This is a genomic window from Brachybacterium sp. ACRRE, assembly GCF_022346485.1.
GTDB classification, from domain to species: domain Bacteria; phylum Actinomycetota; class Actinomycetes; order Actinomycetales; family Dermabacteraceae; genus Brachybacterium; species Brachybacterium halotolerans.
In genome coordinates, this window is sequence record NZ_JAKRMO010000001.1 from 56,170 (window position 1) to 113,342 (window position 57,173).

50 protein-coding genes and 1 tRNA gene (2 of these 51 only partly in view) are annotated in these 57,173 nt (G+C 71.8%); 20 read left to right on the forward strand and 31 right to left on the reverse strand.

What is annotated here, in order from left to right:
- On the forward strand, window positions 1-623 hold the 3' portion of the coding sequence (gene nucS / locus MHY49_RS00255; protein ID WP_239201519.1) for an endonuclease NucS. Its footprint begins 112 nt before the window's first position; the window shows 623 of its 735 coding nt (coding positions 113-735); the start codon falls outside the window, past its left edge; its stop codon occupies window positions 621-623.
- Window positions 624-669: 46 nt separating this feature from the next.
- Complete coding sequence (locus tag MHY49_RS00260) at window positions 670-1,923, forward strand: N-acetylglucosamine-6-phosphate deacetylase (RefSeq protein ID WP_239201521.1); 1,254 nt, start codon at window positions 670-672, stop codon at window positions 1,921-1,923.
- A gap of 34 nt (window positions 1,924-1,957) precedes the next feature.
- Here MHY49_RS00260 and MHY49_RS00265 read toward each other — a convergent pair whose 3' ends face one another.
- The 17 genes from MHY49_RS00265 to MHY49_RS00345 all read right to left on the reverse strand — a co-directional run bounded on the left by MHY49_RS00265 (window position 1,958) and on the right by MHY49_RS00345 (window position 18,226).
- The gene (locus MHY49_RS00265; protein ID WP_239201526.1) at window positions 1,958-2,488 is read right to left on the reverse strand and encodes a DUF2550 family protein; all 531 of its coding nucleotides are present in this window, start codon (window positions 2,486-2,488) and stop codon (window positions 1,958-1,960) included.
- 15 nt (window positions 2,489-2,503) lie between these two features.
- Window positions 2,504-2,776, reverse strand: coding sequence for a F0F1 ATP synthase subunit epsilon (locus MHY49_RS00270; protein ID WP_200500979.1), 273 nt, complete (start codon window positions 2,774-2,776; stop codon window positions 2,504-2,506).
- Entirely contained in the window at window positions 2,773-4,248 is a 1,476-nt protein-coding gene (atpD, locus tag MHY49_RS00275) for a F0F1 ATP synthase subunit beta (protein WP_239201529.1), read from the reverse strand. The genes MHY49_RS00270 and atpD overlap by 4 nt, the downstream gene beginning before the upstream one ends.
- A gap of 49 nt (window positions 4,249-4,297) precedes the next feature.
- Entirely contained in the window at window positions 4,298-5,212 is a 915-nt protein-coding gene (locus MHY49_RS00280) for a F0F1 ATP synthase subunit gamma (protein WP_228358188.1), read from the reverse strand.
- Between the two features lie 86 nt (window positions 5,213-5,298).
- Window positions 5,299-6,924 (reverse strand): F0F1 ATP synthase subunit alpha, encoded by a 1,626-nt coding sequence (gene atpA, locus MHY49_RS00285; protein WP_239201532.1) that lies wholly within the window; start codon window positions 6,922-6,924, stop codon window positions 5,299-5,301.
- 111 nt (window positions 6,925-7,035) lie between these two features.
- Window positions 7,036-7,851: a F0F1 ATP synthase subunit delta gene (locus MHY49_RS00290; protein ID WP_239201533.1), complete on the reverse strand. Its 816-nt coding sequence runs from the start codon at window positions 7,849-7,851 to the stop codon at window positions 7,036-7,038.
- A 9-nt stretch (window positions 7,852-7,860) separates the two neighbouring features.
- On the reverse strand, window positions 7,861-8,409 hold the full coding sequence (locus MHY49_RS00295) for a F0F1 ATP synthase subunit B (protein ID WP_200500984.1): 549 nt from the start codon (window positions 8,407-8,409) through the stop codon (window positions 7,861-7,863).
- An 11-nt stretch (window positions 8,410-8,420) separates the two neighbouring features.
- Complete coding sequence (atpE, locus tag MHY49_RS00300) at window positions 8,421-8,654, reverse strand: ATP synthase F0 subunit C (protein WP_200500985.1); 234 nt, start codon at window positions 8,652-8,654, stop codon at window positions 8,421-8,423.
- Window positions 8,655-8,719: 65 nt separating this feature from the next.
- Window positions 8,720-9,556: a F0F1 ATP synthase subunit A gene (gene atpB / locus MHY49_RS00305; protein WP_152352682.1), complete on the reverse strand. Its 837-nt coding sequence runs from the start codon at window positions 9,554-9,556 to the stop codon at window positions 8,720-8,722.
- Between the two features lie 280 nt (window positions 9,557-9,836).
- On the reverse strand, window positions 9,837-10,316 hold the full coding sequence (locus tag MHY49_RS00310; protein WP_239201536.1) for a hypothetical protein: 480 nt from the start codon (window positions 10,314-10,316) through the stop codon (window positions 9,837-9,839).
- A gap of 82 nt (window positions 10,317-10,398) precedes the next feature.
- On the reverse strand, window positions 10,399-11,532 hold the full coding sequence (locus tag MHY49_RS00315) for an MraY family glycosyltransferase (RefSeq protein ID WP_239201540.1): 1,134 nt from the start codon (window positions 11,530-11,532) through the stop codon (window positions 10,399-10,401).
- Window positions 11,529-12,554, reverse strand: a complete 1,026-nt coding sequence (locus MHY49_RS00320; protein WP_239201543.1) for an L-threonylcarbamoyladenylate synthase — start codon at window positions 12,552-12,554, stop codon at window positions 11,529-11,531. Before MHY49_RS00320 ends, MHY49_RS00315 begins: the two co-directional genes overlap by 4 nt.
- A 13-nt stretch (window positions 12,555-12,567) precedes the next feature.
- A complete protein-coding gene (prmC, locus tag MHY49_RS00325; protein WP_239201546.1) occupies window positions 12,568-13,479 on the reverse strand; it encodes a peptide chain release factor N(5)-glutamine methyltransferase in 912 nt (303 codons plus the stop codon).
- Entirely contained in the window at window positions 13,476-14,570 is a 1,095-nt protein-coding gene (prfA, locus tag MHY49_RS00330) for a peptide chain release factor 1 (RefSeq protein ID WP_239201770.1), read from the reverse strand. Before prfA ends, prmC begins: the two co-directional genes overlap by 4 nt.
- 199 nt (window positions 14,571-14,769) lie before the next feature.
- Window positions 14,770-14,982, reverse strand: coding sequence for a 50S ribosomal protein L31 (rpmE, locus tag MHY49_RS00335; RefSeq protein WP_200500990.1), 213 nt, complete (start codon window positions 14,980-14,982; stop codon window positions 14,770-14,772).
- A gap of 155 nt (window positions 14,983-15,137) precedes the next feature.
- Entirely contained in the window at window positions 15,138-16,145 is a 1,008-nt protein-coding gene (locus MHY49_RS00340) for a LacI family DNA-binding transcriptional regulator (protein ID WP_239201549.1), read from the reverse strand.
- Entirely contained in the window at window positions 16,142-18,226 is a 2,085-nt protein-coding gene (locus tag MHY49_RS00345; protein WP_239201564.1) for an aldo/keto reductase, read from the reverse strand. Before MHY49_RS00345 ends, MHY49_RS00340 begins: the two co-directional genes overlap by 4 nt.
- 369 nt (window positions 18,227-18,595) lie before the next feature.
- Between MHY49_RS00345 and MHY49_RS00350 the strand changes: the two genes are divergently transcribed.
- From MHY49_RS00350 to MHY49_RS00360, 3 genes are read left to right on the forward strand one after another with little or no spacing between them, the layout of a single operon-like run.
- Window positions 18,596-19,888, forward strand: a complete 1,293-nt coding sequence (locus MHY49_RS00350; protein WP_239201567.1) for an ABC transporter substrate-binding protein — start codon at window positions 18,596-18,598, stop codon at window positions 19,886-19,888.
- Window positions 19,885-20,871 carry a carbohydrate ABC transporter permease gene (locus tag MHY49_RS00355; protein WP_239201570.1) on the forward strand — a complete coding sequence of 329 codons (987 nt, stop codon included), beginning with the start codon at window positions 19,885-19,887 and terminating at the stop codon, window positions 20,869-20,871. The genes MHY49_RS00350 and MHY49_RS00355 overlap by 4 nt, the downstream gene beginning before the upstream one ends.
- On the forward strand, window positions 20,868-21,806 hold the full coding sequence (locus MHY49_RS00360) for a carbohydrate ABC transporter permease (protein ID WP_228358177.1): 939 nt from the start codon (window positions 20,868-20,870) through the stop codon (window positions 21,804-21,806). Before MHY49_RS00355 ends, MHY49_RS00360 begins: the two co-directional genes overlap by 4 nt.
- A 98-nt stretch (window positions 21,807-21,904) precedes the next feature.
- Here the strand turns inward: MHY49_RS00360 and rho are convergent, their stop codons facing one another.
- The 5 genes from rho to lysA all read right to left on the reverse strand — a co-directional run bounded on the left by rho (window position 21,905) and on the right by lysA (window position 29,219).
- The gene (rho, locus tag MHY49_RS00365) at window positions 21,905-23,995 is read right to left on the reverse strand and encodes a transcription termination factor Rho (protein WP_239201573.1); all 2,091 of its coding nucleotides are present in this window, start codon (window positions 23,993-23,995) and stop codon (window positions 21,905-21,907) included.
- Window positions 23,996-24,264: 269 nt separating this feature from the next.
- Complete coding sequence (gene thrB, locus MHY49_RS00370; RefSeq protein ID WP_239201576.1) at window positions 24,265-25,242, reverse strand: homoserine kinase; 978 nt, start codon at window positions 25,240-25,242, stop codon at window positions 24,265-24,267.
- A gap of 10 nt (window positions 25,243-25,252) precedes the next feature.
- Entirely contained in the window at window positions 25,253-26,311 is a 1,059-nt protein-coding gene (thrC, locus tag MHY49_RS00375; RefSeq protein WP_239201579.1) for a threonine synthase, read from the reverse strand.
- Window positions 26,312-26,315: 4 nt separating this feature from the next.
- A complete protein-coding gene (locus MHY49_RS00380) occupies window positions 26,316-27,641 on the reverse strand; it encodes a homoserine dehydrogenase (protein WP_239201582.1) in 1,326 nt (441 codons plus the stop codon).
- Between the two features lie 165 nt (window positions 27,642-27,806).
- Window positions 27,807-29,219, reverse strand: coding sequence for a diaminopimelate decarboxylase (lysA, locus tag MHY49_RS00385; RefSeq protein ID WP_239201585.1), 1,413 nt, complete (start codon window positions 29,217-29,219; stop codon window positions 27,807-27,809).
- Window positions 29,220-29,625: 406 nt separating this feature from the next.
- Between lysA and MHY49_RS00390 the strand changes: the two genes are divergently transcribed.
- Window positions 29,626-31,887 carry a bifunctional alpha,alpha-trehalose-phosphate synthase (UDP-forming)/trehalose-phosphatase gene (locus MHY49_RS00390; protein ID WP_228358171.1) on the forward strand — a complete coding sequence of 754 codons (2,262 nt, stop codon included), beginning with the start codon at window positions 29,626-29,628 and terminating at the stop codon, window positions 31,885-31,887.
- A 78-nt stretch (window positions 31,888-31,965) separates the two neighbouring features.
- On the opposite strand, the gene MHY49_RS00395 is transcribed toward MHY49_RS00390, so the two are convergent.
- The 5 genes from MHY49_RS00395 to MHY49_RS00415 all read right to left on the reverse strand — a co-directional run bounded on the left by MHY49_RS00395 (window position 31,966) and on the right by MHY49_RS00415 (window position 36,742).
- Window positions 31,966-32,038 (reverse strand) — tRNA-Arg (locus tag MHY49_RS00395).
- Between the two features lie 105 nt (window positions 32,039-32,143).
- Window positions 32,144-33,208 carry a tRNA (adenosine(37)-N6)-threonylcarbamoyltransferase complex transferase subunit TsaD gene (gene tsaD, locus MHY49_RS00400; RefSeq protein WP_239201588.1) on the reverse strand — a complete coding sequence of 355 codons (1,065 nt, stop codon included), beginning with the start codon at window positions 33,206-33,208 and terminating at the stop codon, window positions 32,144-32,146.
- A 46-nt stretch (window positions 33,209-33,254) separates the two neighbouring features.
- Window positions 33,255-34,037 carry a M23 family metallopeptidase gene (locus MHY49_RS00405; RefSeq protein ID WP_239201591.1) on the reverse strand — a complete coding sequence of 261 codons (783 nt, stop codon included), beginning with the start codon at window positions 34,035-34,037 and terminating at the stop codon, window positions 33,255-33,257.
- Window positions 34,038-34,325: 288 nt separating this feature from the next.
- Window positions 34,326-35,378 (reverse strand): hemolysin family protein, encoded by a 1,053-nt coding sequence (locus MHY49_RS00410; RefSeq protein ID WP_228358168.1) that lies wholly within the window; start codon window positions 35,376-35,378, stop codon window positions 34,326-34,328.
- Window positions 35,375-36,742 carry a hemolysin family protein gene (locus tag MHY49_RS00415; RefSeq protein ID WP_239201594.1) on the reverse strand — a complete coding sequence of 456 codons (1,368 nt, stop codon included), beginning with the start codon at window positions 36,740-36,742 and terminating at the stop codon, window positions 35,375-35,377. Before MHY49_RS00415 ends, MHY49_RS00410 begins: the two co-directional genes overlap by 4 nt.
- A 192-nt stretch (window positions 36,743-36,934) precedes the next feature.
- Between MHY49_RS00415 and MHY49_RS00420 the strand changes: the two genes are divergently transcribed.
- From MHY49_RS00420 to MHY49_RS19225, 5 genes are all read left to right on the forward strand, one after another.
- Window positions 36,935-37,759 (forward strand): response regulator transcription factor, encoded by an 825-nt coding sequence (locus tag MHY49_RS00420; protein WP_239201606.1) that lies wholly within the window; start codon window positions 36,935-36,937, stop codon window positions 37,757-37,759.
- 47 nt (window positions 37,760-37,806) lie between these two features.
- Entirely contained in the window at window positions 37,807-38,835 is a 1,029-nt protein-coding gene (locus MHY49_RS00425) for an ATP-binding protein (protein WP_239201611.1), read from the forward strand.
- A gap of 189 nt (window positions 38,836-39,024) precedes the next feature.
- Entirely contained in the window at window positions 39,025-42,972 is a 3,948-nt protein-coding gene (locus tag MHY49_RS00430) for a multifunctional oxoglutarate decarboxylase/oxoglutarate dehydrogenase thiamine pyrophosphate-binding subunit/dihydrolipoyllysine-residue succinyltransferase subunit (protein WP_370645922.1), read from the forward strand.
- Window positions 42,973-42,984: 12 nt separating this feature from the next.
- On the forward strand, window positions 42,985-43,662 hold the full coding sequence (locus MHY49_RS00435; RefSeq protein ID WP_239201617.1) for a GDSL-type esterase/lipase family protein: 678 nt from the start codon (window positions 42,985-42,987) through the stop codon (window positions 43,660-43,662).
- Between the two features lie 63 nt (window positions 43,663-43,725).
- A complete protein-coding gene (locus tag MHY49_RS19225; protein WP_370645926.1) occupies window positions 43,726-43,800 on the forward strand; it encodes a 50S ribosomal protein bL37 in 75 nt (24 codons plus the stop codon).
- Window positions 43,801-43,970: 170 nt separating this feature from the next.
- Here the strand turns inward: MHY49_RS19225 and rsrA are convergent, their stop codons facing one another.
- Window positions 43,971-44,294 (reverse strand): mycothiol system anti-sigma-R factor, encoded by a 324-nt coding sequence (gene rsrA / locus MHY49_RS00440; RefSeq protein WP_200501008.1) that lies wholly within the window; start codon window positions 44,292-44,294, stop codon window positions 43,971-43,973.
- Window positions 44,291-44,932: a sigma-70 family RNA polymerase sigma factor gene (locus MHY49_RS00445; RefSeq protein WP_228358163.1), complete on the reverse strand. Its 642-nt coding sequence runs from the start codon at window positions 44,930-44,932 to the stop codon at window positions 44,291-44,293. Before MHY49_RS00445 ends, rsrA begins: the two co-directional genes overlap by 4 nt.
- 383 nt (window positions 44,933-45,315) lie before the next feature.
- Here MHY49_RS00445 and MHY49_RS00450 point away from each other — a divergent pair, with 383 nt between their 5' ends.
- The 4 genes from MHY49_RS00450 to MHY49_RS00465 all read left to right on the forward strand — a co-directional run bounded on the left by MHY49_RS00450 (window position 45,316) and on the right by MHY49_RS00465 (window position 49,256).
- Window positions 45,316-45,969 carry a hypothetical protein gene (locus MHY49_RS00450; RefSeq protein WP_239201626.1) on the forward strand — a complete coding sequence of 218 codons (654 nt, stop codon included), beginning with the start codon at window positions 45,316-45,318 and terminating at the stop codon, window positions 45,967-45,969.
- 3 nt (window positions 45,970-45,972) lie between these two features.
- Window positions 45,973-47,295 (forward strand): 3-phosphoshikimate 1-carboxyvinyltransferase, encoded by a 1,323-nt coding sequence (aroA, locus tag MHY49_RS00455; protein ID WP_228358161.1) that lies wholly within the window; start codon window positions 45,973-45,975, stop codon window positions 47,293-47,295.
- Entirely contained in the window at window positions 47,292-48,335 is a 1,044-nt protein-coding gene (rsgA, locus tag MHY49_RS00460) for a ribosome small subunit-dependent GTPase A (RefSeq protein WP_239201633.1), read from the forward strand. Before aroA ends, rsgA begins: the two co-directional genes overlap by 4 nt.
- A 129-nt stretch (window positions 48,336-48,464) precedes the next feature.
- A complete protein-coding gene (locus MHY49_RS00465; protein ID WP_239201634.1) occupies window positions 48,465-49,256 on the forward strand; it encodes an inositol monophosphatase family protein in 792 nt (263 codons plus the stop codon).
- Between the two features lie 35 nt (window positions 49,257-49,291).
- On the opposite strand, the gene MHY49_RS00470 is transcribed toward MHY49_RS00465, so the two are convergent.
- Entirely contained in the window at window positions 49,292-51,826 is a 2,535-nt protein-coding gene (locus MHY49_RS00470) for an esterase-like activity of phytase family protein (RefSeq protein WP_239201637.1), read from the reverse strand.
- Between the two features lie 220 nt (window positions 51,827-52,046).
- On the opposite strand from MHY49_RS00470, the gene MHY49_RS00475 reads away from it, so the two are divergent.
- Together MHY49_RS00475 and MHY49_RS00480 are read left to right on the forward strand one after the other, a co-directional pair.
- Window positions 52,047-53,267 (forward strand): pyrophosphate--fructose-6-phosphate 1-phosphotransferase, encoded by a 1,221-nt coding sequence (locus MHY49_RS00475; protein WP_239201639.1) that lies wholly within the window; start codon window positions 52,047-52,049, stop codon window positions 53,265-53,267.
- A gap of 16 nt (window positions 53,268-53,283) precedes the next feature.
- Window positions 53,284-54,084: a crotonobetainyl-CoA--carnitine CoA-transferase gene (locus MHY49_RS00480; protein ID WP_239201641.1), complete on the forward strand. Its 801-nt coding sequence runs from the start codon at window positions 53,284-53,286 to the stop codon at window positions 54,082-54,084.
- Window positions 54,085-54,099: 15 nt separating this feature from the next.
- Here the strand turns inward: MHY49_RS00480 and MHY49_RS00485 are convergent, their stop codons facing one another.
- Window positions 54,100-54,741: an SGNH/GDSL hydrolase family protein gene (locus MHY49_RS00485; protein ID WP_239201643.1), complete on the reverse strand. Its 642-nt coding sequence runs from the start codon at window positions 54,739-54,741 to the stop codon at window positions 54,100-54,102.
- Between the two features lie 324 nt (window positions 54,742-55,065).
- Here MHY49_RS00485 and MHY49_RS00490 point away from each other — a divergent pair, with 324 nt between their 5' ends.
- From MHY49_RS00490 to MHY49_RS00500, 3 genes are all read left to right on the forward strand, one after another.
- On the forward strand, window positions 55,066-55,701 hold the full coding sequence (locus MHY49_RS00490) for a peroxidase-related enzyme (protein WP_239201645.1): 636 nt from the start codon (window positions 55,066-55,068) through the stop codon (window positions 55,699-55,701).
- A gap of 160 nt (window positions 55,702-55,861) precedes the next feature.
- Window positions 55,862-56,869 (forward strand): PLP-dependent cysteine synthase family protein, encoded by a 1,008-nt coding sequence (locus MHY49_RS00495; RefSeq protein WP_239201646.1) that lies wholly within the window; start codon window positions 55,862-55,864, stop codon window positions 56,867-56,869.
- A protein-coding gene (locus MHY49_RS00500) for an SDR family oxidoreductase (protein WP_239201648.1) crosses the window boundary here: on the forward strand, window positions 56,866-57,173 show its 5' portion. It continues 553 nt past the right edge of the window; the window shows 308 of its 861 coding nt (coding positions 1-308); the start codon lies at window positions 56,866-56,868; its stop codon lies off the right edge, out of view. Before MHY49_RS00495 ends, MHY49_RS00500 begins: the two co-directional genes overlap by 4 nt.

The following is a 57,173-nucleotide window of genomic DNA, read 5'->3' on the forward strand; positions in this document are numbered from 1 at the left end:
ATTCCGACGGCGGCAGCTACAAGCCGCTGAACTGGATGAGCCCACCCTGCCAGCTGAAGGTCGTGGACCGGGCCGACGTCGAGGGCACGGCCGACGACCCGACCGACGACCCCGCTCCCCTCCCCGAGGAGGACTGGGTGCAGCAGTGGGACGTCGTCCATGCGAAGACCGGTGACCGCCTGCGCGTGCGCCTGCACGAGATCCTCGAGGACACGAGCGTCGAGCTCGGCATCGACCCGGGCCTGCAGAAGGACGGCGTCGAGGCGCATCTGCAGGCGCTGCTCGCCCAGAACATCGAGACCCTCGGGACGGACTGGTCGCTCGTGCGCCGCGAGTACCCGACGGCCATCGGACCGGTCGACATCCTGGCCCGCGACGCCGACGGCGCCACCGTCGCCATCGAGATCAAGCGGCGCGGCGAGATCGACGGCGTCGAGCAGCTCACCCGCTATCTCGACCTGCTCAACCGCGACCCGCTGCTCGCGCCGGTGCGCGGCATGTTCGCCGCCCAGGCCATCAAGCCCCAGGCCAAGGTGCTCGCCCACGACCGCGGCATCGACTGCGTGACGCTGGACTACGACGCCCTGCGCGGCATCGACGACGCCGAGAGCCGCCTCTTCTGACTCCGTTCCCGCACGCATCCCGTCACCGCACGCACCAGGAGCATCGATGCCCTCCACCGACGTCCCCGTCGATCCGCAGCACGCAGAGACCCTGCATGCCGATCTCGCCGTCCGCGGCACGGCCGTGCTCGCTCGGGGCGTGCTCCCGGGTGCGCTGCTGCTCCTCGGGGGCGACCGCATCCTGTGGGCGGGGCCCGAGGAGCAGGCGCCGGCGCACCGGGCCGAGCGGACTCTCGAGCATCCGGGGCTGATCCTCCCCGGTCTCGTGGACCTGCACTGCCACGGCGGCGGCGGCGCCTCCTTCCCCGACTGCGCCGACGCCCAGGAGGCGATGGTCGCCGTGCGCGAGCACCGTCGCCACGGCACCACGTCCCTCGTCGCCTCGCTCGTGACCGCCTCGGCCGAGGAGCTCGGCCGGCGCGTGGGCATGCTCGCCGGGCTCGTCGAGGACGGCGAGGTCGAGGCGATCCATCTCGAGGGTCCCTTCATCTCCGAGGCGCGCAAGGGCGCCCAGAACCCCGCCCACATCACCGGCGGCGACGCCGCTCTCGTCGGCGAGCTGTGCGCGGCGGGCCGCGGCGCGGTCGCGACGATGACCATGGCCCCGGAGACGGCGTCGGCCACCGCGGTCATCGACGCCCTCGCCGCCGGCGGCGCCGTCCCCTCGCTCGGCCACACCGACTGCGACAGCGCCCAGATGGACGCGGCGATCATCGGCTCCCGCGATGCCCTGCGCCGTCATCACGGCCGCTCCGCGCTGCCCACCGCGACGCACCTGTTCAACGGCATGCGGCCCATCCACCACCGCGATCCGGGCCCGGCTCTCGCCGCGCTCGACGCGGCCGGCCGCGGGGACATCGTCGTCGAGGTCATCGCGGACGGGGTCCACCTCGCCGCGGAGACCGTCGCCCACGTCTTCTCCCTCGCGGCCGACGGCTGCGTCGTGCTCATCACCGATGCCATGGCCGCCGCGGGCATGGCGGACGGCAGCTACCGCCTCGGCGCGCTGGACGTGGACGTGCAGGACGGCGTCGCGACCCTCTCCGACGGCGGCTCGATCGCGGGAGGGACCGCGCATCTCATCGACGTCGTGCGCTTCGCCGTGCGCGAGGCCGGCGTGGATCTCGCCGTCGCCGTGCGCGCGGCCACCGCGGTCCCGGCGCGCGTCCTCGGACGCGAGGACGAGATCGGCGCGCTGCGCGAGGGCCTCGCGGCCGACGTGCTGCTGGTCGACTCCGAGCTGCGTCCCGTGCAGGTCATCCGTCGGGGCGAGCTCGTCGGCACCGCCCAGGCGGACTGAGCTCGCAGCACCCGGCGGGCACCTCGCGCACTGCTCAGTCGGCGTCCCCGCGCACCGCGCCCGTCGGCGCCGCCTCGTACCAGGCGATGACGGCCGAGGAGGTCGTGAAGGGCAGCATGAGCCACAGCGGCTCGCCCTCCCGGCGGACGAACTCGATCTCGGTGTCCAGGACGATGCGCGTCCCTCCGGGGCCGCTCGTCCCGCCGGCGTCAGTCACCGCGCCGGCGCCACTCGCCACGCCGGCATCACCCGCACCGTCGCCCGCTCCCCGACGACCGACGACGTTCTGCCGCTGGACGTCGAGGATCTCGCTGCGGCGCAGCAGAACTTCACCGCCCGGGAGCAGAGCATCGGTGCGGTGCCAGAGCAGACCCTGGGAGCTGAAGCGCAGGCGCCCACCGCGCCAGGCGCCGCGTCCTCCTCGGGCCCGGGGGCGCCACAGGAAGCAGTCGAGCGCGCCGCCGCGGCGCGCGATCACCACGGAGCGGACCAGCACAGCGAGCGCCAGCAGAACGACCAACGTCCCGATCACCACGAGGGTGATCGGGACGTTGACGTGCATCATCGGTGCGCGTTCGCCTCAGCGGGCGGCCGTGGCGCGATCGGCATGATCGACGGCGATCGTCACCACGTCGCGATCCATGGAGACGAAGCCCCCGTCGACCGCTCGCTCGGTGACCTCACCGTCCTCGCCGATGATCCGCACCGCGCCGCGCTCGAGGATCGCGAGCGTGGGCTGCATGCGCGGCAGGATGCCCATCGAGCCGTCGGCGGCGGGGACCACGACCTGGGCGGCGGAGCCGCTCCAGACCGTCCGGTCCGCGGAGACGAAGGTGACCTCGAGGGTGCTCACTCTCCGAGCTCCTTCTGGATCTTGTGCCAGTTCTCCATGACCATGTCGATCCCGCCGACGTTGAAGAACGCCTGCTCGGGAATGTGGTCGAACTCGCCGTCGCAGATGCCCTTGAAGGACTCGATGGTGTCCTTGAGCGGCACGTCCGAGCCGTCCACACCGGTGAACTGCTTGGCCAGGTGCGTGTTCTGCGAGAGGAACTGCTGGATGCGGCGGGCGCGGCCGACGATGACCTTGTCCTCCTCGGACAGCTCGTCGACGCCGAGCATCGCGATGATGTCCTGCAGCTCCTTGTTGCGCTGGAGGATCTGCTTCACGCGGTTGGCGACGTCGTAGTGCTCCTGGCCCACATAGCGCGGGTCGAGGATGCGCGAGGTCGAGGTCAGCGGGTCGATCGCCGGGTACAGACCGCGCGAGGCGATCTCGCGGGAGAGCTCGGTGGTCGCGTCCAGGTGGGCGAAGGTCGTCGCCGGGGCCGGGTCGGTGTAGTCATCGGCCGGGACGTAGATCGCCTGCATCGAGGTGATCGAGTGGCCGCGGGTCGAGGTGATGCGCTCCTGGAGCTGCCCCATCTCGTCGGCCAGGTTCGGCTGGTAGCCCACGGCCGAGGGCATGCGGCCCAGCAGCGTGGAGACCTCGGAGCCCGCCTGCGTGAAGCGGAAGATGTTGTCGATGAACAGCAGCACGTCCTGGCTCTGCACATCGCGGAAGTACTCCGCCATGGTCAGCGCCGAGAGGGCCACGCGCAGACGCGTGCCCGGCGGCTCGTCCATCTGTCCGAAGACCAGGGCGGTCTTCTCGATGACGCCGGACTCGGTCATCTCCTCGATGAGGTCCCAGCCCTCTCGGGTGCGCTCGCCCACGCCGGCGAACACGGAGACGCCGTCGTGGTTGTTGGCCACGCGGTAGATCATCTCCTGGATGAGGACGGTCTTGCCGACGCCCGCGCCGCCGAACAGGCCGATCTTGCCGCCCTGCACGTACGGGGTGAGGAGGTCGATCGACTTGATGCCGGTCTCGAACATCTCGGTCTTGGACTCGAGCTGGTCGAAGCTGGGGGCCGTGCGGTGGATGGGCCAGCGCTCGGAGACCTCGAAGGTCTGGCCCTCCTCGATGTTCAGCGGGTTGCCGACCACGTCGAAGACGGTGCCGAGGGTGACGTCGCCGACCGGCACGGAGATCGGGGCGCCGGTGTCGGTCACGGACTGGCCGCGCACGAGGCCGTCCGTCGGCTTGAGCGCGATCGCGCGGACCATGCCGTCGCCGAGGTGCTGGGCCGTCTCGAGCGTGAGGACGGAGGGCTCGAGGCCCGCGCCCTCGGCGCTGATCTCCGTGGTCAGAGCGTTGTAGAGATCGGGGATGTTGCCCGGGGGGAACTCGATGTCGACGACCGCGCCCGTGACACGGGCGATGCGGCCGGTGCCCTGCTGCGCGGAGGCAGCCGGGGCGTCGGTGGTGACTGGGGTGCTCATACGTTTCTCTCCAATGGGTCAGGCCGGCGCGCGGAGCGCTCGCGGCGGCTCAGCGTTCGGTGCGACCGGATCCCGAGAGCGCGTCGGCGCCGCCGACGATCTCCGAGATCTCCTGGGTGATCTCCGCCTGGCGCGCCGAGTTGGCCAGCCGGGTGAACTTGCGGATCTGCTGTTCGGCGTTGTCCGTGGCCGTCTTCATCGCGCGCTGCGTCGCCGCGTGCTCGGAGGCCATCGACTGCATGAGCAGGTTGACGATGCGCGACTCGAGGTAGCGCGGGATCAGCTCGTCCATGACCGTCTCGGCGTCGGGCGCGAACTCGTACAGCGGGTACGAGGGCGCCTCCGCGCCCGCCTCGGCGTCGACGACCTCGAGCGGGACCAGGCGGGTCGCCCGGGCCACCTGCCGGAAGCGGCTGAGGAAGCGGGTGCCCACGAGGTACGCCTCGTCGAGGTGCACCTCCGGATCCTCGCTGAGAAGGTCGCCGGTGAGCCGCTGCGCGATCTCGTGGCCGAGCGCCGGGATCTCGTTCTCCTGGAACGGGGTCCAGGCCGTGACCGGCGGCCGGTTGCGGAACGTGTAGTAGGTCTCGCCCTTGCGCCCGACGATGTACAGCACGGGCGTCTTGCCCTCGTCGATCAGGTGGTTGGCGAGCTCCTCCGCGGCGCGGATCGCGTTGTGCGAGTACGAGCCCGTCATCCCGCGGTCGGCCGTGATGAGCAGGATGCCGGCGCGGCCGGTCTCGCTGCGCTCCTGGTCGAGGAACGGATGCTCGACGTCGGTCGAATGGGTCGCGACGGCGCCGATCGCCCGAGTGATCGCCTCGGCGTACGGCGTGGTCGCGAGCACCCGGGCGTGGGCCTTGGCGATGCGCGAGGCCGCGACCATCTCCTTGGCCTTGAAGATCTTCTTCATGCCCTGAGCGGAGGTGATCCGCTTCTTGTACTCCCTCTGCTGTGCTCCCATGTCTCTCCTTCGCGGGATGCTCCGGCTGGTCCCGGCGCCGCCCTCCCTGCAGGGTCTCCCCTGCCCCGGTCGGGCGACGCACCGGATCATCCGCGGACGATGCGCTCCTGGTCGATGTCCTCGTCCTCCGCGCTCTCGTGCACGTCGGTGCGGGCCTCGCCCTGGCCCTTGCCCGCCAGGAAGTCGCGCTTGACCTGCTCGAGCAGCTCGGTGGCCTGCTGCTCGGTCTCCTCGGAGAACTTCTTCGAGGTGCGGATGTCCTCGAGCACCGTGCCGTTGTGGCGCAGGTGCTCGAGCAGCAGGGACTCGAACTCGCGGACGTCCTCGACCTCGATGTCGTCGAACTTGCCGGTGGTGCCGCCCCAGATCGAGATGACCTCCTCCTCGACCGGGTAGGGCGAGGACTGGGGCTGCTTGAGCAGCTCCATGAGGCGCGCACCGCGGTTCAGCTGCTGCTTGGAGGCCGCGTCGAGGTCCGAGGCGAACATCGCGAAGGACTCGAGGTCGCGGTACTGCGCGAGCGAGATCTTCAGCGTGCCGGAGACGCCCTTCATCGCCTTGATCTGGGCGGAGCCGCCGACGCGGGAGACCGAGATGCCGACGTCGACAGCGGGGCGCTGATCGGCGTTGAACAGGTCGGACTGCAGGAAGACCTGGCCGTCGGTGATCGAGATGACGTTGGTCGGGATGTACGCCGAGACGTCGTTGGCCTTGGTCTCGATGATCGGCAGGCCGGTCATCGAGCCGCCGCCCATCTCGTCGCTGAGCTTCGCGCAGCGCTCGAGGAGGCGGGAGTGCAGGTAGAACACGTCACCGGGGTAGGCCTCGCGGCCCGGCGGGCGGCGCAGCAGCAGCGACACGGCGCGGTAGGCCTCGGCCTGCTTGGTCAGGTCGTCGAAGACGATGAGGACGTGCTTGCCCTCGTACATCCAGTGCTGGCCGATGGCCGAGCCCGCGTAGGGAGCGATGTACTTGAAGCCCGCGGGATCCGAGGCGGGGGCCGCCACGATCGTCGTGTAGTCGAGGGCGCCGGCCTCCTCGAGGGTCGCGCGGACCGACGCGATGGTCGAGCCCTTCTGGCCCACGGCCACGTAGATGCAGCGCACCTGCTGGCTCGGGTCGCCGGACTCCCAGTTCGCCTTCTGGTTCAGGATCGTGTCCAGGGCGATGGTGGTCTTGCCGGTCTGGCGGTCGCCGATGATGAGCTGGCGCTGGCCGCGGCCGATCGGGGTCATCGAGTCGATGGCCTTGATGCCGGTCTGCATCGGCTCCTTGACGCTCTTGCGCTGCATGACCGTGGGGGCCTGCAGCTCGAGCGCGCGGCGCTCGGTGCTGGCGATCTCGCCGAGGCCGTCGATGGGGGCGCCGGTGGGGTCGACCACGCGGCCGAGGAAGTCGTCGCCGACGGGCACGGAGAGCACCTCGCCGGTGCGGCGCACCTCCTGGCCCTCCTCGATGCCGGAGAACTCGCCGAGGACGACGACGCCGACCTCGCGCAGCTCGAGGTTCTGCGCCAGACCGAGAGTGCCGTCCTCGAAGCGGACCAGCTCGTTGGCCATGACGCCGGGGAGACCCTCGACGCGGGCGATGCCGTCGGCCGACTCGGTGACGCGGCCGATCTCCTCGCGCTCGGGCGTGCCGGCCTGGTAGGTGGACACTGCGGTGTCCAGGGCGTTCCGGATGTCCTCCGGGCGGATCGTGAGCTCAGCCATCGCGGTGCTTCGCTTCCTTCTCTGCCCCGCGGGCGGGGCGGTGGTCGTACCAGCTGTGGTCGTCAGATGGGAGGTCCCGAGGGATCTCCGGTGGATCTCGCCGCGCGGCCGTCAGGCCACCAGGCGGGTGCGCGCCTGGGCCAGGCGCGCGAGGACTGTCGCGTCGTAGAGGTCGTCCCCGACCTGGACGCGCAGGCCGCCGACGACGTCCTCGTCCAGCTCGAAGTTGGTCTGGACCTCGCGGCCGTAGATCCGGGTCAGGATCGAGGACAGGCGCGACTGCTGCTCGGGGGTGAGCTGTCGCGCGCTGCGCACGATCGCCAGCAGACGGCGGCGGCGCGCCGAGGCGAACTCGGCGAAGCCCAGGAGTCGGCGAGCGGGCTTGACGTCCGTGCTCCGGCCCACCGCACGGCGGGCGAGCGCGAGGGTCAGCGGGTGCACGCGGCCCTCGAGCAGCCGCGAGACGATCCCCGCCCGCTGCTCGGGCTGCTCGCGGGCGTCGTCCAGGGCGCCCGTGAGCTCGCCGCTCTCGTCGATCACGCGGGAGATCTGGAAGAGCTCCTCCTCGACCTGCTCGAGCACGTCCTCGCGGGCCGCCTGCTCGAGGAGGGCCTCGACGCCGAGCTGCTCGAGGGCGTCCAGGACGTCCTCCTGCTCGGACCAGCGGCGGCCGACGATCTCGAGGATCACGGAGAGCGCTCCGGGGCTGACGCGCCCCTCGAAGAGCGAGCGCGCCGCGGCCTGCTTGACCTCGGCGGGTCGCCCGCCGTCGCTCAGCATCCGCACCAGCTGGTTGCTGGAGTCGATCGCGTCGGCGGCCCCGAAGAGGTCCTCGGCGACCTGCGCCAGCGACGTGTCGTCGCCGCGCAGGAGGTCCTGGGACCGCTGGGTCACCTCACGCAGGGAGGTGGAGGAGGTTCCTCGCATCTGGTGTCCTTATCGGGTCGCGGTCTGGGACGACTCGAGGTCGTCCAGGAACCGGTCGATCACGCGGCGGGAGCGCTCGTCGTCGGTGAGGGACTCCCCGACGATCTTGGAGGCGAGGTCGCTCGCGAGCGTGCCGACCTCTCCCTTGAGCTGGGCCGCGGCGGTGGTGCGCTCGGCCGAGAGCTGCTGACGGCCGGCGGTGAGGATGCGCTCGTTCTCGGCCTCGGCGCGCGCCTTGGCCTCCTCGACGATCGCAGCGCCGTCCGCACGGGCCTTCTCGCGGATGGAGGCGGCCTCCTGGCGCGCCGCCGCGAGCTCCTGCTCCTGCTCGTCCTTCAGCTGGTCCGCCTGCTGCTGGACCTCCTCGGCCTTCTTCAGACCGCCTTCGATCTTCTCGCTGCGCTCATCGAGCACGGCGTTCAGCCGCGGCAGGATGAACTTGATGAAGACGACGGCGAAGATGACCAGGAAGATCAGCGACCAGACGATCTCCTGGGGCTCGGGCACCAGGATCTTCCAGCCCTCGACCTCTTCCGAGGTGCCTTCGGCAAGAATCATGGTGGGGGTCCTCAGCTGTTGAAGAGGAAGCCGGTGACGATCGCCAGCAGCGTCAGGATCTCGGTGAAGGCGATACCGATGAACATGGTCGACTGCAGGGCGCCGCGCAGCTCGGGCTGGCGGGCGGTCGCCTCGGCGGTCTTGCCCACGATGATGCCGATGCCGATGCCGGGGCCGATCGCCGCGAGGCCGTAGCCGATCGACGCGACGTTGCCGGAGAGAGCAGCGAGGGTGGTGGCGTCCACAGGGTTTCCTTTCGTTGTGCCGACCGGGTGGACGGCGCGTTCTGGGGAGGTGACGACGGAGCGGGTCAGTGCTCGTCCGACGTCGCCATGTTGATGTACACGGCGGTCAGGATGGTGAAGATGAAGGCCTGCAGGGCGGCCACGAAGATCTCGAAGCCGTAGATGCCGATCGCGAGGGCCCCGGAGAAGGGCGCGACGGCGATGAGCGCGGAGCCCGAGAACAGCAGGCCCTGGGTCAGCCCGATGAAGACCACGAGCATGATGTGCCCGGCGACCATGTTGGCGAGCAGTCGGATCGTCAGCGAGGCCCAGCGGATCACGGCGAGCTGGAGGAACTCGATCGGGATCAGCAGGATGTAGATCGGCTTCGGCACGCCGGGGGGCATCGTCTCGTGCTTGAGGTAGCCGCCCAGGCCGTGCTTCTTGATGCCGAAGGAGATGTAGACGATGAACGTCCACAGCGCCGCGAGCAGCGGCAGGCCGATCACCGAGGTGCCGGCGAGGTTCAGCCCGGGGATCACGCCCGCGAGGTTCATCGTGAGGATGAAGAAGAACATCGTCACGAGCATGGGGGCGTACTTCTTGCCCTCGCGCATGCCCAGGGTGTTCTCGATGATCGAGTGGTCGACGAACTCGATGATCATCTCGACGATGCTCTGCGCGCGGCCGGGGACGAGCTTGGCACGGGAGGCGATGACCGCCATCACCGTGAGCACGACGACGAGGATGATGAGCCGCACGAGCTGGACGCGGTTGAACTCGAACCACGTGCCGCCGAAGAGGATGGCGTCCGGGAAGAACTCGGAGATGCTCGGCGTGTGGAACTCGAAGCCCTCGGCGAGGAGGTTCGGAGTGGCGTCGGCGGTGTTCAGCGCGATCTCCCGTGGTCGTCGTGTCGGCATCCGCCCCGCCGATTCCGGCGGACGGGTGACGAGGCCCTGGGGCCTCGGCCGTCGCTGGCGTCAGCAGTCTGGATGGTCGTGCATGTCCTCTGATCCCCCACCGGGGTCGGGGATGCCGCGAGACGGTGCCGCCGGGCCGCGGACGAGCCGAGGTCGGGGAGGCGGCGTCGGAACGATCCGGGACCCGCCGAACCCACGGCTCACCCCGGAGGGGCGGTGTGGTGGAGTGTCACGGGGGCCGTTCCAGGCCACGCGAAGACTCCCCGAGCATATCAGAGCGTCACTGCTCCCGAGGGGGTTCCGCGACCTCCAGACGTGCACGTGAGCGCACCATCCCGACCGCCTCGGTGACAGCCGCCACGACCGCCCCCGCGAGCAGGGCGACGCCGAGCCAGGGCCGCGAGACCCAGCTCGCGTCACCGAGCAGCAGGAGCGCGATGACCAGCACGAACATCTTCACGAGCCAGCTTCCCATGAGCACCATGGCGTACGAGGTGCCGGGCAGCGGACGGGCGATCCGGGCGCTCACCACTGTGGGCAGGGTCACCACGAGAGCGAGGCCACTCCCGACCAGTGCGCCGGGCAGCGCGCCCGCGCCGCCGAGCAGCGCGGCGAGGAGGATGACGACCGCGTCGACGACGATCCCCGCGAGGATCGCGAGCAGCAGAGCCCGCATCAGCAGGCGGTCGTTGTGGCGGCGGGCGCGCGCGATCCCCTCGTCGCTCGGAGCGGCGGGATCGGGTCGGTCGGCGGCGGGCATCGGCGTCTCGGATTCCTCGGGGGTCTCGGGTCGGGTCGGGTCGAGTCGGGGCTGGGCTGGTCTGGGGCCGCAGCCGACGGGGTCAGCCGGCCTCGCGCTCGTGGGCGGGGCGGCGCCGGGCGGAGCGGCGGCGCAGCCGGGCGACCGGATCGATCGTCACCACGAAGGCGACGAGGAGCCCGATCCCCCAGAAGATCACGACGGTGCGCATGTCCACGAGGGCCGGAAGCAGCATCCCCACCGAGATCACGATCGCCCACATGTACATGATCAGGACCGCGCCGAGCTGCGAGTGGCCGATCGCGAGGAGGCGATGGTGCAGGTGGAGCTTGTCGGCGTGGAAGGGCGAGTGGCCCGAGCCGATGCGGCGGACGACGGCGAGCACGAAGTCGAGGAACGGGATGAACATGACGCCGATGGGCAGCAGGATCGGCAGGAACTGACCGATCACCTTCGCGTCGGACAGCTGCGCGGTGTCGATCTGGCCGGTCACCGTGATGGTGCTCGCGGCGAGGAGCAGGCCCAGGAGCATCGAGCCCGAATCGCCCATGAAGATCCTCGCGCGCGGCAGGTTGTGCGGCAGGAACCCCAGACAGGCGCCCACCATCGCGGCCGTGATCAGGGCCGCGAGCGAGGAGTAGTCCGTGGTCGAGGCGCTGCGGGTGAGCATGTAGGCGTAGGCGAAGAACGCCGTGCCGCCGATCGCCATGACTCCTGCGGCCAGGCCGTCCAGACCGTCCACGAAGTTCACGGCGTTCATCGAGACCACCACGACGAGCACCGTGAGGATGATGGCGCTGCGCGAGGACAGCAGGGTGACGCCGCCGATGGGCAGGGACACCAGACGCACGCCCTCGGCGGCCAGCAGGACGGCGGCGAGCACCTGGCCCGCGAGCTTGGTGACCCAGTCGAGGTCCCATTTGTCGTCGGCGGCGCCCAGGAGGGCGACGATCCCGGCCGCGGCGAGGATCGCCCAGGGCTGGCTGCTCTCGTGGAACAGGCCGTGGAGGAACGGGATGCGGCTGGCGATGAGCATCGCCGCGGCGACCCCCACCAGGATCCCCAGTCCCCCGAGACGCGGGGTCACGACCGTGTGGACGTCGCGCGAGCGGACCGCCGTCATCGCCCCGATCCTGCGCGCCATGAGGCGCACCGCGGGTGTGACCAGGAAGGTCACCGCCGCCGCGAGGAGCAGGACGAACAGGTAGATCCTCACGCGGGGCGGCTCCCGCTCCCGGTCTCCCCGGGTCCGTCGGCGGAGGCATCGGGGCCTGCGGAGGAGTCGGAGTCGGCGGTGCCGGCGGAGGCGTCCACGACGTCGACGTCGGCATCGACGTCCGCTTCCGTCCCGGACTCGACGGGCGCGACCAGCGGGGTGGAGCCGGCGGCGGCGAAGGCGTCGGCGCCGATGTCCTCGACGTTCTCCTCGCCCGCCGTGGGTGCGGTTGCGTCGGCCTCGGTCGCCGCGTCCGTCGCCCCCTCCGACGCTCCCTGCGCCGTCGCCCCGTCGGCGTCGGCCGCGGTCCCGTCGGCATCGGAGTCGACCTCGCCGGCGTCGGTCCCGGCTGCGGATCCGCCCTCGGGTTCCTCGGGCTCGGGCGCGGTGAAGATGTCGCCGACGGCCTCGATGATCTGCTCGCGGGTGAGCGCGCCCTCGCGGACGATCTCGGCGGGCTCGACCGTGGTGTCGATGATCGTGGAGGCGGTGCCCAGGCGCGCGGGGCCCCCGTCGAGGTAGACGTCGACGCGGTCGCCGAGCTGGGTGGCGGCGTCCATGACGCTGAGCGCCGCGGGCTTGCCGTGGCGGTTCGCGCTCGAGACGGCGAGCGGGCCGGTGCGGCGCAGCAGCTCGAGGGTGACCTCGTCGTCGGGCATGCGCAGGGCGACGGTGCCCCGGGTCTCCCCGAGGTCCCAGTTCAGCGAGGGCTGCGCGGTGAGGATCAGGGTGAGCGCGCCGGGCCAGAAGGCCTCGGTGAGGCGCTCGGCGTACTCGGGGACGTCGACCGCGAGTCCCAGCAGCACGGCGGGGTCACCGACGAGGACCGGCGGCGGGGCGTCGCGCCCGCGGTCCTTGGCGTCCAGGAGCGCCTGCACGGCGTCCGGGGTGAAGGCGTCCGCGCCGATGCCATAGACGGTGTCGGTGGGGAGCACGATCAGACCGCCGTCGGAGAGGGCGTCCTGGGCGGCCTGGAGGCCCTCGTCGCGGGTGGCTTCGTTCGTGGTGTCGTACACGCTCACGGCGCTCAGTCTCTCATCTCGTGCTGGGGGTGGACGGGTCGGCGCGGAGGGCGACCAGGAAGCGGTCGCGGTCGGTGAGGTCGCGGACCGTGCGGATGTCGGTGAAGGAGCCCGTGCCGTGGGCGAGGGCTCGCGTCGAGGAGCCCTGCACGTCGGCGTGCTCCATCACGAGCAGACCGCCGGGGCGCAGCAGGCGCGCGGCGAGGGCGATCACGGAGCGGGGCACGTCGAGTCCGTCCGCTCCCCCGCCGAACAGGGCGCGGGCGGGATCGTGCTCGCGCACCTCCTGATCACGGGGGATCGCATCGGCGGGGATGTAGGGCGGGTTCGCGAGCACCGCGTCGACGCCGCCGGCGCGGGCGCCGAGCGCGGCCTCCGGGTCCGCGAGCAGACGCGCGTCCCCCACGTCGCCCGCGCGGACTGCTCCCCGCTCCGGGTCCACGGCCGCGAGGTTCTGCGCGGCCAGGTCCCGGGCGGCGGGGTCGATCTCGAGGGCGAGGACGCGAGCTGCGGGCATCTCGTCGAGGACGGCGGCGGCGAGGGCGCCGCTCCCGGTGCAGAGGTCCACGACCGTGCGCACGTCGTGGGACCGTGCGTGCTCGAGCAGCAGATCGATCGCGAGCTCGGTCTCCGGGCGCGGGATGAACACGCCGGGAGCGGTGGCGAGCTGGAGGCGGCGGAACGGGGCGCGGCCGAGGATCAGCTGCAGGGGCTCCCTGCGCTCGCGGCGGGCCACCAGCTCCTCGAGGCGCGCGTCGAAGTCCTCCGGGAGCGCATCGAGCATGACCAGTGGCCCGTCGGCTCGCGCAGCGGCTTCGATGAGGGTGCGGGACTCGGCGCTCGAGGACACGATGCCCGCCCCGCCCAGACGGGCGGTCGTGCGCGACAGCGCGCTGCGCAGGCGCATCCGCACGTCGTCGCTCACAGCTCCCCCTCGGCGGCGTCGCGCAGGCGCTGCTCGGCCTCGGCGCGGCGGGAGGAGTCGATGAGGGCGTCGAGGTCGCCGGCGAGGACGGCCTCGAGGTTGCCGGCCTTGAAGCCGGTGCGGTGGTCGGTCACCCGCGACTCGGGGAAGTTGTAGGTGCGGATCCGCTCGGAGCGGTCGACGGTGCGCACCTGGGAGCGGCGGCTCGCGGAGGCCTCGGCATCCTGCTCGGCGCGGCGCGCCTCGAGCAGGCGCGAGCGCAGGATCCGCATCGCCTGCTCGCGGTTCTGCAGCTGGCTCTTCTCGTTCTGGCAGGAGACGACGATGCCGGTGGGCAGGTGGGTGATGCGCACGGCGGAGTCCGTCGTGTTCACGCTCTGCCCGCCCGGCCCGGAGGAGCGGAAGACGTCGATGCGCAGGTTCGCCGGGACCATCTGCTCGGCGAGCAGCTCGGCCTCGTCGGTCTCGTCGGCCTCGGGCATCACCAGGACGCCGACGGCCGAGGTGTGGATGCGACCGGCGGACTCGGTGACCGGCACGCGCTGGACCCGGTGGACCCCGCCCTCGTGCTTGAGGTGCGCCCAGACGCCGTCGGCCGCTCCCCCGCCCGCACTGCCTGTCGCGCCACCGGTCCCGACTCCGCCGCCGACGGCGGACGAGCCCGCCCGGATCGAGAGGGTCGCGTCCTTGATGCCGCCCAGGTCGGAGTCGGTGGAGTCGATGACCTCGAGCGTCCAGCCCCGGGAGAGCGCGTACTGCCGGTACATGCGCAGCATCTCCGCAGCGAACAGGGCGGATTCCTCACCGCCGGCGCCGGCTTTGATCTCCATGAGCACGTCCCGGGAGTCGTCCTCGTCGCGCGGGGCGAGCAGCTCTCGCAGGTGCTCGCGGAGGGTCGCGACGCGCTCGGCGTCCCGCTCGGCCTCGGCCGCGAACTCGGGGTCGTCTACGGCGAGCTCGCGCGCGGCGTCGCGGTCCTCGGCCGCGCCGCGCAGCTCGCGCAGCGCGGTGACGATCTGGTCGACCTCGGCGTAGCGGCGCCCCACGCGGCGGGCGCGGGAGGCGTCGGCGTGCAGGGCGGGGTCCGCCATGCGCCGCTGCAGCTCGGCGTGCTCGGCCTCGAGGGCGCTCAGCCGCTCGAGCGGGAGGCCGTCGAGGTCATCAGCGGAATGCGCCACGGCCTCTCCTCGGATCAGAACACCGGCAGGATCTTGTCATCGCCGGGCCGGGAGGCCGGATGACACGACACCGGCGGCTCCCCAGGGGGAACCGCCGGTGTCGGAAGCGCTGTTACTTGGACTTCTTGCCGTAGCGGGCCTCGAAGCGGGCCACGCGACCGCCGGTGTCCAGGATCTTCTGCTTGCCCGTGTAGAACGGGTGGCAGGCGGAGCAGACCTCGGCGCGGATCTCGCCGTCGCCCTTGGTGCTGCGGGTGGTGAACGTGTTGCCGCAGGTGCAGGTCACCTGGGTCACGTGATAATCCGGGTGGATGTTCGCCTTCATGATCTCTCCTTCGTGAGGTCGCTGGGTCGGTGCCCGACGGGCGCCGTGAACCAGAACCGACGCCCGATTGTGCCACGTGCGCGCGAGCGGGCACACCCCACGACGCGCGGGGGTGACGAACTCCCCACGGGGAGGCGGCCCGGCCCGTCCGTCCCTCAGGCGGACTCGCGGACCACGAGCCGGTAGGGCACGGTGCGCGCGGCCCCGCCGTCTGCCGCGCTCAGCCGTCCGGTGAACAGCCCGTCCACGAGGTCGACCGCTTCGCGGGCCACGGCCTCGAGGTCGACGCCGATGGTCGTGAGCTCGGGAGAGACGAGCTCCCCCAGCGCGAGGCCGTCGACGCCCGTGACGCGCACGTCCTCGGGCACGTTCAGGCCTCGGGTGCGCAGCGCCTTGAGCACCTGCAGGGCGTGCACGTCGTTCCAGGCCATGAGGGTGTCCGCGCCGGCATCGAGGGCGGCCTCGACCTGCGCCGGGATGCCGTCGGCCGACGCCGGGACGAGGTCCACCGCATCGATCTGCCGGCCGACGGCCTCCCGCATCTGGTGCGCGCGGCGGCTCTCCCCGTCCTGGGCGCTGTCGAGCACGGCGACGCGCGCGGCGCCGGACCTCTTCAGGTGCGCGGCGAGCTCGGACATCGCGTCCTCCTCCGCGAAGCGCACGCCGGCACCGTCGGCCTCCTGGAGGTCGAGGCGCACGAGCGGCATGCGCGCGGGGACGATCTCGTCGGCGTCGGCCGGGAGGCTGTAGCCCAGAAGGGCGTCGGCCCGGCGCACGAGCTCGGTCGCGATCGCCTCGGCCTCCGCTCCGTTCTCGGTCTCGGCGACGACGACGTTCCAGCCGCGTCGCGCGCTCTCGCGGATCACGGCGGCGGCGATCTCCGGGAAGAACGTGTTGGTGAGCTCGTTGACCAGCAGGCCCAGGGTGGGCGGCCCCTGGGAGACGAGACCGCGCCCGAAGCGCGAGGGCCGGTAGTTCAGCTCCTCGGCCGCTGCGAGCACGCGCTCGCGGGTGTCGGGGCTGATGCCGGGCATGTCGTTCATGGCCCGGGTGACCGTCTGCCGCGAGACGCCGGCGCGCGTGGCGACGTCGACGATGGTGGCGCGCCGGGCGCCCGTCGTCCGGTCCGTCCGCGCACCGGCGCTCTCACGGCTTCTGCTCACGCAACGTCCTCCCGAAGATCCAGCCACGCGACCTGCTCGGGGGTCAGCTGCACCGAGAGGCCTTCCATAGAGGATCGCATCTCCGCGATGGAGCGGGGGCCGAACAGCGGGAACGTGGGGAACGGCTGGGCGAGCACGTAGGCGAGCGCGATCGCGGTGGGCGGCACGCCGAACTCGCGGGCGAGGGTGCGGGCGCGCTCGAGGCGCTCGAAGTTGCCGTCGGAGTAGTAGCAGCGCACGAGCTCGGCGTCCGAGCGGTCCTCGGGCGCGGCGCGGCCGGTGAAGAAGCCCCGCGCCTGCGAGGACCAGGGGAAGAGCGGGATCTTCCGCTCCTCGAGCCAGGCCTTCGAGTCCGGGTCGGTCGCGTGCACGCAGCCGGCCCAGGGGACGTCGAGCGCCTCGGCGAGACCGAAGTGGTTGCTCAGCAGGCTGAAGCCCTGCTTGCCGTGGGCCGCGGCGTACGCGTTCGCCTCGTCGACGCGCGCGGGCGTCCAGTTCGAGCCGCCGAACGCACGGATCCGGCCGGCCTCGAGATGCTCGTTGAGCACGTCGACGAACTCGCCGACGGGGATCTCGAGGTTGTCCCTGTGCATCATGTAGAGATCCGCGTAGTCGGTCTGCTGGCGCTCGAGCGACTCCAGCAGCTGGCGGCTCAGCGACGCGGGGTCGCAGTGCGGGGTGTGCGCGCCCTTGGTGATCACCACGACGTCCTCGCGGATGCCGCGGTTCGTGATCCACTGCCCGAGCTGGACCTCGTGGTGACCGCCGCCGTAGATGTATGCGGAGTCGAAGGTGGTGCCGCCGGCCTCGACGAAGGCGTCGAACAGGGCGGAGGCGTGGGCGAGGTTCGGCTGGTTGTCGCAGCCCATGACCAGGCGGGAGATCTTCTTGCCGACCCCCGGGATCTCGCCGTAGGGCATGGCGGGGTGCTCGCCGTCCTCCCGCACGCGCAGCGGGGCGCCGGAGACGGTGGGGATCGCGGAATCCTCGCGCTCGAACGGATAGCGCAGGCCGATCTGCTCGCGCCAGTCGTCGAGCGCGCGGGCCTGGCCGAGGCTCACCTCGAGGTCGAGCTCGGGCACCTCGGACCGTCCCGCGGAGACGGCGCGGGCGAGGGCATCCGCCTCCAGGGCGTAGGGGTGGGCGCGCTCCACGCGGATCTCGCGCGGCTCCTCCCCCGCCACGTCGAGGTGGATCACGGTGTCCTCGCCGAGCGTCCACGGATCCTCGAGACGGATCACGCCGCGGCCGCCGGTGATGGTCGCGGACTGCGGATCCGCCAGGCGCACACCGGTGCGCAGGCTCGCGGTGGCGCCGCCGGGGAAGGTGAGCTCCGCGGTCGCCCATTCGTCGACGCCCGTGGGGCCGACAGTGCCTGCGGCGGAGAGCGAGGCGGGCTCGACGACGGTGCGCCCGGCGGCGGCCCCGGCGACCAGGCGCGCGAAGGACAGCGGGTAGCAGCCGACGTCGAGGATCCCGCCGCCGGCGATCTGCGGATCGAACAGACGGCCCTCGCGCGCCCCGGTGTCGAAGGAGAACGAGGCGTCGACGTGCGCGAGCTCGCCGATCGCGCCCTCGCGCACGAGGTCGAGCACCTGGAGGGTCTGCGGATGGAAGCGGTACATGAAGGCCTCGAGCAGGACGCGCCCGGTGCGGCGGGCGACGTCCGCGACGGCCATCGCGGTGCCGTGGTTCGCCGCCAGCGGCTTCTCGCACAGCACGTGCTTGCCGGCCTCGAGGGCGGCGACGCTCAGGCGCGCGTGCTCGGTGTGCACCGTGGAGACGTACACGGCGTCGACCGCGTCGGAGGCCAGCACCTCCTCGTAGGTGCCGATCACGGCGCCCGGGTCCTCGGCGATGCCGAACTCGCGCGCGAACTCGCGGGCCCGCTCCGGATCGCGGCTGCCCGCGCCCACGAGCACGCCGAGCTCGCTGTGCGGTAGCTGGCCCGCGAAGCGACGGGCGATCGAACCGGGGCCGAGCACGGCCCAGCGCAGGCGTGCGGAACCGCCGGGCGCGGCCGAGGCCGCGCGCTCCGTGCTGCTGGCGTCGTGGGTGGGTGCGCTGCTGTCGGTGCTCATGGATGCGACCTCGCTGTCGAAGGGTGGGGAGCTGCGGAAGGCGGGTGCTGCGGGCGGGTGCCGGACGAGGGCCGCACCGGGACCGCCGCGACCCGTCGGCGGTGCGTGAACGTTCACGACAGGGATCACGCTACACGTCCGTCGAGCGCGCCGCCATACCTCGCGGATCTGCACCCGGGTGCGAAGACCCCTTGAGGGACCCCGGGCCGGCCGCACAGCGATGCACAGAAGAGCCGCCCCGTGTCCGGTCGGCGCCGCGAGGTCCACGGACGGCTGTGACCCTTGACACCCTCGGGGGCGGATGCCATAGTCCTGGCCAGCTGTGAACGTTCACGGCCCTGATCGCCTGCTCGATGACGAGGAGAGCCCATGCACCCACCCACGCGACGACATGTCCTGCGAGGCCTCGGTCTCGCAGGTCTGGCAGCGGGAGGACTGGCCGCCTGCGGCTCCTCCCCCACGATCTCCGACGACCCCGACGAGCTGGTCATGTGGTACTGGAACCGCTCGGCCAGCCCGAAGCTCCTCGAGCAGGCCGCGAAGAACGTCCCCGGCACCGACCGGCACGTGCGCGCCGACGTCATCGGCACCACCTTCGACACCAAGCTGCGCACGAGCCTCGCGGGCGGCGCCTACATCCCGGACATCACGTACATCAACTCGAACAACGCCCTCTACTTCCGCAACGAGCACCAGTTCCTGGACATGAACGACCTGGGGGCCGCCCAGCACGCGGACGACTACTACGAGTGGAAATGGAAGCTCGGGATCACGCCCGAGGAGCGCTTCTGCTTCTTCCCTCTCGACATCGGCCCCACCGGCTTCTACTACCGCCAGGACGTGTTCGAGAAGGCGGGGCTGCCGACGGAACCGGACGAGGTCTCCTCCGCGGTCTCGACGTGGAAGGACTGGATCGCACTCGGCGCCGAGCTCCGAAAGGCGACCGGCTCCGCGCTCGTCAACACCGCGCAGTCCATCTACGAGCAGTTCCTCAACGCGAGCCCCGAGCGCTACCTCGACGCCGAGGACACGCCCCTGTACACGGCCGAGGGCTCGGCGGTGCGCGAGGCCTGGGACACGGCCGTCGCCGCGATCGACGCGCACATCACCGCGGGGATCCCGGACGCCCGCGGCACGGACCAGAACGCCGCGTGGTCCAGCGGGAAGACCGCCGGCCACGTGAACGCCTCGTGGTGGTCCCAGATCATCCAGGAGTCCGCGCCCGACTCCGCGGGCCTCTGGCGCCTGGCCGACCAGCCCGTGCGCCCGGGGAACTCAGGAGGCTCCTTCGCCGCGATCCCCCACACCTGCAAGGACCCGGAGGCCGCCTTCGCCTTCATCCGCTGGATCAACACCCCGGACCACCAGGCCGAGGCCTACAACGACGTCCAGCTCTTCCCCTCAGCACCAGCCTCCTACGAGAGCGGGACCATGAAGTACGCCGGCGACTTCTTCGGGGACCAGGATCCGCTCGCCTTCTTCTCGCACGCCGCCGAGCAGGTGCCGGAATCGTTCATCAGCACGTGGGAGAGCGTCGTCTCCGGCAGCTTCACCCTCGAGATCACCAACGTCGAGACCGCCGGCAAGGACCCGGACCGCGCATGGGCCGATGCGATCGCCGCCGCCGAGAAGGCCCTGCGCAAACGAGGAGTCCAGCGATGAGCGTCATGACCACTCCCCCGCCCGTCGACGCGGCCAGGCCCTCCACCGCGGCCGTCCCGCGCACCCGGGCCCGCGGCTGGAGAGGAGTGCTCTCCCACTGGCCGCAGTACGTCGCGATCGCCCCGTTCTACGTGCTCTTCCTGGTGTTCGGGCTGTTCCCGATCGTGTTCTCGATCGTGCTCTCCTTCACCGACTGGGACGGCATGGGCGAGATCCGCTTCGCCGGGCTCTCCCAGTACATCTACCTCGTGCAGGACTCCCGCTTCTGGAACGCCGTCGGGAACACGTTCATCATCTGGTTCCTCTCCACGGTCCCGATGCTCTTCCTGGCGCTCGTCATCGCGTTCCTGCTGCACCAGAACATCCGCTTCCGCGGGTTCTACCGGGTGGCCTTCTTCCTGCCGAACGTCACCAGCATGGTCGCGATGGCGATCGTCTTCGGCTCGGTCTTCTCCGACTCCTTCGGACTCGTGAACTCGGCGCTGACCGCACTGCACCTCGACTCCGTCCCCTGGCTCTCGAGCAGCCTGGGCATCAAGGTCACCATCGCCGTGATGGTGATCTGGCGGTTCACCGGCTACAACGCGATCATCTACCTCGCCGGGCTCCAGTCGATCCCGACGGACCTGTACGACGCCGCGAAGACCGACGGCGCCTCCACCTGGCAGATCTTCACCCGCGTGACGATCCCGATGCTGCGTCCGATCATCCTGTTCACCGTCATCACCTCGACCGTCGGCGGGCTGAGCCTGTTCACCGAGCCGCAGGTGCTGCTCGGCGACGCCGGCGGCAACGGCGAGGCCGGCATGACGATCGTGCTCTACCAGTACAACCAGGCGTTCACGCAGTTCGACTTCGGGTACGGCTCGGCGATCGCCTGGGCCCTGTTCGTCTTCGCCTCCGTGTTCGCGATCATCAACTGGCGTCTGCTCAGCGAGCGCAGGGACACGCCCCGTCGGACCGGCAGGAAGGCACGCTCATGACCACCGCCGACCCCACCCGCACCTCAGGACCGCCGGCCCCCGGAGGCGGCGCAGCCCCGCGCGGGAGCACCCGGCCGGGGCTGCGCACAGCGGGCGACCGCGCCGCGATCGCGCGCGACCGCCTCGAGAAGGTGATCACGCATCTTCTGATCCTCGTCGGCGTCGTGCTGTCGGTCTTCCCGTTCTACTGGCTCGCGGTGATGTCGACGTCGACGACCGCGCAGATCTTCGGGTACCCGCCGCGTCTCACCTTCGGCACGAGCCTCGCGGAGAACCTCAGGAACCTCTTCTCGAGCGTGGACATCCTCTCCGCCCTCGTGAACACCATCATCGTGTCCGCGCTGTGCGCCGTGCTGGTGATGTTCTTCGACTCCCTCGCCGCCTTCGCCTTCGCGAAGTACGACTTCCCGGGCAAGAACGCGCTGTTCGTGCTGATGATCGCGACGTTCCTGATCCCTGGGAGCCTCTCGCTGGTGCCGAGCTTCATCCTCATGTCGAAGATCGGCTGGGTGGGGACGCTGCAGGCGCTCATCGTCCCGGGCGCTGCGAACGCCTTCGGCATCTTCCTGCTGCGGCAGATGGCGAGCTCATCGATCCCCGACGAGCTCGTGGAGTCCGCCCGGATCGACGGCGCAGGCTTCTTCACCATCTATCGCAGGATCGGCGTGCCGATGATGCGCGGCGGCCTCGCGTTCCTGGGCATCTTCACGTTCATCACCGCATGGAACGACTACGTGTGGCCGCTGATCGTGCTGGTCGACCCGAAGCGCCAGACCCTGCAGACCGCCCTGCAGAACCTGAACTCGCTCTACCTCACCGACTACGGGATGGTCATGGCGGGCGCGCTGGTCAGCGTGCTGCCGCTGATCGGCGTGTTCATCATCGGCTCGCGCCACTTCATCGCGAACATCGCGGCGGGCGCGATCAAGGGATGACGGAGCGGGGATGACGACGGCGGGGCGAGCACCGAAGTGCCCGCCCCGCCGTCGTCGGACCCGGGAGACCGGTCCCGAGAGCTCACTCCCGCGAGAGGTCAGTCGCCGGAGCGGCCGCCCACGCTGGGGGTGTTCTTGGAGACCGTCATCAGGAACTCGGTGTTCGACTGGGTCTTCTTCACGCGCTCCAGGAGCAGCTCGAGCGCCTGCTGCTGATCGAGGGCGCCGAGGACGCGGCGGAGCTTCCACATGATGGCAAGCTCCTCCTTGCCCATGAGCTCCTCCTCGCGGCGGGTGCTCGAGGCGTTGACGTCCACCGCCGGGAAGATGCGCTTGTCCGCGAGGTTCCGCGAGAGGCGCAGCTCCATGTTGCCGGTGCCCTTGAACTCCTCGAAGATGACCTCGTCCATCTTGGAACCGGTCTCCACCAGGGCCGAGGCGAGAATGGTCAGCGAGCCGCCGTTCTCGATGTTGCGTGCGGCGCCGAAGAAGCGCTTGGGCGGGTACAGCGCCGAGGCGTCGACACCGCCGGAGAGGATACGACCCGAGGCCGGGGCGGCCAGGTTGTAGGCGCGCGAGAGACGGGTGAGCGAATCCAGCAGCACCACCACGTCCTTGCCCATCTCCACGAGGCGCTTGGCGCGCTCGATCGCGAGCTCGGCCACGATCGTGTGGTCCGAGGCGGGCCGGTCGAAGGTCGAGGCGATGACCTCGCCCTTCACCGTGCGCTGCATGTCGGTGACCTCCTCGGGGCGCTCGTCGACGAGCACGACCATGAGGTGGGCCTCGGGGTTGTTCGTGGTGATCGCGTTCGCGATCTGCTGCATGATGATCGTCTTGCCGGCCTTCGGGGGCGCGACGATGAGGCCGCGCTGGCCCTTGCCGATCGGCGAGACGAGGTCGATGATGCGCGGCGCGACCGCGTTGGGGGCGGTCTCCAGGCGCAGGCGCTCGTCCGGGTAGAGCGGGGTGAGCTTGCCGAAGTCCACGCGCTGACGGGCGCGATCGGGGGTGAGCCCGTTGACGGTGTCGACCTGCAGCAGCGGGGCGTACTTGCCCTGCTGGTTGCCGCCGCGGTTGCGGCGGTTGCGCCCGCCGCCCTGCTGCGGCTGCTCCTGGCGCTGCTCCTCGCCGTCCTTGGGCGCCCGCACGAGGCCCGTGATCGCGTCGCCCTTGCGCAGCCCGCTCTTGCGGACCATGTTCATGGAGACGTAGACGTCGCTCGCGCCGGGCAGGTAGCCGGTGGTGCGCACGTAGGCGTTGTTGTCGCGCACGTCGAGGATGCCGGCGACGCTCACGAGCTCCTCGCCCTCGCGGACCTGCTGCTCGTCCTCGCTGCCGCCGCCGTCCTGCTGCGGGTTGTCGCCGCCGTTGCGGCCGCGGCGCTTGCGATCGCGCGAGCGGTTGCGGGAGCGGCGGTTGCGACCGTCCTCGGAGTCTCCGCGGCCGCCCCGGCCGCCCTGGTCGTTGCGGCTCATGTCGGAGTCCTCACCCGTGCGATCGGGCAGCTCGATGTCCTCGAGACGGGGACGCGACCCGCGTCCGCCCTGATCGCCGTGGTCGTTGCGGTCGTTGCTGTCCTTGCGGTTGTCCCGGTCCTTGCGGTTCTCGCGGCCCGCACGGTCGCCGCGGTCCTGGCGATCCTGTCGGTCGCCACGGTCCTGACGGTCGCCGCGATCCTGTCGGTCGCCGCGCTGGCGGCCCTCGCCCTGGTCGCCGCGCTCCTGGCGCTCGGAGCGATCGCTCCGCTCCGCGCGCTCAGGGCGTTCGTTGCGCTCGTTGCGCTCGTTGCGCTCCTGACGGTCCTCGCGGCCGCGGCGCTCCTGGCGCCCGCCCGTGCCGCGCTCGTCCTGCGTGGGCAGATCCAGGCCGAGGTCCAGGACGTCGGCCGACGACGCCGAGCCCTCGGAGGCTCCGCTCGTCGTCGCCGCCTTCTGCGGGGCGGTCTCGCCCGCTGCCGCGGACGTCGACGCGGTGGCCTCCGGCGCGCTTTCGGTCGGAGCGGTGCTCTTCGGGGCCGTGGTCTTCGGGGCGGAGGAGCCGCCCCCGTTGATCGCGTCGATGAGCTCGCCCTTGCGGAGGCGACGCGCCCCCTTGATGCCGAGCCCGGCAGCGATCTGCTGCAGCTCGGGAAGCTTCTTCGCCGCGAGCGACGTGCTGTCGCCCTGCGGTGCGGTGGTGTCGTTCACCCAGGTTCCTTCCTGTGGATCGCGCGGCGCGCATCCGTGATGAGTGCATGAGCTGCGCGGCGACCGGGCCGGTGGACGGCGGGGTTCGCGGCAGTCCTCTCCCCGAGGGCGGCCGTGGCGCACAGCGCACGGAAGCACGCGAACGCGGCGTCGCCGGGGATTCTCTGGGGTACGTCCTCACCCGGGACCTCTCTGCACCCACTGTGCGGAAGTCTCCGGGCCGTGGTCGCCGGCACTGGGCCGGGCCGATCACGTCGTCGGACGCGGCTTCAAGGTACCACAGGCTCCGCACCGGTCGATGAGAGTCCGACACGGGCGATGCGCCATGCGCGGGGGTCGTCGACCACGCGTCGCACGAGCGGCGCGAGCTCGGGTCCCGCGCCGTCGATGACCAGCACGGACGGGCCCGCGCCGGAGATCACGGCGGGGTATCCCTCGCTGCGCAGCACGCGCACGAGCTCGACGCTCTGCGGCATGCCCGGGGCGCGGTACTCCTGGTGCAGGCGGTCCTCGGTCGCGGGCAGCAGCAGCGAGGGGTCGCTCGTGAGCGCGTGCACCAGCAGAGCGGCCCGAGCCGCGTTGAACGCTGCGTCGGCGTGGGGCACCGTCTCGGGCAGCAGCGAGCGGGCCGCGCTCGTGGCGAGCCGGGCCGTCGGCAGCAGCACGACGGGGCGGATCGCGGGCTCCTGCGCGGGCCCGCTCCCGCTCTGCCCGGCCCCGTTCCCGCGCTGCGCCCGGTCGCCGGGCGTCGCGAGATCGAGGCGCTCCGCGCGGGCGCCGGCGCGGTCCGTCCAGGAGAGGACCACGCCGCCCAGCAGAGCCGGGGCGGCGTTGTCCGGGTGGCCCTCCATCTCGGTCGCCAGGTCCAGGAGCACCTGGTCGTCCAGGGCCTCCGGCTCGGAGACCAGGAGGCGCGCGAGCATGAGGCCGGCGACGGTCGCCGCCGCGCTCGAGCCCAGGCCGCGCCCGTGCGGGATCCGGTTGCGGCAGTGCAGCCGCACCCCGGCCTGCGGGGCGCCCGCGTGGTCGAGGCCCCGGCGCAGGGCGCGCACCACGAGGTGGTCCTCCCCCGCCGGGACGTCGCCCGCGCCCTCCCCCTCGACGGTGACCTCGACCCGGCCGGTGGTGGCCTCGAGCTCGAGGTCGTCGACGAGGTGCAGGGCGAGGCCCAGCGCGTCGAAGCCCGGCCCCAGGTTCGCGCTGGTGGCGGGCACGCGCACGCCGACGCGCTCGGTGGTGATCCTCATGCCGGGCGGCTCACAGCCCCATCGCGTCGGCCGCGGCCTCGACGTCGACCGGGATGACGGTCGGGGTCAGGTCCTGGCGGGTCAGCGCGGTGTCGATGTCCTTGAGCCCGTTGCCGGTGACGGTGATCGCGATGGTCGCACCGCGGGGCACGAGCCCCTTCTCGGCCTGCTGGAGGAGCCCGGCGACGCCCGCGGCCGAGGCGGGCTCGACGAAGATGCCGACCTCGCCCGCGAGCAGCGCCTGCGCATCGAGGATCTGGTCGTCGGAGACGGCGTCGATGAGGCCGCCCGAGTCGTCGCGCGCCGCGACGGCGAGGCTCCAGGAAGCGGGGGCGCCGATGCGGATCGCGGTGGCGACCGTCTCGGGATCGGTGATCGGGCGGCCGGCCTTGAAGGGCGCGGCGCCCTCTGCCTGGAAGCCCCACATGGCGGGGGCGGACCCGGTGATGCCCTTGTCGCGGTACTCGGTGTACCCCATCCAGTAGGCGGAGATGTTCCCCGCGTTGCCCACGGGAAGGATGTGGATGTCCGGCGCCTTGCCGAGCGCGTCGCAGACCTCGAAGGCGCCGGTCTTCTGGCCCTGGAGCCGGAAGGGGTTCACGGAGTTCACGAGCTCCACGGGGTGAGCGGCGTCGAGCTTGCGGGCGATCTCGAGGCAGGCGTCGAAGTTGCCCTCGACCTGGATGAGCTTCGCCCCGTGGACGACGGCCTGGGCGAGCTTGCCGGCGGCGATCTTGCCCTGCGGCAGCAGCACGGCGCAGGTGATCCCGGCGCGGGTCGCGTAGGCGGCGGCCGAGGCGCTGGTGTTGCCCGTCGAGGCGCAGACCACGGACTTCGCCCCGTCGGACACGGCCCGGGACATCGCGGAGACCATGCCGCGGTCCTTGAAGGAGCCCGTGGGGTTCATGCCCTCGACCTTGACGTGGACGTCGGCCCCGACCGTGCGCGAGAGGGTCGGCGAGTGGACGAGGGGCGTGCCGCCCTCGCCGAGGGTCAGCAGGGTGTCCTCGTCGGAGAACGGGAGGTGCTCGCGGTACTCGGCGAGCACGCCGCGCCACTGGTGTGCCATCGGGTCATTCTCCTTCGAGGCGGATCACGGAATCGATCGTGAGGACGGCGCCGGAGCTGTCCAGGTCGTCCAGGGCGGAGTCCATCGCGGACTCGAGCGCCCGGTAGGTGGCGATGCCGATGCGCGCGCGCTCGGGCTCGCCCTCCTCGGCCGGCTCCGTCTCCTGATGGATCGTCGAGATCGAGATGCCGTGGGAGGACAGGGTGCCGGCGACCTCGGCGAGCACGCCGGGCTTGTCCTGCACGGTGAGGGAGACGTAGAAGGCGTTGCGCAGCGCGTCGACCGGGATGATCCCGAGGTCCGCGTAGCGCGACTCGCGCGGGCCGACGCCGCCGTGCACGCGCTGGCGGGCGACGGTCACGAGGTCGCCCAGGACCGCGGACGCCGTGGGCGCGCCGCCCGCGCCCTGCCCGTAGAACATGAGGGAGCCGGCGGCCTCGGCCTCGACGAACACCGCGTTGTACGCCTCGGACACCGAGGCGAGCGGGTGGCTGTCGGGGAGCATCGCCGGGTAGACCCGCGCGGAGACGCGCTCCTCGCCCTCCTCCTCGACCCGCTCGACGATCGAGAGCAGCTTGATCGTGCGCCCCATGCGGGAGGCCGCGGCGATGTCCGCAGCGGTCACCGACGTGATGCCCTCGCAGTGCACGTCCTGCATGCCCACCCGGGTGTGGAAGGCGAGGGAGGCGAGAATCGAGGCCTTCGCGGCGGCGTCGTGGCCCTCGACGTCGGCCGTCGGGTCCGCCTCGGCATAGCCGAGCTCCTGTGCGCTGGACAGGGCGTCGTCGAAGGAGGCGCCGGTGCGGGCCATCGCGTCGAGGACGTAGTTCGTGGTGCCGTTGACGATGCCGAGCACCTTCTCGATCCGGTCGCCCGCGAGAGACTCGCGGATCGGCCGCACCAGCGGGATCGCACCGGCGACGGCCGCCTCGAAGTGCAGGTCGACGCCGTTCGCATCGGCCGCCTCGTAGAGGGCGACGCCGTCCTGCGCGAGCAGGGCCTTGTTCGCGGTCACGACGCTCGCGCCGTGCGACATGGCCTCGAGCAGCAGGGTCCGGGCGGGCTCGATGCCCCCCATCAGCTCGACGACGATGTCCGCGCCGGCGATCGCGGAGGCCGGATCATCGGTGAGCAGCGCGCGGTCCACGTGCTCCCCGCGGTCCTTGCCGAGGTCCGTCACGGCGATTCCCGTGACCTCGAGCGGGGCGCCGATGCGGTGCGCGAGCTCGTCTCCGCTGGTGCCGATGACGCGCAGCACGTCGGCTCCGACGGTGCCGGCGCCGAGCACGGCGACCCGCAGCGGGGCGTGGTCGGGCAGGGGATCAGTCATCAGTGGTCCTTCCGCAGAATCCGGGCGACGACGGGCGATTCCAGCGTGGCCAGCGGCCTTGAGGGCCCGCGGGCTCAGGAAACTGTATCCAACTCCGAGTCGCGAACGCGTCGCCATGTGTCCGTATGCGTCGAGCGCGGGGCGGCCGTGGTGGCGCCGCCTCCCTCAGCCGACGTCGAGGGCGAGCAGGTCCTCCTCGCTCTCGCGTCGCACGAGAGTGCGCCATCGGCCGTCCTTGACCGCGACCACCGGGGGCCGCGGCACGTGGTTGTAGTTCGAGGCCAGCGAGTAGCAGTAGGCGCCGGTCACGGGCACCGAGACGAGGTCCCCGCGCTGCACGTCGGCGGGCAGGTACTCGTCCTTGACCACGATGTCGCCGCTCTCGCAGTGCTTGCCGACCACGCGCACCACCTCGGGCTGGGCGTCGGAGACGCGTCCGGCGAGCAGGCACGAGTAGTCGGCGTCGTACAGGGCGGTGCGGACGTTGTCGCTCATCCCACCGTCGACCGAGACGTAGAGGCGATGGTGCGGTCCGCCCAGGCGCACGTCCTTCACGGTGCCCACCGTGTACAGGGTCTGGGTCGAGGGACCGGCGATCGCACGGCCGGGCTCAAAGGCCAGGTGGGGCACGTCGAGCTCGAGCTCGTGGCACTCCTTCTCGATGATCCCGGCGATCCCGCTCGCGAGCGCCTCGGGCGTCGAGGGCGTGTGCTGCGTGTTGTACATGACGCCGAAGCCGCCGCCGAGGTCGAGGTGCTCGATGGTGTGCCCGAGCTCCTCGCGGACCTGGGCAACGAGGTCGAGGACGCGGCGGGCGGCGACCTCGAAGCCGCCGACGTCGAAGATCTGGGAGCCGATGTGGGAGTGCAGGCCCACGAGATCCAGCTCGGGGCTCGCGAGCACCTCCCGCACGGCCGTCATGGCGTCGCCGGAGGTGATCGAGAGGCCGAACTTCTGGTCCTCGTGGGCGGTGGCGATGAACTCATGGGTGTGCGCCTCGACGCCCGTGGTCACGCGCAGCATGACGGGAGCGGTGACTCCCAGCTCGGACGCCACGTGCGCGGCCTGCCCGACCTCGGCGAGGGAGTCGATGACGATGCGGCCGACGCCCGCTTCGAGCGCCCGGGCGATCTCGCGATCGGACTTGTTGTTGCCGTGCAGCGCCATGCGCTCGGTCGGGAATCCGGCGCGCAGCGCGACGGCCAACTCCCCGCCGGTGCAGACGTCCAGTCCCAGGCCGTCCTCGTCGACCCAGCGGGCGACGGCCCCGCACAGGAACGCCTTGCCGGCGTAGTAGACGTCGGCCCCAGCGTGGGGGGCGAAGGCCGAGGTGAAGGCGTCGCGGAAGGCGCGAGACCGTGCGCGGAAGTCGTCCTCGTCCAGCACGAAGGCGGGGGTGCCCACCTCCTCGGCGAGCGTCGTGACGCTGACGCCGCCGACCTCGAGGGCTCCGTCCGCGTCGCGCCCGCAGGTGCTCGACCAGAGGCCCGGGATCAGGGTGTTGACATCGGTGGGATAGGGCAGCCAGGTGGGCGCGGCGTCGTTGCCGTGCAGGGCTCCTGCTTCATGGGCTCGCATCGCGCGTGGCCTCCTGGGTCGGGCGTCGGGGTCGGTCTTCGGAATCGGTCGTCGGGATCGGACGTACAGGGCGGCCGGATGCATGCGACGATCCGCCGCACGCGGCGATCGACCGCTCCGGCCGCGCTCCCGGGGCCGCGCGTCCGCGCGGAGGCGGACGCGGTCCCGAGGACGAACACTATGCGGCGCGGACGGGCGCTCGCTGGCCGTGTCCACGCAGTGAGGAGGCGCGCGCCCGTGCTCGCGCCGTCTCCGGCATCTCCCCTGGTGGCGAGCGAGGCGGCGACGACCCGGCGCACTCACGGCCAGGGCCCTCGGCGAGGCTTCGGACGCGAGGTCGCGCGGTCTTCGTGACCCCTCTCACTTGATAGCCTGGCGGTGTCGTCCCACACGTCAGGAGGCCCCTGTGGCATCGCAAGAACTGCACGATCTGGTGGTCGTCGCCAACCGTCTCCCGGTCGACGCGAAGACCCTTCCCGACGGCGCCACGGAGTGGGTGACGAGCCCCGGCGGTCTGGTGACCGCGATGGAGAGCGTGATGCGGAACGTCGACTCGGCCGCGTGGGTGGGCTGGGCCGGCTCCCCGGGCGAGGCGCCCGAGCCGTTCCGGGCCGACGGCATGGACCTGTACCCGGTGAGCCTGGATGCGACGGACATCGAGAAGTACTACGAGGGCTTCTCCAACGGGACGCTCTGGCCGCTCTACCACGACGTGATCGTCGACCCCGCCTACCACCGCACCTGGTGGGACACCTATGTGAGCGCGAACCGCCGCTTCGCGAAGGCCGCGGCCGCCGTCACCGCGCCCGGCGGCACGATCTGGGTGCACGACTACCAGCTCCAGCTCGTGCCCGAGATGATCCGCTCCGAGCGGCCCGACGTCCGCATCGGCTTCTTCAACCACATCCCTTTCCCGCCCGTCGAGCTCTTCAGCCAGCTGCCCAAGCGCAACCAGGTGCTGCGCGGACTGCTGGGCGCGGACCTCGTGGGCTTCCAGCGCGAGAGCGACACCCTGAACTTCCTCGCCTCAGTGCGCCACCTGCTGGGGTACCAGGTCGACCAGCGCACCGTCACCGTGCCCGGGATCGGCGCGGTCGAGCCGCGCGACGTGATCGCCGGGACCTTCCCGATCTCTCTCGACACCCAGGCCGTCACCGCGCTGACCGACGACCCCGAGATCCAGGAGCGCGCCCGCCAGCTGCGCCACGACCTCGGGGATCCCGAGAAGGTCGTGCTGGGCGTGGACCGTCTCGACTACACCAAGGGCATCCGCCACCGCCTCAAGGCCTGGGGAGAGCTGCTGAACGACGGCTCGATCGACCCGCGCGAGACCGTTCTCGTGCAGGTCGCGACGCCCTCGCGCGAGAGGGTCGACGCCTACCGTCAGCTGCGCGACGAGGTCGAGCTGACCGTCGGCCGCATCAACGGCGACCACGCCCCCATCGGCCGCCCGGCCATCTCCTACCTGCACCGCTCCTTCAACCGCCGGGACATGACGGCGCTGTACATGGCGGCCGACGTGGTGCTGGTGACCGCCCTGCGCGACGGCATGAACCTCGTGGCCAAGGAGTACGTCGCCTCGCGCCCCGACCTGCGCGGTGTGCTGGTGCTCTCCGAGTTCGCCGGCGCGGCCGACGAGCTGCGCGCCGCCCTGCTGGTGAACCCGCACGACATCGACGAGCTGAAGTCCGCGGCGCTGCGTGCGCTCAGCATGCCGGAGGAGGAGCAGGAGGAGATGATGACCTCGCTGCGCCGGCAGGTGCTCGACCACGACGTGCAGTCCTGGGCGAAGCACTTCCTCGACGAGCTCGAGGCCGTCGGCGAGCCCGCTCCCCCGTCGGCCCCGATCATCCGTCTGTCCGGGACCGAGTCCCCGGATGCCGCGCAGCTCGACGCAGCGCTGGAGGCGTTCGCCGACACCCCGCGCATCCTCGTCGCCTCGGACTTCGACGGCGTGCTCGCACCGATCGTCGCCGACCGCGACGCGGTGCAGGCGAACCCGCGCTCGATCGGCGCGCTCCGCGGGCTCACCGAGCTGTCCGGGGTGAACGTCGCGCTCGTCTCCGGGCGGGCGCTCGAGGACCTCCAGCACCACGCGGGCATGCCCAGCTCCGTCGCGCTCGTCGGCTCGCACGGCGCCGAGGTCGGGGCCCTGCCCTCGGACCTCCACGCCGACGTCATGGACGCGGGAACGATGACCATGGACGAGACCCGGCAGAACCTGCGCGACTCCATCGCGCGCCGCCTCCAGCACATCGCCGACCAGCATCCGGGGGCGGAGGTCGAGGTCAAGCCCGCCTCCGCCGTGCTGCACACGCGCAATGCGAAGGGCCGCGGTGCGGGCAACGCCACCGAGGCCGCGCTCGAGTTCGCGCGCGGCCTCCCCGACGTCACCGTCACGCCGGGCAAGGAGGTCGTCGAGTTCTCCGTGGTCGACTCCCACAAGGGCACCGCGGTGCGCGCGCTCGGCCGGGCCGCCGCGGCCGACGCGATCCTCTACCTCGGGGACGACGTGACCGACGAGAACGTCTTCGCGATCCTCGAGGATGGCGATCTGGGCGTGAAGGTGGGCGACGGCGACACGGCCGCCGCCTTCCGCATCGAAGGCACCGACGCGGTCGCCGAGCTCCTCGAGCGCCTGCTGGAGCTGCGCGCCGGCGAGGCGTGAGCCCGGGGCCGCGACGCCCCGCAAGCAGGAATCCCCGGCCGGTGACCTCGAGAGGTCTCCGACCGGGGATTCCGTCGGTGCCCGCGACAGGATTCGAACCTACGACCTTCTGCTCCGGAGGCAGACGCTCTATCCACTGAGCTACGCGGGCGGACCGTGACAGTCTAGCGCGAGGACCCCGTCGTCCGCGCCCCGAGCCGGGGCGCGCGGCGCGAGTGAGGCACAGGTCTCAGCGACGCCGGAGGGCGTCGGCCGCTCAGACGGCGAAGCCCGCGGGCAGCGGCAGCTGCGCGCCGTGGAGCACGGCCGAGGGATCGGCGGCGATCTGCAGGCCGCTGGGCGAGGCGCCGCCGCGCACCAGCAGGTCGCCGACCGCGGCGATCATCGCGCCGTTGTCGGTGCACAGTCGGATCGGCGGGATGCGCAGCTCGACGCCCGCGGCGTCGCAGCGCTCCTGGGCGACGGCGCGCAGCCGCTGGTTGGCGGCGACTCCCCCGACGATGACCAGGGTGTCGAGTCCCTTCTCCTGGACGGCGCGCAGCGCCTTCGTGACCAGGACGTCCACGACGGCCTGCTCGAAGGAGGCGGCGATGTCCGCGACGGGCACCTCCTCGCCCGCGCGCTCGAGGGACTCGACGGTGCGCGCCACAGCCGTCTTCAGCCCGGAGAAGGAGAAGACGTACGGCTGATCGCCCGGGCGCAGCATGGCGCGGGGGAAGGAGAAGGCCTCCGGGTCCCCGCCGACGGCCGCCTTCGAGATCGCGGGGCCGCCCGGGTAGCCGAGGCCGAGCAGGCGCGAGACCTTGTCGAAGGCCTCGCCGGCGGCGTCGTCGAGGGTGTCGCCGAGGTGCTCGATGGGGTCGGCGACCAGGTCCTTCACGTGGAGGATCGAAGTGTGCCCGCCGGAGACGATGAGGATGATCGACTGCGCGGGCAGCGGGCCGTGCTCGAGGGTGTCGGCCGCGGCATGTCCGGCGAGGTGGTGCACCCCGTACAGCGGGACCCCGAGGGACCAGGCGACGGACTTCGCGGCGGCCAGTCCCACGTGCACCGCGGTCGCGAGACCGGGACCGGAGGTCGCGGCGACGTGCGTGATGTCGCGCAGCTCGACGCCCGCGTCGTGCAGGGCGATGCGCAGGGTGGGGACGGCGGCCTCGAGATGGGCGCGGGCCGCGATCTCGGGGACCACTCCCCCGAACTCGGCGTGCTGGGAGGCGCTCGAGGCGAGGCCCTGGCCGAGCAGGACGCCGTCGCTGACGATCCCGAAGCCGGTCTCGTCGCACGAGGACTCGACGCCGAGGACGACGGGGACGGTGCTCACAGGACTCTCCCGTCGGAGGTCGCGGGGTCGGCCGCGCGCATCGAGGTCACTTGAACAGCGACATCGGGTTCGAGTAGGTGCCGGACTCGTCCATCTTCGCGAAGTGCAGGTGGCAGCCGGTGGAGCGGCCGGTCGAGCCGACCTCGCCGATGACGTCGCCCTGCTCGACCTTCGCGCCCACGCTCGTCTTGAACGAGGAGAGGTGGTAGTAGCCGGTGATGACGCCGTCGCCGTGGTCGATCTTCACGCGGTTGCCGGAGGCCGAGTTGTGCTCGACGGCGACCACGGTGCCGGCGGCCGCTGCGTGCACGTCGGTGCCGCAGGCCGCGCCGAAGTCGACGCCGTCGTGCATGATCCGCGTGTGCAGCACGGGGTGGACGCGCTCGCCGTACGGGGAGGTGATCCGGGCGTTGACCGGGTGGATGAAGCCCTCGTCGGACTCGCCGCCGAGCGCCTCGATGGCCTCCGCGTTGGGGGAGGTCTCCACGGAGAGGTCGCCGGTGGTCTCCTGGGAGGACGACGCGCTCGACGCGGCGTCGGCGCCCTTCGCGTCGGCGCCCGCGGTGGCCGTGGCGATGGGGACCGGGGCGAGCTGGGTGCTCGCGGCCTTCGCCTGCGCGGCGGACTGGCCGCCGTTGATGGTGGGCAGCGGAGCGGACTGGCCGCCCGCGCTCGCGGACGCGAGGGGGAAGGCGATGGTGGCGGTCGCGAGCGCGCCGAGCACGCCGACCTTCAGCACACCGGCCTGCACTGCCGAGTCACGATGGGAGGCGCTGCCTGTGCGCAGCGTCCGGACGTGTGCCCGGCCGAGGGCGCGATGATTCGCCACGATGGAGCTCCTGGAGGGGGGTCGGAGACGCAGAGTCCTGGTGAGTGCCCGGGGTGCGACGCCGGACGGGGAAGGACGCGTCGCCGAACAACGCGCTCCAAGGTACCCAGGTCAGCGAGGTCCGACGTCGCGGGAAGCGACCTCATTACCGAACCTTTGCCCCGCCCCACGGGCGGGTAAAGACCCTTGACCCGTCGCGCAGGCCGCGTGTCGTGTCGGTCACCTCGGCGCACGGGCGCCGGACCGGGCGCCAGGGCGGGCGGTCAGGCCGGACGATCAGGCCGGACGTCAGGCCCGGCTGCGCTGCATGACGTCCTTGACCTCTCCCACGAGCTCCTCCAGGACGTCCTCGAGGAACACGGCGCCCACGCTGCGCGAGGTCGGGGCGTCGACGCGTGCCAGGTGCGCGCCGTTGTACTGCATGGCGCGCAGGGCCTCCTCGATCTCGTCGTCGTCGGCCACGGAGACCACGGCGCGCACGATCCCGGGGTGGATCGGCCGGTCGTAGTCCTCCTCGGGGGCGTCCGCCGGCAGCAGCACGTCCTTGAGGTGGACGTAGCCCACCAGATCGCCCGCGTCGTTGCGCACCCCGATGCGGCTGAAGCCCGTGGTCGCGACGATCTGCTCGATCTGTCCCGGCGTGACGTCGTAGGTGACGGTGACGACGTCGGCCATGGGGACCATGACGTCCCCGGCGGTGCGGTCGGAGAACTGGATGGCGCCCTGCAGGAGTCCCTGCTCGTCCTCGAGGAGGCCCTCGCGGCGGGACTCGTCCACGATCGCGGAGATCTCCTCGGCGGTGAAGCGCGACTCGACCTCGTCCTTGGGCTGGACGCCCAGGAGGCGCAGGATCATGTTCGCGGTGTGGTTGAGCACCCAGATCACCGGCGTGAACACGCGCGCCACGAGCGCGAGCGGGGTGGCGAGCACCAGCACCGCGCCCACGGGCACGGCGATCGAGATGTTCTTGGGGACCATCTCGCCGAAGACCACGTGCAGGTACGAGGCGATCAGCAGGGCCACCACGAAGGCGATCGGGTGGGTGAGCACGGCGGGCACCGAGAGGTGCTCGAGCAGCGGCTCGAGGAAGTGCGCGATCGCGGGCTCGGCGACGGCGCCCAGGGTGACCGAGCAGACGGTCACGCCGAACTGGGCGGCGGCGAGCATCACGGAGACGTGCTCGACGGCCCAGAGCGCGGTCTTCGCGCCCGGGCGCCCTGCCTCGACGAGGGGCTCGAGCTGGCTGCGGCGCGCGCTCATCACGGCGAACTCGGCGCCCACGAAGAAGGCGTTGCCGAGCAGCATGGCCAGGCCCAGGACCAGGGCGGCGGTGTCGCTCATCGGTGGTCCGCCTTCCGCTCGTCGGCGCTCTCGTCCTCGTTCTCCTCCTCGCGGCGCACGAGCGCCGCGGGGTCGGTGGCGCGCAGCCGCACCTGGTCGACGCGCCGTCCGTCCATCTCGAGGACCTCGAGGCGCAGACCGGCGACGTCCACGACGTCACCCGCCGCGGGGACCCGGTGGAGGCTGTCCATGACGAGGCCGCCCAGGGTGTCGTAGTCGGCGGACTCGGGCACGCGCACGCCGAGCTCGCGGCGGATCTCGTCGGGCCGCATGAGGCCGCTGACGCTCCAGCCGTCCTCGCCGTCGGGCAGGAACCGCTCGGGCTCGTCGTCGTCGTGCTCGTCGCTCACCTCGCCGACGATCTCCTCGATGACGTCCTCGAGGGTGACGATGCCGGAGGTGCCTCCGTACTCGTCGACGACGACGGCCAGCTGCGCGCCGACGTCCCTCAGGTCGATCAGCAGGTCGTCCAGCGGCACCGTCTCCGGCACGCGCGGGATCTCGGCCATGAGCTCGCTCGCGGGGGTGCGCGAGCGCTCGGGGCGCGGGACCGCGACGGCCTGGCGCACCTGGACGACGCCCACGATGTCGTCCTCGCCGCCGTCGGTGACGGGGAAGCGCGAGTGGCCCGTGGTGCGGGAGAGCTCGAGCACCTCCTGGGCGCTCGTGTCCGCCGCGACGCTCACCATGGCGCCGCGGTGGGTGAGCACGTCGCCCGCCTCGCGGTCGCCGAGCTGGAGGGTGCGGGAGAGCAGCACCGCGGTGCCCTCGTCGAGGGTGCCGGCGCGCGCCGAGTGGCGCACGAGGGACTCGAGCTCCGCGGGAGAGCGGGCGGCCGAGAGCTCCTCCTGGGGCTCGATGTTCACCAGGCGCAGCACGGCGTTCGCGGTCGCGTTGAACACGGCGATCAGCGGCTTGAAGATCATCGTGAAGCCGTGCTGGATCGGGGCGACGATGCGCGCGGTGCCCATCGGTGTGGCGATCGCGAGGTTCTTGGGCACGAGCTCCCCGAAGATCATCGAGAAGGCGTAGGCGATGACCATCGCGACGACCACGGAGACGGGGACCGCGACGTCCTCGCCGAGGCCCGCGGCCCGGGCGAGCGGGGTGAGCAGCCCGGCCAGCGGGTCCTGGACGGCGAAGCCGAACAGCAGGGTGGTGATGGTGATGCCCAGCTGGGCGCCGGAGAGGTTCGTGGAGAGGTGCGTGAGGGCGTGGAGCACGCCGCCGGCGCGCTTGTCCCCGCCGTCGCGGGCCTTCTCGACCGTGTGGCGGTCGAGGGCCACGAGCGAGAACTCGGAGGCGACGAACACCGCCGTGCCCAGCGTGAGGACGATCCCTGCTGCGAGCAGGATCCAGGTCATCGGGTGATCTCCCCACGGGCGGGGAGGGCGCGCATCCGCGGCACAGAGTCCGTCCGGGTGCGCGCGCCGGTACTCGGCACGGGCGAATCGCTCATAGTGGCACCGAGTGTATAGGAGCGCGTGCGCGCGGGCGCAGGGAGCGTCCAGGGTCCGACGGGGTCGTGTGCAGGGCCGCGCGGTTACAGTGACGCCATGTCGAAGCCTGCCGAGACCGAGAGCGCGAGCCGCCCGACCCGCGTGGTCGTCGTCGAGGACGAGCCCACCATCACCCGCGCGATCGCCGACCGCCTGACCGCCGAGGGCTGGGAGGTCTCGACCGCGCTCGACGGCCCCTCGGGCGTCGCCGCCGTGCGCGAGGCCGCGCCCGACGTGGTGGTCCTGGACGTGATGCTCCCGGGCTTCGACGGCCTCGAGGTGTGCCGTCGGATCCAGGCGGAGGACCCGGTCCCGGTGCTCATGCTCACCGCGCGCGACGACGAGACCGACATGCTCGTGGGCCTCGGCGTCGGGGCCGACGACTACATGACCAAGCCGTTCTCGATGCGCGAGCTCGTGGCGCGCCTGAAGGCGCTGCTGCGACGGGTGCGCCGTGCCACGTCGGCCCCCGAGGTCGGGACCGGCGGCGTCGGGGAGGCGCCCGCCGTGCTGCAGCTGGGCGACCTGGTCATCGACCGGGCCGCGCACCGCGTCACCCGCGCCGGCGCGCCCGCCCACCTCACCCCCACGGAGTTCGATCTGCTGCTGTGCCTGGCGAACGCGCCCGGCACCGTGCTCACGCGCGAGCAGCTGCTCGCGGACGTCTGGGACTGGGTGGACGCGACGGGCACCCGCACGGTCGACTCCCATGTCAAGGCGCTGCGCCGCAAGCTCGGCGCGGACCTCGTGCGCACCGTCCACGGCGTCGGCTACGCGCTCGAGCTCCCCGATGACGAGGACGAGCCGGGGTCCGAGGGACTCGGGGCCGACGGGCTCGGGGCCGACGGGCTCGGGGCCGACGGGTCGGGGCGGTCCTCCTGAGGCGCCCGAGCCGCGCGGCGGTCCAGGAGTCACTCGAGAACCTCGAGGTGCGACCGCTGGACCAGCTGCGCTCGTTCAAGGTCAAGCTCGGCGTGCTGGTCGCCGTCAGCGTCACCGTCGCGGTGGTGCTCACCTGGCTGAGCCTCGCCGCGAACCTGCATCCCCTGCTCACCCTCCCGCTCGTGGTGCTCGCGGCGCTCGCGGTCACCCAGGTCCTCGCGCGCGGCATGACCTCCCCGCTGCGCCAGATGACCCGCGCCGCGCGCGCCATGGCCCGCGGGGACTACTCCCAGCGCATCGAGGCCTCGAGCCGCGACGAGGTGGGCCAGCTCGCCGAGGCCTTCACCCGCATGGCCACCGAGCTGCAGGTCACCGACAAAGTGCGGCGCGACCTCGTGGCGAACGTCTCGCACGAGCTGCGCACTCCCGTGGCGGGGCTGCGCGCCCAGCTCGAGAACATCGTGGACGGCGTCACCGACCCCGATCCGGCCGCGCTCGAGGTCGCGCTCGGGGAGACCGAGCACCTCTCCGACCTCGTCGACGACCTCCTGGACCTCTCGCGGATCGATGCCGGCGTGATCGACATCGACGTCGAGCAGGTCGCCCTCACCCCGTTCCTCCACGAGGCGGTCGACGCCGCGGACCTGGGCGCCCGGGCCCGCGGTCGCGAGCTGCGCTGGGTCGTGGAGGTCGACCCCGCCGACCTCACCGCCGCGGCCGACGCCGCCCGCATCCGCCAGGTCATCGCGAACCTCCTGGACAACGCCTCCCGCCATTCCCCGCCCGACGGCAGGGTGCGCGTGCGCGCCGAGCGCACCGCGGCCGACGACGGCGTGCTCATCGAGGTGCGCGACGAGGGCCCGGGCATCGCCCGCGCCGACCGCGAGCGCGTCTTCGAGCGCTTCCAGCACGGCGGGGGCACCGACGACGGATCCGGCGGCACCGGCCTGGGCCTCGCGATCGCCCGCTGGGCGGTCGAGCTGCACGGCGGGCGGATCCAGGTGATCGACGACCCGCGCCCGCACACGGACCCGGACCGCTCCTCGGCGATCCGCCTGACGCTCCCCGACCGCTGATCCCCGCCTCCGCGGACGCGGTCGCCGGGCCCTCCGGGCGCCGTCGGCTCCGGCCGCCCTCGCCGGAGGTGATCTACCCCTCCGTCATGGGTGCGCGGATGCCCACTTCATGGGCGCGGGGACCCCTCCCCTCGGTTAGGGTGGACGAGTCCGCTCCATTCGATTTTCATGAAGGTTGGCGATCGCAGAGTGTCACAGAAGACACCCCTCTCCGATTCCGTTGACGAGGAGCCCGAGTTCGGGCCCAACCAGTGGCTGGTGGACGAGCTCCACGAGCAGTGGAAGGCCGACCCCTCGAGCGTCGATCCGAGCTGGGCAGAGTTCTTCCGCTCACGCGCGCAGCAGACCCCGAGCGCCCCGGCGTCCGCGTCCGGTTCCTCGTCGTCCTCCGCCGAGGACTCACCCGCTCCCTCGGAGCAGCCTGCTCCGTCCGAGCGGCCCGCTCCCTCCGAGCAGCCCGCTCCCTCCGAACAGCCCCCCGCGGCAGCGCAGGCGACGAAGCCCGCGCCCGATCCCGCGACGGCTGCGACCGCTGCTGCTCCCGCCGAGGAGCCCGCCCCCGCGGCGCCGGCCACGAAGCCCGCGTCGACCCCGGCGCCCGAGCCGGCCCCGTCGTCCGCGTCCGCCGGCGCCGCCCGGTCCGGATCCGCCGATGCCTCCCCGTCCGCACCCTCTTCTGCGAAGGACTCCCCTGCCGTGAACGACGCTCCCGCCGCGAAGGTCTCCGACACCTCCGACCGGCCGATGCGGTCCACCACCCCGAGCTCGACCATCCCCGAGCGCGAGTTCACCGAGCCCGTCCCGACCAAGCTGCGCGGCCCCGCCGCCGCCGTGGTGCGGAACATGGACGAGTCGCTCACGGTTCCCACGGCGACGTCCGTGCGCGACGTCCCGGTCAAGCTGCTGTTCGACAACCGCATCGTGATCAACAACCACCTCAAGCGGAACCGCCGCGGCAAGGTCTCCTTCACCCACCTCATCGGCTGGGCCATGGTCGAGGCCATCACCGAGATGCCCGACATGAACAACGGCTTCGACGTCGACGAGAAGGGCAAGCCGCTCCTGCTCCAGCGCGAGGACGTGAACTTCGGCCTCGCGATCGACATGCCCCGGCCCGACGGCTCGCGCTCCCTCGTGGTCCCGTCGATCAAGGCCGCGCAGCAGCTGGACTTCTTCAGCTTCTGGGCGAGCTACGAGGAGGTCGTCAAGCGCGCCCGCGCCGGCAAGCTCACGATGGACGACTTCACCGGCACCACCGTGACCCTGACGAACCCCGGCGGCATCGGCACCGTCCACTCGATCCCGCGCCTGATGTCCGGTCAGGGCACGATCGTCGGCGTCGGCGCGATGGACTACCCCGCGCAGTTCCAGGGCGCGAGCCAGGCCACCCTCGCCGAGCTCGCGGTCTCGAAGGTCATGACGCTGACCTCGACCTACGACCACCGGATCATCCAGGGCGCCGCCTCCGGCGAGTTCCTCAAGAAGATGGCCGACAAGCTCCTGGGCAAGGACGGCTTCTACGACCGCGTCTTCGCCTCCCTGCGGATCCCCTACGAGCCCGTGCGCTGGGTCGCAGACAACCCGCTGCACGACACCGAGGCCGAGAAGCTCGCGCACGTCATGGACCTCATCCATGCCTTCCGCGTGCGCGGGCACCTGATGGCCGACACCGACCCGCTGCAGTACCGCGTGCGCACCCATCCCGACCTGGACGTGCAGACCTACGGGCTGACCCTGTGGGACCTCGATCGCACCTTCCCGACCCGCGGGCTGGGCGGCCGCAAGGAGGCCACCCTCCGCGACATCCTCGGGATCCTGCGCGACGCGTACTGCCGCACCGTGGGTGTGGAGTACATGCACATCGCCGATCCGGAGGAGCGCCTCTGGATCCAGGAGCAGTTCGAGTCGCCCAAGAAGCAGTACGACAAGGACCAGGTCACCCACATCATGGACCGCCTCAACGCCGCCGAGGCGTTCGAGACGTTCCTGCAGACCAAGTTCGTGGGCCAGAAGCGCTTCAGCCTCGAGGGCGGCGAGTCCGTGATCCCGCTGCTGGACTCGATCCTCTCCGACGCCGCCCACGGCGACATCGCCGAGGTCTGCATCGGCATGGCCCACCGCGGCCGCCTCAACGTGCTCTCGAACCTCGCCGGCAAGAGCTTCGGCCAGATCTTCCAGGAGTTCGACGGCTCCTCGGGCGGCCTGGGCTCGGGCGACGTCAAGTACCACCTGGGCACCGAGGGCACCTTCACCGCCGAGGACGGCACCACCACCAAGGTGTACCTCGCGGCGAACCCCTCTCACCTCGAGGCCGCGAACCCCGTGCTCGAGGGCATCGTGCGCGCCAAGCAGGACCAGCTCGAGCGGGTCACCGACTTCCCCGTGCTGCCGATCCTCATCCACGGCGACGCGGCCTTCGCCGGCCAGGGCGTGGTCACCGAGACCCTGAACCTCTCGGAGCTGCGCGGCTACCGCACCGGCGGCACCGTCCACGTGATCATCAACAACCAGATCGGCTTCACCACGCTGCCGGACTCCTCGCGCTCCTCGTTCTACTCGAGCGACGCCGCGAAGACCACGCAGCTGCCGGTCTTCCACGTCAACGGCGACGACCCCGAGGCCTGCGTGCGGGTCGCCGAGATCGCCTTCGCCTACCGCGAGAAGTTCCACCGCGACGTGGTCATCGACATGATCTGCTACCGCCGCCGCGGCCACAACGAGGGCGACGATCCGGCCATGACGCAGCCGCTCATGTACAACCTGATCAAGGACCGCCCGTCCGTCCGCAAGCTCTACACGGACTCCCTCATCGAGCGCGGCGACCTCACCGAGGACGAGACCGGCGCCCTGGTGAAGAACTTCCAGCAGCACCTGGACCAGGCCTTCGCCGATGCCCGCAACGCCAGCAGCGAGGCCGACCCGAAGAACTCGGTGCAGGGCCTTGACCTGCCCAGCTCGCAGCACACCGGCGAGATCGTGGTGCCCTCGGCGACCGCCGTCTCCGCCTCGGTGCTCGAGCGCATCGGCGACGCCCACATGGCCGCCCCCGAGGGCTTCACCGTCTACCCGAAGCTCACGGGCCTGCTCGAGAAGCGCCAGGAGATGTCCCGCAGCGGCAGCATCGATTGGGCCTACGGCGAGCTGCTGGCCTTCGGCTCCCTGCTCATGGAGGGCACGCGCGTGCGCCTGGCCGGCCAGGACTCGCGCCGCGGCACCTTCGTGCAGCGCCACAGCGTGCTCATCGACTCCCTGAACCAGGACACGTTCACCCCGCTGCTGCACCTGAGCGAGGACCAGGCGCGCTTCAACGTCTACGACTCCTCGCTCTCCGAGTTCGCGGCGCTCGGCTTCGAGTACGGCTACTCCGTGGAGAGCCCGAACGCCCTGGTGCTGTGGGAGGCGCAGTTCGGCGACTTCGTCGACGGGGCGCAGACCATCATCGACGAGTTCGTCTCCTCCTCCGAGCAGAAGTGGGGACAGCAGTCCTCCGTCGTGATGCTCCTCCCCCACGGCTACGACGGCCAGGGCCCGGACCACTCCTCCGCCCGCATCGAGCGCTTCCTCGTGCTGTGCGCCGAGGAGAACATGCGTGTGGCGATGCCCTCGACGCCGGCGAGCTACTTCCACCTGTTGCGCCGCCAGGCTCGCACCGAGCCGCGCAAGCCGCTGATCGTCTTCACCCCGAAGTCGATGCTGCGCAACAAGGCCGCCGTGAGCTCCGTCGAGGACTTCACCTCGGGCACCTTCGAGCCCGTGCTCCCGGATCAGACCGTGGAGCCCTCGAAGGTCAAGAAGGTTCTGCTGACCAGCGGGAAGTTCTACTGGGAGCTCGTCGCCGCGCGGGAGAAGCAGGGCATCGACGACGTCGCGATCGTGCGCCTCGAGCAGTACTACCCGCTGCCCGAGGAGGAGCTGCGCGAGACGCTCTCCGCCTACCCCGATGCCGACCTCGTCTGGGTGCAGGAGGAGCCTCTGAACCAGGGCGCCTGGGGCTTCATGGCCCTGAATTTCCCTGCCGCTGTGGGGCGTACCCTGCAGGTCGTGGCGCGACCGGCCTCCGCCTCGCCGGCCACCGGGTCCGCCAAGACCCACAAGGCCGAGCAGGAGACCCTGGTCGCGCAGGCACTGCAGAACTGACGAGGAGACGACGTGGAACAGCCCGCCCCCCGCTCGGTCCCGGTCCAGCGGACCGTCCCGGCCAGCCCCGCCCCCGCGAGCGACAGGCCGATCCGCCTGGTGGCCCTCGGCGAGGAGCTCCTCGCCGGCGTGGGCGACGCCCGCGCGCTCGGCTGGCTCGGCCGGGCCGTCGCCAAGGAGCAGGGGCCGAGGCCGCGGGTCGAGCTGTACACGAGCGCGGTGCCGTCGGAGACCTCGGCAGATCTCTCGGAGCGCTGGGACGAGGAGGTGCGTCTGCGCACCGACGCCGAGGGCCTCGCCCAGGGCACCGTGGAGCACCGCGTGGTGCTGGGCCTGGGCGGCGGGGACGTCGACGCCGGCATCTCGCTGGCCCGTTCGCGCCTGAACCTCGCCAAGGTCCTCGACGGCCTCGAGCGGCTGCGGATCCCGGCGTTCGTCGTCGGCCCGCCGCCGAGCGCCGATCGTGCGCGCACCGCCGCCCTCGTCGAGCTCTCCGGGGCCTTCGACGACGTGTGCGCGCGGCGCCGCGTGCCCTACGTGGACACCGTGCGGTCCCTCGAGGGTCACGAGCAGTGGTCCTCGGACCTCGCCCGCAGCGGCGCCGACCACCCCGGACAGACCGGCTACGGCCTCATGGCCTGGCTGGTCCTGCATGGTGGCTTCGGTCGCTTCCTGGGCACCTCCGACTGAACCAGCCGATCCCCTGTGACAGAATGCTGAGGTTGTCTGTCCGGGCGAAGGAAGGAGAGCGTGATGAGCAAGCGCGGTCGCAAGCGCCGGTCCCGTCGCAAGAACGGCGCCAATCACGGCAAGCGTCCCAACACCTGAGGCGCGCTCGCGCAGCGTGAGGTCGAGCCGATCCGTCGGCCCCGACACGCAGCACCCCGAGCATCGACGAGGCCCCCTCCATCCGGAGGGGGCCTCGTCGCATCTGGGGCCGGATCGGCTGAGGTCGGCGGGGATCAGCCCCGCTCGGCCCGGTAAGCCCGGGGCCCGGGTCAGCCCAGGGTGTCGCGGCGCACCGTGGTGGAGCGGAAGGTCGCGCCGTCGGGCCCGTGCTCGACCTCGAGGCGCTGGTACTCCACGCTGCGGTACTGCACGCTGATGCGCTCGCGCAGGGTCTGCGGGGCGGTGTCCTTCGCGCAGCAGCGCCGCACCAGGTCCTTCATGGCGCGCAGGCGCTCGAGCTCGTCGGCGCACTCCGGGCAGTCCTCGGCGTGGCGCGTCATGCGCTCGACCACGTCGCGCGGGAGCTCGCCGTCCAGCGCCTCCTCGAGCCCGAACCGCAGGTCGCGGCGGGTCTCGTCATGCTCCTCGGTCATCGTCCCTCCTCCCCGTCATCTGCTCCGTCCCGCAGGAACCCGCTGCTGCGCGCGTAGTCGCTCAGCGCTTCGCGCAGCTGGCGGCGTCCGCGGTGCAGCCGGGACATGACGGTGCCGATCGGCGTGTCCATGATCTCGGCGATCTCCTTGTATGCGAAGCCCTCGACGTCGGCGAGGTAGACCGCCATGCGGTAGTCCTCGCGCAGGTCCTGCAGGGCCGTCTTCACCGCGGTGTCGGGCAGGCGGTCCAGCGCCTCGGCCTCGGCCGAGCGCAGACCGCGGCTCGAATGGGACTCGACCTCCGCGAGCTGCCAGTCCTCGACCTCGTCGGTCCACGACTCGCGCGGCCGACGCTGCTTCTGCCGGTACGACGAGATGTACGAGTTGGTCATGATGCGGTACAGCCAGGCGCGCAGGTTCGTGCCCGGGGTGAAGCGGTCGCGCGCCCGCAGCGCCTTGAGGTAGGTCTCCTGGACCAGGTCCTCGGCGTCCTGGGGGTTGCGGGTCATGCGCAGGGCGCCGCCGTAGAGCGAGTCGAGGTGCGCGAGCGCCTCGGCCTCGAAGTCGAAGTCCTCGGGAGCCGTGTCCTCGGGGGCGGCGCCGGGGGCTCGGTCGCCGTCGTGATCAGTGGTGGTCATCAGGCTCCACGGTACGGCACCGGTCGGTGCGAGGACGGTCGTGCGCGAGGTCCCGCGCACGGAGGGCGGGGCCGACGGGACGGCCGGCGGCGAGGCCGACACAGTCGGCGCCGGGGTCGGCATCGGGGCCGACGGCGGGCGCGTCTGCAGGCACGTGGTCATCGACTCTCTCTCCTCTCCCGGCGGCGCGGAGCGCGCTGGTGCGAACGGTGGGGGGCCGGCCGTCCGCTCGGGCGCGCCCCTCGGGGTCCGGTCCTTGCAACGCGCACGGGGGCTCGGCTGTTCCCCGGCGGCAGGACGCACGGGGCGGGGTGCGCGATAGGCTGATCACAACGCCGGGCCGCGCCCGGCAGAGTCCATCGAACCCGAGACGTGAGGACACCATGTCGCTCATCCGCCGCATCGCCCGCCCTGCTCTCGCCGCCCCCTTCATCTTCGAGGGCGTGCGCACCGCGATCTCCCCCGAGCGTGAGATCGAGGTCGCGCCCTCCGCCTTCGCCCAGGTCGACAAGGCCCTCGAGAGCTCGTCGGCCCCCTCCTTCGTCGACTCCCGCACCGTGCTGCGCGCCACCGGCGCCGTCGCCGCCGTCGCGGGCCTCGCCTACGCGACCGGCCGGGCGCCCCGCACCGCCGCCGGCGTGTTGCTCGTGACCACGAGCGTGGGCCTGGCCGGGCGCAAGAAGGTCTGGCAGCTGCGCGGCGAGGAGCGCATGGACGAGATCAAGTCGATCCTGGCCGACGTCGGCCTGCTGGGCGGCGTGATGATCGCGGTGCTGGACCGCGAGGGCCGCCCGTCGCTGGGCTACCAGTGGGGCCAGTTCGTCGAGCGCAGCCAGAAGAAGGCCGCCGCCACCCAGCGCGATCTGGAGAAGAAGGCCGACGCGCTGACGAAGAAGGCGGGCAGCTCCTCGGGCTCGCTCTCGAAGAAGGCGAGCAAGAAGGCCGACGAGCTGAGCAAGAAGGCCTCGAAGACGGCCGACGAGGTCGCCAAGCAGGCCAGGAAGTCCACCGAGAAGCTCGCGGACCAGCTCGGCTGATCGATGTCGGAGGTCACCTGGACCGCCCCCGTCGCGGGCGGTCCCGTGGACGCGCTCGTGCGCGTGCCCGGTTCGAAATCGCTCACGGCCCGCTGGATGATGCTCTCGGCGATCGCCGACGCCCCGACCGCGCTCACGGGGGTGCTGGTCTCCCGTGACACGCGCCTGATGCGCGATGCCCTCGAGCGCCTGGGGGCGACCCTGAGCGTCGAGGGCGAGGCGCTGCGGGTCACCCCGATCCCGCCGCCCGCGGAGCATGCCGAGGGGCCGGTCGAGATCCACACGGGTCTCGCGGGCACCGTCATGCGCTTCGTCCCCCTGCTCGCGGCCCTGCACCACGGCGACGTCTCCTTCACCGGGGACGAGTCGGCGCTGCTGCGGCCGATGGGACCGGCGATCCAGGCGCTGCGATCCCTCGGCGTCGAGGTCACCGAGACGGGCGAGCCCGGGCACCTGCCGTTCGTCGTCCACGGACGCGGGCGCCTGGCCGGCGGGAGCATCGACGTGGACGCGTCGGCCTCGAGCCAGTTCATCTCGAACCTGCTGCTGGTCGGCGCGCGCTGCGAGCAGGATCTGCGGGTGCGGCACGTCGGGGACTCCCTGCCCTCGCTCCCCCACATCGAGATGACGATGACGGAGATGCGCCGCGCGGGCATCGACGTCTCCCACAGCCAGGAGGCTGACGGCACCCACGTGTGGACCGTCCGCTCCGGGCCGATCGCCTTCGGCGACGTGCGCATCGAGCCCGACCTCTCCAACGCGGGCCCGTTCCTGGCCGCCGCGCTGGTCGCCGGCGGGGAGATCGAGATCGCCGACTGGCCCCGTCGCACCGACCAGCCGGGCGACGCCTTCCGCACTCTGCTCGCCCGCATGGGCGGGGAGTTCTGGCGCGAGGACGAGGACGTGTGCGTGCGCGGCACCGGCGTCATCCACGGGATCGACGCGGACCTCTCGGCGACCGGCGAGCTGACGCCCACGATCGCCGCCCTCGCCGCTCTCGCGGACTCCCCCAGCCATCTGCGCGGCATCAAGCATCTGCGCGGCCACGAGACCGACCGCATCCATGCCCTCGCCACGGAGCTCTCGAAGCTGGGCTGCCGCACCGTCGAGCACGAGGGGTCCCTCGAGATCCATCCCGGGCCGCTCACCGGCTGCGAGTTCGAGACCTACCAGGACCATCGCATGGCGACCGCGGGCGCGATCATCGGCCTCCGCGTGCCGGACGTGCGCGTGGTCGACGTCGCCACCACCCAGAAGACCCTCCCGGACTTCGTGGGCATGTGGCTGGCCATGCTGCACACGGACGAGGCGGGCGAGGCGCGGTGAGTCGCCGGATCCGCGACCTGGACGAGTCCGACGTCCGGATCCGGCCCAATCGCCGCGGCTCGCGGCCGCGCACCAAGATCCGCCCGAGCCACGACGACGCGGTCCCGGCGTTCGTCACCGCCGTCGATCGCGGGCGCTGGCGCACCGTCGTCGGCTCCGGGACGGCCGACGAGCACGTGGTCACCGCGATGCGGGCCCGGGAGCTGGGCCGCACTCCGATCGTGCCCGGCGACGTGGTGGGTCTGGTCGGCGACACCAGCGGGACCGAGGGATCGCTCGCGCGCATCGTGAAGGTGCACGAGCGCACCTCGTTCCTCCGGCGCAGCGCCGACGACGACGACCCGACGGAGCGCCCGCTGGTCGCGAACGCCGACCTCATGGTGATCGTCACGGCGCTCGCGGACCCCGAGCCGCGCGGCGGCATGATCGACCGCTGCCTGGTCGCGGCCTGGGTCGCCGGGATCGACGCCCTGCTGTGCCTGACGAAGTCCGACCTGCGCGACCCCGCCGGTTTTCTGGCCGAGTACGCGCCGCTGGGCGTCGAGCACGTGGTCACGCACCTGGACGCGGAAGGACGCGTCGTGGGCGTCGAGGAGCTCGCCGCGCACCTGCACGGCCGCACGGGCGTGCTCATCGGCCATTCGGGCGTGGGCAAGTCGACCCTGCTGAACGCCCTGGTGCCGGGCGCCGATCGGGCGACGGGCCACGTCAACGACGTCACCGGCCGAGGTCGCCACACCTCGTCCTCGGCGCTCGCGCTGCGCCTGCCCGACCAGTCGGGGTGGGTGATCGACACCCCGGGCGTACGGTCCTTCGGGCTCGGGCACGTCTCCCCCGAGGAGCTGCTCGAGGCCTTCGCCGATCTCGCCCCGCTCGCCGAGGAGTGCCCGCGCGGCTGCACCCACGCCGCCGACGCCCCCGACTGCGCGCTGGACGCCGCGGTCGAGGAGGGGCGCGCGGGCTCGGCCGGCCCGGAGCGCCTGGCCTCCTACCGCCGCCTCGACGAGGCGCTGCGCCGCAACGACCCCTGGGAGGCGTGAGCACGACGGTCGCGGGCGCGGCGGTCGCGGGCGCGGTGGTCGTGAGCGCGGCGGTCGCGGGCGCGGCAGTCGTGAGCGCGGCGTGGGCGGTGCCGGGAATCGGGGCGCCCAGGCCGTAGGGTTGGGCGCATGTCCTCTCGATTCGCCGATGATCTGCGGCTCGCCCACGTCCTCGCCGATGCGGTCGATCAGCTCACCATGTCCCGCTTCAAGGCCCAGGACCTCACGGTCGAGACCAAGCCGGATCTGACAGAGGTCACCGACGCCGACACCGCGGCGGAGGAGCTCGTGCGCGCCCAGCTCGCCCGCTCCCGCTCGCGCGATCAGGTGATCGGCGAGGAGTTCGGCTCCACCGGCCACTCCCCCCGCCAGTGGATCATCGACCCGATCGACGGCACCTCGAACTTCGTGCGCGGAGTGCCCGTGTGGGCGACGCTCATCGGTCTCGTCGAGGACGGCGAGACCGTTGTCGGCCTGGTCTCCGCGCCCGGGCTCTCGCGCCGCTGGTGGGCGGGATCCGGGACCGACGCGTGGACGGGCACGCGTCTGAACGCGGCGACGAAGATGCAGGTCTCGGACGTGCGGAGCATCGAGGATGCCTCGCTGTCCTACTCGTCGCTGCACGGCTGGGCGGACCTCGACCGGCTCCCCCAGATGCTCAACTTCATGCAGCGCTTCTGGCGCACCCGCGCCTACGGCGATTTCTGGTCGTACATGCTGCTGGCCGAGGGCGCGGTCGACGTCGCGACCGAGCCCGAGCTCAAGCTCCACGACATGGCCGCGCTCGTCCCGATCGTCACGGAGGCCGGCGGCCGCTTCACCTCGCTCGACGGCGAGGACGGCCCCTTCGGCGGCAACGCGGTGGCCACCAACGGCCACCTGCACGAGGAGACGCTCGAGGCCCTCGCCGCGCGCGACTGACGCGTCGCTCCGAGCGACTGAGCCGCCCCGGCGGCTCAGCCCCGGTGATCGCGCCCGGTGCCGTGTCCCGTCCCGCGGTGCATGCCGTGCCCCCGGCCGTGGTCCTCGCCGCTACCCTCGCCGCCGCCCTTGCCGCCGCTCTTCCCGTGCCCGTGGCCGTGGCCGTTCGAATCGCCGGGCCGCGACTGGACACGGCCGTCGACGAGCCATCCGGCGCGGGCGAACAGGGTCTCGCCGTTGGCGTCCTCGAGCGCGTCGTTGTCGGTGACGACGTAGACGCCGCCATCGTCCGCGACCGCCAGCGACTCGACCTTCTCCTGCGTCCATCCGTCGGTGGAACGCAGCAGCGGCAGCAGATCGTAGGGCTCGCCCTGACGCTTCACCGACGGCGGGTCGTGGCTCGCGCCCGTCGCGCCCGTGCCCGGCAGGGTGAAGGTGACGATCTGCTTGCGCGCGGCGTCGGGCCCGTTCAGGGAGTCGCGCTCGATGACGGCGAAGCGGCCGTGCCCGAGGTCGGTGATCGCACTGAGGCCCACCTGGTCCCCTGCGACGTCGGTGCCGCCGAGCCGGTAGCCCCAGTAGCTCCAGGTCTTCGAGGCGAGGTCGTACCGGGCCACGCGCGCGGTGTCGTCGGGGTCGCCGTCCACGACCCCCTGGATCACGGCGACCAGGGCGCGGCCGTCGGACGTCGCGGTGACGCCCTCGAAGCCGCGGTTCTTCAGACCCTTCGCCACGTCATCGGGCAGGGGCACGGTCTCGGTGACCCTGCCCTGCGCATCCACGTGCATCAGGGAGTTCTCGATGCTCCAGTCCCCCGTGTCCGCGTCGCGGGCGCCTTCCGCGGCGACCCATGCCGTGCCGTCGTCCAGGGCCGTGACGCCCTCGAGATCGGGCTCGAGCGGTGCGCCGTCGCGGGTCAGGGCGAGGCGCTCCCGGACGACGGCGGGCTTCGAGGATGCGTCGATCCGGAAGAGCGCGCTCGTGGTGAAGCCGCTGTCGCTCACCGAGAGGAACTCGCGGTCGCTGCCGGGCACCGCGCTGAGATCGCTGAGCGCGCCCCACGGGAGCGCGGAGCCGCTCGGATCGTCGGCCGAGACGATCGTGCGGTCCTCGTCCCTCCCGGCGTCCATGCGGTAGACCTGCAGGCTCGCGCGCACACGGGCGTCGGCGTCGTCCTCCTCGCTCGAGACGACCACGAGGTTCCGCTCCGGGATCGGGAGGATGCCCTCGGGGCCGGGCGTCGAGGAGAGCGCCTGCTGGTAGACGGGCGCGGCGGGATCGGTGACGTCGTAGACGGCGACATAGTTGCCGCGCTCGCTGCCCACGAAGGCGAGGCGCCGGTCGCCGTAGTCGGCCACGGCGAGCCCCTCGGGCTCGGTGCCCTTCGTGTCCGAGCGCGATTCGGGGTACTGGCCGATGCTCACGCCGATCTGCTCGAACGGGTTCCCGGAGTCCCAGGTGACCTCGCCGGTGCGCGCGTCGAAGATGCTCCAGGTGCGGCTGCCGCCCTTCCAGTCGCCCTCGTCGGCGGTGGCGACGTGCTCGTCGTCGATCCAGCCGATGCCGTCGGGCTCGCGGGGCACGTCGGTGATGGTGTCGGAGGCGTCGATGTCGCCGTCGTCCGTCGCGTCCACGCCCTTCACGGTGGCGGTGCCGGCGCTGAAGCCGCTCACGACCCTGCGCCGGTCGATGTCGACGATCGCGATCGCGTTGTTCTCCTGCAGCGTCACGGCGACGCGGGTGTCGTCGGGGCTCACCTTCACGTACTCGGGCTCGAGGTCCTCGGGAGCCACGGCGCCGTCGATCGTGCCGAGGTCGACCTTCTGCGCGTCCCAGCTGGAGACGGAGCCTTGGAGGTCGATCACCGAGAGCCAGCCGGTGGGCGCCTGCGGCAGGTCGCCCTTCTCGCCGCCCGCGGGGGCGGTCTCCTCGTCGCGCTGGTTCTCGATGGCGATGACGGCGGCGCGTCCGTCGGCCGTGACGTCGATCGAGTCGGGCTGCCCGCCCAGGTCGATCCTGCGCACCTCCTCGCGCGTGCGGGCGTCGAGGACCGACACGTGGCCCGCGGGATGGGCGAGATCGCCGTCCGTGTCGTCGACGACGACGAGGATCCGCGAGCCGACCGCGTGGACGGACGTCGGCTCGCCGTCGACCTCGGTCGCGCCGAGCGGCTTCGGATCGTCGGGGTCCGAGATGTCGGTGAAGCCCACGGTGCCCCCGGCGGAGTCCGTGGAGACGACCGTGCGGCCGTCGGACGTGACCGTGGAGATCTCGGCGACCGCGTCCTCGTCCTTCGAGGTGTTCGCGTAGGCGGGCATGGTCGCAGTGCGGGTGAAGAACGTGCCGTCCGTGCCGTGGCCCTCTCCGCTGCCGTGGCCCTTCCCGTGCCCGCTGCCCGCGCCGTGACCGTCGGAGCCGTGCGCCGGGACGGGCCCGCCGCCCTGGGCACGGGCGTCGTCCTGCCCGAACGGCACGAGAGCCGTCCCGCCCAGGCAGAGCGCCGTGCAGGCGCCGAGCACGGCGAGGCGGGGCAGGAGGACAGGACGGTGCGGCTGCGCGGTGCGGGGCATGGGGATGCCTTCCGAGGAGAGGTGGGCGGCGCGGCCGCGCCGCCGGGGAGGGGACCCGCCCATGGCACCAGGGGCGCATGACGCGGGGGTGAACGGGGTCCGACGTGCGGGCCGCCGGAGCGTGTCCGCGCACCCGGCCGATACGATGGCCGTGTTGTCCACGCGCTGCGCGGTCCGCATCCGTGCGCGCACGTCCCGTACACCGCGAAGGACCTGACCCATGACGATCAAGCGCGTCGCACTGCTCACCGCCGGCGGCTACGCCCCCTGCCTCTCCTCCGCCGTGGGAGGTCTGATCGAGCGCTACACCGAGCTCGTGCCCGACGTCGAGATCATCGCCTACAAGCACGGCTACTGGGGCCTGCTCTCCGGCGAGAAGATCGTCGTGGACGACGAGGTGCGCAAGCACGCCGGGATCCTGCACAACTACGGCGGCTCCCCCATCGGCAACTCCCGCGTGAAGCTCACCAACACCGCCGACCTCGTCAAGCGCGGGCTCATCCAGGAGGGCGAGGACGCGCTCGAGGTCGCCGCGAACAAGCTCAAGGCCGACGGCGTGGACGTGCTCCACACGATCGGCGGCGACGACACCAACACCACCGCCGCGGACCTGGCCAAGCATCTCCACGACAACGGCTTCGACCTGCAGGTCGTGGGACTGCCCAAGACGATCGACAACGACATCGTGCCGATCCGCCAGTCCCTGGGCGCGAAGACCGCTGCCGAGCAGACCAGCGTCTTCGCCCAGAACGTCCTCGCGGAGCACGGCTCGAACCCGCGCATGCTCATCATCCACGAGATCATGGGCCGCTCCTGTGGATACCTCACGGCGCAGGCCGCCGAGTACTACCAGCAGTGGCACGCCCAGCAGCAGTGGCTGCCCGGCATCGGCCACACGCCCGAGCGCTGGGACGTGCACGCCGTGTTCCTCCCCGAGATGAAGCTCGACATCGAGGGCGAGGCCGAGCGTCTCAAGGCCGTCATGGACGAGGCCGGCTGCGTGAACATCTTCCTCTCGGAGGGCGCGGGCATCCCCGAGATCGTCGCCGAGATGCAGGCCCGCGGCGAGGAGCCCGAGAAGGACCCCTTCGGCCACGTCAAGCTCGACACGATCAACCCCGGCCAGTGGTTCGCGAAGCAGTTCGCGGAGCGCCTGGGCGCGGAGAAGGTCATGGTGCAGAAGTCCGGCTACTTCTCGCGCTCGGCCAAGGCGAACGCGGAGGATCTGCGCCTCATCAAGTCCATGACGGACCTCGCCGTGCAAGTCGCCCTCGAGGGCGGCACCGGCGTGATCGGGCACGACGAGGAGCGGGGCGATCTGCTGCGCGCGATCGAGTTCGAGCGCATCGCCGGCCACAAGGCCTTCGACATCTCCCAGCCCTGGTTCGGTGAGGTCATGGCGCGCATCGGCCAGGACGTCGAGCCCGTCGAGGCCCACTGATCAGGGTCTCCCGTCCATGAGCTGGCGTCGCCGGCTGCGCGCGCTCGTCGTCCCTGTACGGCGGGCGCGCGTGCTGTCCGCGGGCCCCGCGGGCGTCGGCTTCCGCGTCGACGGCTCCGCGCTGGACCTCGACGCCCGTCCGCGCCAGGGCGCGTTCGGCGACTGCTGGGTGGCGGCGGCGATGCTCGCGGTCCACGAGGCGGCGCCCGCGCGCATCGCGGGGATGATCAGGGGGCACGACGGGTCGAGCAGCGTCGGAGTCCTGCTGCGCGGGGGCCGCGTGCGCATCGCGGTGGATCGGGCGATGCCGGTCGACGCACGGGGCCGCTGGGTGGGCGCACTCCAGTCCCGGTCCGGGGCCGAGGCTGGGTCCGGGTCTGGGGCTGGGTCCGGATCCGCACCCGGGGGCGCCGGTGACGCACCGGGGTGGCCGGGCCTCGTGGAGAAGGCCGCCGCGATCCATGTCGCCGGGTCCTATCGGTTGCTCGGTCGGGGGCTCGGACGGTTCGGCCTCCGGCTGCTCACGGGGATCCCAGCGCGCACGCACGTGCTGCTCCCCCGCCCCGATCGCCTGCGGGGATGGCTCGACGAGGGACGCCCCGTGCTCGCCTCCACCCACCCGCTCTCGCCCCGCGTGATCACGGCGCGCGGGCCGCTGCCGGCGAACCACGTGATGGCGATCGTGGGATGCGACCGGGCGACGGGCGAAATCTCTCTGCGCAATCCGTGGAGGCCCGACGAGCTGCTGGTCATCGACCGGCGGACGTTCCGCCGCGGCTTCCTCTCGGTCGACGTCACCGCCCGCCCGCTGCGCTGAGGCGGCCGGGCCGCGTCAGCGCCGCGGGTCCACCGTCGCGAAGGCCTCGAGCCAGGCGTCGGCCAGCAGGCGGTGCCCCGCGATCGTCGGGTGCACGCCGTCCTCGGCGATGGTCGCCGGGGTGTGGCCGGCGGCGTAGGCGCGCTCCAGCAGGTGCTCGGTGTCCACGACGGGGTGGCCGAACTCGCGGGCGAGCGCGCGGATCCGCGCGACCTTGGGATCGAGGTCCTCGTGAAAGCGGGCCTTCTCCTCGTCGATGTCGGCGACGAACGGGAGGATCAGCAGCACGGACACGCCCGGCCGCGCGCCCGAGAGCTGATCGAGCAGATAGCGGTACCCGGCCTCGAAGTCCTCCACGGAGGTGGGGTCGTCGCTGTCGAAGCGGCGCCAGGTGTCGTTCACGCCCACGTAGAGGGTGACGACGTCGGGCGCGAGGTCCAGGCAGTCCGGACCGAACCGCGCCACCAGATCGGGCACGCGGTTCCCGCCGATCCCCGTGTTCAGGACCTTCGCGTCCGGCTCATGAGCCGCGAAGTGCTCGGCGATCAGCCGCACATATCCGTACCCGAGGCGCTCCGGGTCCTCACGACGTCCGGCGTCGGTGATCGAGTCCCCGATGAAGACGAGGGTGCGGGCGGTGACGGCGGTGTCGTTCATGGGCTGATCTTCTCAGACCGCGAGGGCGCGCGCGGGTCCTCGCATCCCGGGGCGGTCCGAAGCCCCCGGCCCTGGCCCCGGCCCCGGCCCCGGCCCGGCCCGCCCTGGATCACGCTCACCGAGCCGGGTCTCCTGCGCGGCACGAACACGCGGACCGTCGGGCGCCCAGGGCACAACGGGAACGTCGTCGCAGATGTACGCGTGAGTCGCTCTGTCCCACACCCCTTGCTCCGCTTATGTGCCCCATCTAGTGTGCTTATGTGCGTGCGAGTCATCGACCCGCCGTGCGCACGACCGATCCGCACCCCACGCGACGGAGGACCCATGACCACCACTGCCACCCAGGAGCCGACCGCGACGACCGTGCGGGACACGGCCGCATCGAGCACCGACGAGCAGCACTCCGAGATCTCCCGACTCCCCCTCGCCCGGCGCGAGGAACTCCCCTCCGCCCTCCAGGAGCAGCTCGACGGCCTCGAATCTCAGCTCGGCTACCTCCCGAACTGGGCCGCCGCCTCCGCCCTCGCGGGCGAGCACGCGCAGCACCTCAACACCCTGCTGCTGGGCCTGCTCGGACGGAAGGGGGCGCTCAGCCAGGAGGACAGGGACTTCCTCGCCCTCGTCTCCTCGGCCGCCAACGGCTGCAGCTACTGCCGGCTGAACCACATCCAGTCCTACGGGAGGGCGATCCACGACCACGCGCTCGCCACCCGGATCGGCCTGGACGACCGCGAGGTGGCAGAGCTCGACGAACGTCGCCGCGCGCTGGCCGATTTCGCGCGCACGGTCTCGCTCGACGTGCATGCCCTCGGGGATGCCGACATCGCGGGGCTCCGCGCGCAGGGCCTGAGCAGCGAGCAGATCATCGAGGCTCTCTTCGTGGTGATCGCCTTCGCCGCCGGCAACAGGCTCACCATCGCCCTGAACGTGCTGCCCGACGCGCAGTTCTTCGACGCATGAGCCCCACCGCCGCGGCCACCACCAACCGGATCTCGATCGCCCTTGCCGTGCTGCCGGATCCCGAGACCCTCAACGCCCAGATCGCCGCGCTGAACAGCTGAACACCCCGCACCGCCCGCACCGCCCCGGGCCATGCAGAACCGCAGGAAGGAACGACGCCTTGTCGCGCATCCACCAGTCCATCGCCGAGCTCGTCGGCAACACGCCCCTGGTCGAGCTGAGCAACTACCAGAAGAAGCACGGGATCTCCGCGCACGTGATCGGCAAGCTCGAATACCTCAACCCCTCGGGGAGCGTGAAGGATCGACTCGCGCTGGCCCTCATCGAGGACGCCAGGGCGAAGGGGCTGATCTCCGAGGGCAGCACGTTGATCGACGTGACCAGCGGGAACACCGGGATCTCCCTCGCCTCGATCGGTCATGCCCTGGGACTCGAGTTCATCCCCTACCTGGAGCCGGGCACCACCCAGGAGAGGGTGGACATCTTCAACGGCTTCGGCCTGGACACCCACTCCTTCACCGACATCGAGGAGATCGCCGACTTCGAGGAGAAGGGCCTCGTCATCGACGACCTCATCCGCGGCATCACCCGCATCGCCGAGGAGCAGGGCTTCCACTACGCCGGACAGACCGTCAACGAGGCGAACCAGGAGTTCCACTACCGCACCACCGGACCCGAGATCTGGGAGGACACCGACGGGCAGGTGGACTACTTCGTGGCCGCCGCCGGCACCGCAGGGACGATCGTCGGCACCGGCCGCTACCTGCGCGAGCAGAACCCCGACGTCACGATCGTCGGCGTCCAGGCGGCGGACTCCTCCCGCCCCGACAGCGAGGACTTCACAGGGAACATCATCGACGGCACACTGCCCGTGCACGACGTCCCCGACGAGTTCGTGCCCACTCTGATCCGCTCGAACCTCGAGAACGGATTCGCCTTCGACGAGGTCATCGACGTGCAGGCGGAGGAGGCGTACCGCACCGCTCAGGAGACGGCCAAAACCGACGGGCTGTTCCTCGGGACCTCCGCGGCCGCCGCGCTGACGGCGGCCCTGCGCGTCGCCCGGCGACCGGAGGCCGAGGGGAAGAACATCGTGGTGATCTACCCCGACAACGGCTTCAAGTACCTCTCCACGGGGCTGTACAAGCCCCTGGGGGACGCCGCGTGACACCTCCGCCGCCGGATCCTCGCTCCCCCGGGTCCATCCCGACGGGAGGGAGCGGGCGCGTCGCCGGCCGCACCGCGTTCATCACCGGCGCGGCCGGCGGCATCGGCTCGGCGACCGCTCTGCGGCTGATCGAGGAGGGCGCCCGCGTGATCGCCGTCGACCTCGCATCCCAGCAGGAGACCCTGCGCCGACTGCGTGAGGACCTTCCCGATCCTGACGCCCTGCTCCCACTCGCCGCCGACGTCACCGACCGCGACTCCCTGACGGACGCCGCGGACCGCGGGGTCCGGGCCTTCGGTGCGCT

What these genes read in the sequence shown, in the direction of transcription:
- MHY49_RS00260 (WP_239201521.1), top strand. Translation starts at nt 670, where the DNA reads ATGCCCTCCACCGACGTCCCCGTCGATCCGCAGCACGCAGAGACCCTG.
- MHY49_RS00265 (WP_239201526.1), bottom strand. Translation starts at nt 2,488, where the DNA reads ATGATGCACGTCAACGTCCCGATCACCCTCGTGGTGATCGGGACGTTG.
- atpD (WP_239201529.1), bottom strand. Translation starts at nt 4,248, where the DNA reads ATGAGCACCCCAGTCACCACCGACGCCCCGGCTGCCTCCGCGCAGCAG.
- MHY49_RS00280 (WP_228358188.1), bottom strand. Translation starts at nt 5,212, where the DNA reads ATGGGAGCACAGCAGAGGGAGTACAAGAAGCGGATCACCTCCGCTCAG.
- atpA (WP_239201532.1), bottom strand. Translation starts at nt 6,924, where the DNA reads ATGGCTGAGCTCACGATCCGCCCGGAGGACATCCGGAACGCCCTGGAC.
- MHY49_RS00290 (WP_239201533.1), bottom strand. Translation starts at nt 7,851, where the DNA reads ATGCGAGGAACCTCCTCCACCTCCCTGCGTGAGGTGACCCAGCGGTCC.
- MHY49_RS00295 (WP_200500984.1), bottom strand. Translation starts at nt 8,409, where the DNA reads ATGATTCTTGCCGAAGGCACCTCGGAAGAGGTCGAGGGCTGGAAGATC.
- atpB (WP_152352682.1), bottom strand. Translation starts at nt 9,556, where the DNA reads ATGCCGACACGACGACCACGGGAGATCGCGCTGAACACCGCCGACGCC.
- MHY49_RS00310 (WP_239201536.1), bottom strand. Translation starts at nt 10,316, where the DNA reads ATGCCCGCCGCCGACCGACCCGATCCCGCCGCTCCGAGCGACGAGGGG.
- prfA (WP_239201770.1), bottom strand. Translation starts at nt 14,570, where the DNA reads ATGGCGGACCCCGCCCTGCACGCCGACGCCTCCCGCGCCCGCCGCGTG.
- rpmE (WP_200500990.1), bottom strand. Translation starts at nt 14,982, where the DNA reads ATGAAGGCGAACATCCACCCGGATTATCACGTGACCCAGGTGACCTGC.
- MHY49_RS00345 (WP_239201564.1), bottom strand. Translation starts at nt 18,226, where the DNA reads ATGAGCACCGACAGCAGCGCACCCACCCACGACGCCAGCAGCACGGAG.
- MHY49_RS00350 (WP_239201567.1), top strand. Translation starts at nt 18,596, where the DNA reads ATGCACCCACCCACGCGACGACATGTCCTGCGAGGCCTCGGTCTCGCA.
- MHY49_RS00355 (WP_239201570.1), top strand. Translation starts at nt 19,885, where the DNA reads ATGAGCGTCATGACCACTCCCCCGCCCGTCGACGCGGCCAGGCCCTCC.
- MHY49_RS00360 (WP_228358177.1), top strand. Translation starts at nt 20,868, where the DNA reads ATGACCACCGCCGACCCCACCCGCACCTCAGGACCGCCGGCCCCCGGA.
- thrB (WP_239201576.1), bottom strand. Translation starts at nt 25,242, where the DNA reads ATGAGGATCACCACCGAGCGCGTCGGCGTGCGCGTGCCCGCCACCAGC.
- thrC (WP_239201579.1), bottom strand. Translation starts at nt 26,311, where the DNA reads ATGGCACACCAGTGGCGCGGCGTGCTCGCCGAGTACCGCGAGCACCTC.
- MHY49_RS00380 (WP_239201582.1), bottom strand. Translation starts at nt 27,641, where the DNA reads ATGACTGATCCCCTGCCCGACCACGCCCCGCTGCGGGTCGCCGTGCTC.
- lysA (WP_239201585.1), bottom strand. Translation starts at nt 29,219, where the DNA reads ATGCGAGCCCATGAAGCAGGAGCCCTGCACGGCAACGACGCCGCGCCC.
- MHY49_RS00410 (WP_228358168.1), bottom strand. Translation starts at nt 35,378, where the DNA reads ATGAGCGACACCGCCGCCCTGGTCCTGGGCCTGGCCATGCTGCTCGGC.
- MHY49_RS00415 (WP_239201594.1), bottom strand. Translation starts at nt 36,742, where the DNA reads ATGACCTGGATCCTGCTCGCAGCAGGGATCGTCCTCACGCTGGGCACG.
- MHY49_RS00420 (WP_239201606.1), top strand. Translation starts at nt 36,935, where the DNA reads ATGTCGAAGCCTGCCGAGACCGAGAGCGCGAGCCGCCCGACCCGCGTG.
- rsrA (WP_200501008.1), bottom strand. Translation starts at nt 44,294, where the DNA reads ATGACCGAGGAGCATGACGAGACCCGCCGCGACCTGCGGTTCGGGCTC.
- MHY49_RS00445 (WP_228358163.1), bottom strand. Translation starts at nt 44,932, where the DNA reads ATGACCACCACTGATCACGACGGCGACCGAGCCCCCGGCGCCGCCCCC.
- MHY49_RS00450 (WP_239201626.1), top strand. Translation starts at nt 45,316, where the DNA reads ATGTCGCTCATCCGCCGCATCGCCCGCCCTGCTCTCGCCGCCCCCTTC.
- aroA (WP_228358161.1), top strand. Translation starts at nt 45,973, where the DNA reads ATGTCGGAGGTCACCTGGACCGCCCCCGTCGCGGGCGGTCCCGTGGAC.
- MHY49_RS00465 (WP_239201634.1), top strand. Translation starts at nt 48,465, where the DNA reads ATGTCCTCTCGATTCGCCGATGATCTGCGGCTCGCCCACGTCCTCGCC.
- MHY49_RS00470 (WP_239201637.1), bottom strand. Translation starts at nt 51,826, where the DNA reads ATGCCCCGCACCGCGCAGCCGCACCGTCCTGTCCTCCTGCCCCGCCTC.
- MHY49_RS00475 (WP_239201639.1), top strand. Translation starts at nt 52,047, where the DNA reads ATGACGATCAAGCGCGTCGCACTGCTCACCGCCGGCGGCTACGCCCCC.
- MHY49_RS00480 (WP_239201641.1), top strand. Translation starts at nt 53,284, where the DNA reads ATGAGCTGGCGTCGCCGGCTGCGCGCGCTCGTCGTCCCTGTACGGCGG.
- MHY49_RS00485 (WP_239201643.1), bottom strand. Translation starts at nt 54,741, where the DNA reads ATGAACGACACCGCCGTCACCGCCCGCACCCTCGTCTTCATCGGGGAC.
- MHY49_RS00490 (WP_239201645.1), top strand. Translation starts at nt 55,066, where the DNA reads ATGACCACCACTGCCACCCAGGAGCCGACCGCGACGACCGTGCGGGAC.